A 46,064-nucleotide genomic window follows, 5' to 3' on the forward strand; every position below is an offset into this window, starting at 1 on the left:
GCGGCGAGGGGACCTCCGCGTCGGAGGCCGGCTCCGGGCCACCCAGGTAGATGATCCGGCGTACGCCGGCCGCGCGGGCCGCCTCGGCGAAATTGGTCGCCGCGGTGCGGTCGGCCGCCTCGAAGTCGGGCCGGCCAAGGGAGTGCACCAGGAAGTAGGCGACGTCCACGTCGGCGAACGCGGCGGGCAGTGTCTCGGGTCGGCTGAGGTCGCCCTCGACGATCTCGGCCGCCGAGGCCCAGGGCACGTCGCGCAGGCGTACGGCCTTGCGGGCCAGGCAGCGGACGGTGTGCCCGTCGGCGAGCAGCAGCGGCGTCAGCCGCCCGCCGATGTATCCGGTCGCACCGGTGACGAGGCATCTCACGGCTCCCAGTGTGCGGCCACCTAGACTCGTTCGCTGTGGACACCGACACGAGCACCTTCTGGGGGCCGGATTTCGCCCAGCTCAGGGCCACCGACCCGGAGATCGCCGGGGTGGTCCTCGGCGAGTTGGATCGGCTGCGGGGTGGTCTCCAGCTGATCGCCAGCGAGAATCTGACCTCGCCGGCGGTGCTCGCGGCGCTCGGGTCGACGCTGACCAACAAGTACGCCGAGGGCTATCCGGGCCGGCGCTACTACGGCGGCTGCGCGGAGGTCGACCGGGCCGAGGAGATCGGCATCGCCCGCGCGAAGGAGCTGTTCGGCGCGGAGCACGCCAACCTCCAGCCGCACTCCGGGGCGAACGCCAACCTGGCCGCGTACGCCGCGCTGGTGCAGCCGGGGGACACGGTCCTGGCGATGGACCTGCCGCACGGGGGGCACCTCACCCACGGCAGTCGGGTGAACTTCTCCGGTAAGTGGTTCCGCCCGGTCGGTTACACGGTCCGTCCGGACACCGAGTTGATCGACTACGACGAGGTCCGGGACCTGGCCCGTGCGCACCGCCCCAAGATGATCATTTGTGGCGCCACGGCGTATCCCCGGCTGATCGACTTCGCCCGCTTCCGGGAGATCGCCGACGAGGTCGGCGCGTACCTGATGGTGGACGCGGCGCACTTCATCGGCCTGGTCGCCGGCCGGGCGATCCCGTCCCCGGTGCCGTACGCCGACGTCGTCTGCGCCACCACCCACAAGGTGCTGCGCGGCCCGCGCGGCGGCATGATCCTGTGCCGGGAGTCGCTGGCCCAGCGGATCGACAAGGCGGTCTTCCCGTTCACCCAGGGCGGCCCGTTGATGCACTCGGTCGCGGCGAAGGCGGTCGCGCTGCGCGAGGCCGCCCAGCCGGAGTTCCAGACGTACGCCGGGCAGGTGGTCCGCAACGCGCAGGCGCTCGCCGCCGGCCTGGCCGCCGAGGGGATGCGCCCGGTGTCCGGCGGCACCGACACCCACCTCGCCCTGATCGACCTGCGCGAGCTGGGCGTGACCGGCACCGAGGCGGAGGCCCGCTGCGGCGCCGCGGCGATCACCCTGAACAAGAACGCGATCCCGTACGACCCGCAGCCGCCGATGGTGGCCTCCGGCATCCGGGTGGGCACGCCGAGCGTCACCACCCAGGGCATGCGGGAAGGGGAGCTGCGGCAGGTGGCCACCCTGATCGCCCGTGCGGTACGGGTCGATCCGGGCGCCCCGGGCGGCGCCGACGACCTGGCCCGCATCGGTGCCGAGGTGACCGAGCTGGTCACCGCGTTCCCGGCGTACCCCCGTGGCTGAGCCCGGGGTGGTCGCGGCCGACACGGACCGGCGGTGGCGGTTGCGGCACCTGCCGGTGTTGCTGGTCGCGTCGGTGGCCCTCGCCGCGGTCGCCGCGGTGGTGGGTGGGGCGACCGGCGGCGTGACCGCCGCGTTCGGCGCGGTGGCCGGCGTGGGCGTCACGGTGCTCAGCTACACCCTCACGACCGTGGTGCTGGCCTGGGCCGACCAGATCAACCCGCAGTTGGTGCTGCCGCTCGGTCTGGGCCTGTACGCGCTGAAGTTCACCCTGTTGGGTGTCGTGATGGTGGCGGTGGCGTCGACCGGTTGGCCCGGGTTGGTCCCGCTCTGCCTCGGCATCGTCGCCGGGGTGGCAGTGTGGACAGCGGTGCACATCTGGTGGCTGACCACGGTGCACGCCCGTCGGTCGCGGGGCTGACCTGGCGATCGGCCGGTCGTCCCAGCTTTCGGACGCGCGGCAATGTGTCGGCCTCCGGTCATTCACCGACGGGCGGAAGGGGAGTAGCGTGCCCACAGACGACGGCGCCTCCGAGATGCCCACACAACGACGGTTGTGCGGGGGGTGAGGCACAGCCTCGTCTTCCCGGCTGATATCGTTCGCCCCGTCATGGCTGGTGACCAAACCCCCCGTCCCGCCGGTGAACCGGACGACATTCCGTCCGGTGCCGGTCAGGGTTGGACCGCGCTCAGCTACCTCATCGGAGGGATGCTCGTGTGGGGTTTCATCGGCTGGCTGATTGACCAGTGGCTCCACACCGGCGGCGTCGCCACCGGGATCGGCGTCGTGCTCGGCATGGCTGGGGGCATCATCCTGGTCGTCCGCCGACTCGGCACGCCTACTTAGGAAGGGACGCGGTGTTCGGACAGGCGAACGTTCTGGCAGCGGGCCAGGCGGCATTCCCACCCACGGTGGACGACTTCTACCTGCCCAGCATCCTGCCGTGGAATGACCACGACTCAATCTGGTTCACCAAGATCACGGCGATGGTCTGGATCGCGGTCGGCGTCCTGATCATCTTCTTCCTGGCGACCTACCGGAACCCGCAGTTGGTGCCGACCAAGAAGCAGTGGTTCGCCGAGTCGATCTACGGCTTTGTGCGCAACAACATCGCGGTCGACATGATCGGGCACGCGGGTGTGCGGTTCGCCCCCTACTTCACGACGCTCTTCTGCTTCGTGCTGCTGACGAACGCGTTCGCGATCATCCCGTTCTTCCAGATCTCGCCGAACTCGCACATCGCCTTCCCGGCGATCCTCGCGATCATCAGCTACGTGCTGTTCAACTACATCGGCATCAAGAAGCACGGCTTCGTCAAGTATTTCAAGAACTCGCTGATCCCGCCGGCACCGTGGTACATCCTGCCGCTGCTGATCCCGATCGAGCTGTTCTCGACCTTCATCGTCCGGCCGTTCTCGCTCGCGGTTCGTCTCTTCGCGAACATGTTCGCCGGTCACATGCTCCTGCTGGTCTTCACGCTCGGCGGTTTCGCGATGCTGAGCGCCAACGCCTGGCTGGCCCCGGTCTCGGTGCTCTCCTGGGTGATGACCATCGCGCTCACCTTCCTGGAGTTCCTGGTGATCTGCCTGCAGGCATACGTCTTCACCGTCCTCACCGCCAGCTACGTGCAGGGCGCGCTCGCCGACGAGCACTGATCCACCGCACCAACCGTTGTCGTCCCGCGTGAGAGTCACGCGTGATAACCAGGAGGAACCACACCAATGGACGCTAGCGTTCTCGCCGCCGTAGAGGGCAGCACCGCCGCCATCGGCTACGGCCTCGCGGCCATCGGCCCGGGCATCGGCGTTGGCCTGGTCTTCGCCGCCTACATCCAGTCGACCGCCCGCCAGCCGGAGTCGTCGCGGATGACCCTGCCGTACGTCTGGATCGGCTTCGCCGTCATCGAGGCGCTGGCGCTGCTGGGCATCGCCTTCGGCTTCATCTGGGCCGGCTGATCCCGCCCCTAGACCGGGAGGTAACCATGCTTTTCCTCGCCGCTGAGGGTGGTGAGTCGACCCACAACCCGATCATCCCGCTCTGGCAGGAGATCGTGGTTGGTTCGGTCGCCTTCGCCGTGCTCTGCTTCGTGCTGATGAAGTTCGTCTTCCCGCGCATGGAGCAGACGTTCCAGGCTCGGGTCGACGCGATCGAGGGCGGCATCAAGCGCGCCGAGGCCGCCCAGGCCGAGGCGAACCAGCTGCTCGAGCAGTACCGTGCCCAACTCGCCGAGGCCCGGACCGACGCCGCCAAGATCCGTGACGACGCTCGGGCCGACGCCGAGGGCATCCGGCAGGACATCCTCGCCAAGGCGCGGGAAGAGTCCGACCGGGTCATCCAGGCCGGCAAGGACCAGCTCGCCGCCGAGCGGGCCACCATCGTGCGTGAGCTGCGTGCCGAGGTCGGCACCATCGCGGTGGACCTGGCCAGCAAGATCGTCGGTGAGTCGCTGGCCGACGAGGCGCGGCGCAAGGGCACCGTCGACCGGTTCCTGAGCGGCCTCGAGAGCACGGGGGCCCGCTGATGCAGGCCGCCAGCCGGGAGTCGTACAAGGTCGCGGCCGAGCGCCTCGACGCGTACGTCCGCGGCGCGGAGCCGTCGGCGGTGACCTCCACCGCCGACGCCATCCTCTCCGTGGCGGCCCTGCTGCGGCGCGAGCCGCGGCTGCGGCGGGCGCTGTCCGAGCCGGCCCGCTCCGGCGAGGACCGGGGTGCCCTGCTCGGCGACATGCTGGGCGGTCGGATCGGCGCCGACGCACTTGACCTGCTCGTGGTGCTGGTTTCCGGCCGTTGGTCGGCACCGTCGGAGTTGCTCGACGGCGCCGAGCGCCTCGGCGTGGAGGCACTGCTCGCCAGTGCCGACAAGGCCGGCGAGCTGGGCGAGGTCGAGGACGAGCTGTTCCGCTTCGGCCAGGTCGTGTCGGGTCAGTCGGCGTTGAGCAACACGCTGGCCGACCCGGTCGCCCCGGTCGAGCAGCGGGCCACCCTGGCTCGCGAGCTGCTCGCCGACAAGGCCCGCCCGGTCACCGTCCGCCTCGTCGAGGTGGCGTTGGGCGGGTTCGGGGGACGCTCCTTCACCGGGGCGCTCACCCGGCTGGTGGAGCTCGCCGCCGAGCGGCGCGACCGGCAGGTGGCGTATGTGACCGTCGCGGCCCCGTTGAGTGACGAGGACGAGCGTCGGCTGGGTGCGAGCCTCAGCGCGATATACGGTCGAGAGGTCTCCGTCAAGCAGACGGTCGACCCCCACGTCCTGGGTGGCGTGAGCGTGCGGGTCGGGTCCGACCTGTACGACGGCACCATCCTGCGCCGCCTCAACGAGACCCGCAACGCGCTCGCGAAGCGCTGAACGGCTTCGCCGCCCAGCGGCTGAGCGGCTACGCCGCCCAGCGTTGGGGCGGTTCGGCCGTACAGCGCCCGGAATGACAGACGCCATTCGGACCGGTCGGTACTAGGTATCCCGGGCCCCTGAATTTTAAGGAAGCAGAGGATGGCCGAGCTGACCATCTCGACGGAGGAGATCCGCGGCGCCCTGGAGCGCTACGTCTCTTCCTACTCGTCCGACGTCTCCCGCGAGGAGGTCGGCACCGTCGCCGACACCGGCGACGGCATCGCCCACGTCGAGGGCCTGCCCTCGACCATGACCAACGAGCTCCTGGAGTTCGAGGACGGCACGCTCGGCGTGGCGTTGAACCTCGACGTCCGGGAGATCGGTGTCGTCGTTCTCGGTGACTCCGCCAAGCTGGAGGAGGGGCAGCGCGTCAAGCGCACCGAGCGGGTGCTGTCCGTTCCGGTGGGCGACGCCTTCCTCGGCCGCGTGGTCGACGCCCTCGGCCAGCCGATCGATGGGCTCGGCGACATCGCCAACGAGGGCTTCCGCGAGCTGGAGCTGCAGGCTCCGAACGTGATGTCCCGCCAGTCGGTGTTCGAGCCGCTGCAGACCGGCATCAAGGCGATCGACGCCATGACCCCGATCGGTCGGGGTCAGCGGCAGCTGATCATCGGTGACCGGAAGACCGGCAAGACCACGGTCGCCCTGGACGCCATCCTCAACCAGCGGGACAACTGGCGTACCGGCGACCCGAAGAAGCAGGTCCGCTGCATCTACGTCGCCATCGGCCAGAAGGCCTCCACGATCGCCTCGATCAAGGGGCAGCTGGAGGAGGCGGGCGCGATGGAGTACACCACCATCGTCGCCTCCCCGGCCTCCGACCCGGCCGGCTTCAAGTACCTGGCCCCGTACACCGGCTCGTCCATCGGGCAGCACTGGATGTACGGCGGCAAGCACGTCCTGATCGTCTTCGACGACCTGAGCAAGCAGGCCGAGGCGTACCGGGCCGTGTCGCTGCTGCTGCGTCGCCCGCCGGGCCGTGAGGCGTACCCGGGTGACGTCTTCTACCTGCACTCCCGCCTGCTGGAGCGTTGCGCGAAGCTCTCCGACGAGCTGGGTGGCGGCTCGATGACCGGTCTGCCGATCATCGAGACGAAGGCCAACGACATCTCGGCCTTCATCCCGACCAACGTCATCTCGATCACCGACGGCCAGATCTTCCTGGAGACGGACCTGTTCAACCAGGGCGTCCGTCCGGCCATCAACGTCGGTACCTCGGTCTCCCGGGTCGGTGGCGCCGCGCAGGTGAAGCCGATGCGTAAGGTCGCCGGCTCGCTGCGGCTCAACCTGGCCCAGTACCGCGAGCTGGAGGCCTTCGCCGCCTTCGCCTCCGACCTGGACCGCGCCTCCCGGGCGCAGCTGGACCGTGGTGTCCGCCTCGTCGAGCTGCTCAAGCAGCCGAACTACTCGCCGTTCCCGGTCGAGCAGGAGGTCGTCTCGGTCTGGGCCGGCGTCGAGGGCAAGCTGGACGACATCCCGGTGGGTGAGGTCCGGCGCTTCGAGGCGGAGTTCCTCCAGTACCTGCGGCACAAGCACGAGGGTGTGCTGGCCGGGATCGCCGACAACCAGTGGAACGATGACATCATCGGCTCCCTGGAGGCGGCGATCACCGAGTTCAAGCAGGTCTTCCTCGGCAAGGCCGACGAGCGCAAGGTCAACGACGCGCCGGCCGCGCCGCTCGAGGGCGACGAGAACCGCGAGACGGTGACCCGCTTCCGCGACGGCTCGACCGACCGCCCGGCCGAGAGCTGATCTGATGGCGGCCCAGGTTCGCGTTCTTCGTCAACGGATCCGCTCGGCGAAGTCGATGAAGAAGATCACCAAGGCGATGGAGCTCGTGGCGACGAGCCGGATCGCCAAGGCCCAGGCCCGGGTGCAGGCGTCCCTGCCGTACGCCCAGGCCATCACCGGTGTGCTCACGGCGCTGGCGTCCAACGCGCGGATCGACCACCCGCTGCTCACCCCGCGCGAGCGGGTGCGGCGGGCGGGCGTCCTGTTGGTCACCAGCGACCGTGGCCTGGCCGGTGGTTACAGCTCGAACGCGATCAGGATGGCCGAGTCGCTGATCGCGCGGCTCAAGTCGGACGGCAAGGAGCCGGTGCTCTACGTCATCGGGCGTAAGGGCGTCGGGTATTACCGGTTCCGCGACCGGCCGATCGAGGCGAACTGGACCGGGTTCAGCGAGCAGCCGTCGTTCGAGGACGCCCGTACCGTGGGTGAGACGCTGATCAAGGCGTTCACGGCCGGTGCGGATGACCTCGACGGTGGTGCCGGCGCGGACGGTGTGCTGGGTGTCGACGAGTTGCACATCGTCTACACCGAGTTCCACTCGCTGATGACGCAGACCCCGGTCACCAAGGTCATCGGTCCGATGCAGGTGGAGGACCGGCCGCGCTCCGAGGGGCTGCTGCCGGCGTACGAGTTCGAGCCGGAGGCGGAGGCGCTGCTCGACGCGCTGCTGCCGAGGTACATCAACACGCGGATCTACGCGGCGTTGATCGAGTCGGCGGCGAGTGAGTCGGCGTCGCGTCGGCGGGCGATGAAGAGCGCCACCGACAATGCCGAAGAGATGATCGACAAGTACACGCGTGAGATGAACTCGGCCCGGCAGGCCGGGATCACCCAGGAGATCAGCGAGATCGTCGGCGGCGCCAACGCGCTGGCCGCGTCGGGAAGTGAAGTGTGATGACTGCCCCAGTAGAGACCAAGACGGCCACGGGTCGCGTGGTCCGGGTCATCGGCCCGGTCGTCGACGCCGAGTTCCCGCGCGACGCCATGCCGGCCCTTTTCAACGCTCTGAACGTCAAGGTGAACCTGTCCGGCGGTGAGAAGACGCTGACCCTGGAGGTCGCCCAGCACCTGGGTGACAACCTGGTCCGCGCCATCTCGATGCAGCCGACGGACGGTCTGGTCCGTGGCGCGGAGGTGCAGGACCGCGGCGAGCCGATCACCGTTCCGGTGGGCGACGCGGTCAAGGGCCACGTGTTCAACGCGATCGGCGAGTGCCTCAACCTCACCGAGGGCGAGACGATCCAGGCCGACGACCGGTGGGGCATCCACCGTAAGGCCCCGGCCTTCGCCGACCTGGAGCCGAAGACGGAGATGCTGGAGACCGGCATCAAGGTCATCGACCTGCTCGCCCCGTACGTCAAGGGCGGCAAGATCGGCCTGTTCGGCGGCGCGGGCGTGGGCAAGACGGTGCTCATCCAGGAGATGATCACCCGGGTTGCCCGCAACTTCGGTGGTACCTCGGTGTTCGCCGGCGTGGGTGAGCGCACCCGTGAGGGCAACGACCTCATCGCCGAGATGACCGAGTCCGGCGTCATCGACAAGACCGCGCTGGTCTACGGCCAGATGGACGAGCCGCCGGGCACCCGTCTGCGGGTGGCGCTCTCCGCGCTGACCATGGCGGAGTACTTCCGCGACGTGAAGAAGCAGGAGGTGCTGCTCTTCATCGACAACATCTTCCGCTTCACCCAGGCCGGCTCGGAGGTCTCCACCCTGCTCGGCCGCATGCCGAGCGCGGTGGGTTACCAGCCGACCCTGGCCGACGAGATGGGCGAGCTCCAGGAGCGGATCACGTCCGTCCGGGGCCAGGCCATCACCTCCATGCAGGCGATCTACGTGCCGGCGGACGACTACACCGACCCCGCCCCGGCCACCACGTTCGCCCACCTGGACGCGACCACCAACCTGGAGCGGTCGATCTCCGACAAGGGCATCTACCCGGCCGTGGACCCGCTGGCGTCCTCGTCCCGGATTCTCGCCCCGGAGTTCGTCGGCCAGGAGCACTTCCAGGTCGCCACCGAGGTGAAGCGGATCCTGCAGCGCTACCGCGACCTGCAGGACATCATCGCCATCCTCGGCATCGAGGAGCTCTCCGAGGAAGACAAGATCACCGTGCAGCGCGCACGGCGGATCGAGCGCTTCCTCTCGCAGAACACCTACGCTGCGGAGCAGTTCACCGGCGTGCCGGGTTCGACGGTCCCGATCAAGGAGACCATCGAGGCGTTCCGCAAGATCAGCGAGGGTGAGTACGACCACTTCCCCGAGCAGGCGTTCTTCATGTGCGGCGGTCTCGAGGACCTGGAGCGCAAGGCTGAGGAGCTGATGAAGGGCTGACAAGCCCCCATCGGATTCGTCATCAAAAGACTGCCCCGGCAATGCCGGGGCAGTCTTTTGTTCATCTTCACGCCCTATCGTCGTCGCGGTCCGTTACTCGTGGTCGTCGCTGTCAAGTCCCCCGAGCTACGGTCGATCCGCGCGCTCACGTGAACGCGCGTTCATCTTTGCAACCTTTCGGCGACGTGCGCCCGTCTTCCCCTCGTGGGCGTAACGAACGGAGATGCTCGTGGGTAAGGCCGGCAAGAGTGGCCGCAGGAAGTCCGTGTGGCGGGGCGTGCCACGCTGGGCCAGGATCTGCACGGTGTTCGGCACCGTGCTGACCGTGCTCAGCGGCGCGGCGCTGGTCGGCACCGAGGTGCTGATGGCCCGCTACGAGGGCGCGGTCGGCAAGGCCGACCTCTTCGGCGACCAGGCCGCCGGCGCCAAGGAGAAGAAGAGCGACATCAAGGGTCCGCTCAACATCCTCCTGGTCGGCATCGACCCGCGTACGCCGACGGCGGCGCCACTGGCGGACTCGATCATGGTGCTGCACGTGCCCGCGTCGATGGACCGGGCCTACCTGTTCTCGCTGCCACGTGATCTCTACGTGCAGATTCCGCCGTTCAAGAAGGCCAACTTCTCCGGCGAGAAGACCAAGATCAATGCCGCGATGTCGTTCGGCAGTCAGGTGCCTGGCAAGAACCCCGACGCGGCCCGGGGGTTCGAGCTGCTGGCCACCACGGTGCAGAACGTGACCGGCATCAAGCGGTTCGACGCCGGCGCGATCATCAACTTCACCGGCTTCCAGAAGATCGTCGACGCCATGGGTGGCGTCGACATGTACGTCGAGCGGGACGTGAAATCCGAGCACAAGCAGCCAGACGGCAGTCCGCGGCCCGGTAACCCGCGCGGCGAGGGCTACATCGGCCCGCAGGCGCTCTACAAGAAGGGCAACCACCACCTCAAGGGGTGGCAGGCGCTGGACTACGTCCGGCAGCGGTACCCGAAGAACGGCGTCCCGGATTCCGACTACGGCCGGCAGCGCCACCAGCAGCAGTTCGTCAAGGCGATGGTGGGTCAGGCGTTCAGTGCCGACGTCGTGGCCAACCCGATCAAACTGGACAAGGTCCTCCGGGCCGCCGGCCAGTCGCTGATCTTCAACGGCCGGGGTAACAGCGTGGTCGACTTTGGGCTGGCACTGAAGGACATCCGGCCGAACACCATCCAGATGATCAAACTCCCCGGTGGCGGGGTCTTCGAAGGCAAGGCGTACAAGGGCGAGCAGTTCCAGCCGGGCGTCACGGATTTCTTCACCGCGCTGCACAGCGAGCAGCTCGATCCGTTCCTGCTGGAGCACCCGGACTTTCTGAACAAGACCAAGTAGTCGGCGTCCTGTTCTCCCACCCGCGTTGGGCGCGGCGAGGCGTCAGGCTAGACTTTCGGCAATCCGCCGCCGCAGCAAGGAGACAGCGTGGCACAGCAGCTTCACGTCGAGCTCGTCGCCGTCGAGGAGAAGGTCTGGTCCGGTGACGCCGAGATGGTCGTCGCCCGGACGACCGAGGGTGAGCTCGGTGTCCTGCCTGGGCACGCGCCGCTGCTCGGCCAGCTCGCCGAGCCCGGCCAGGTGCGCATCAAGCTGGCCGGCGGTGAGCAGGTCGCCTACGAGGTGGCCGGCGGCTTCCTCTCGGTGAGCGCCGACGGCGTCACCGTGCTGGCCGAGAGCGCGACCCCGGTTTCCGCACCGAGCCGCTGAGCCATACCGGGGATGGATATCGTCGAAGGGATCGGGATCGGCGTCGCCGTCGTCCTCGCCGCGCTTCTCATCCTCTTCGTCCGACGGGCCGTGGTCACCCGCAGCGGTGGCATCATCCGGCTCAGCGTCCGGGTCACCACAGTGCTCGACGGCCGTGGCTGGTCGCCCGGCTTCGGTCGCTTCGCCGGTGACGAGCTGCGCTGGTACCGGATGTTCAGCTTCGCGCTCCGACCCAAGCGGGTCCTCTCCCGCAAGACCCTGGCGGTCGAGCGCCGGCGGTTGCCCGAAGGGCAGGAACGGCTCTCCATGCCGGCCGACTGGGTGATCCTCCGGTGTACCAGTCACCACGCACCGGTGGAGATCGCCATGGCGCGGTCGACAGTGACCGGCTTCCTCTCCTGGCTCGAGGCCGCCCCTCCGGGGGCGGTCTCGCCGCGTATGGCCTCCCAGGACTGGCCGGCTGCCTGATCCGCCTTTCTGTGCTCGCTGTCGGGGTTTCCGGGGGAGCCCACCCGGCTCCGGGCGGTCAGGCTTGATCCCTGTGCCGGGCGGGCTCCGCTTCTGGATCTACTGCCGTTGCCGGGTAGCGACCAGTTCTGCCTCAAAGCCTTGGCCGTCGGCGAGGTAGGCGGCGTACGTCTCCGGACCGCCGGCGTGTGGGTGGCGGTCCGGGAAGAGCAGCGTCCAGCCGTGCTCCGGCGCGGCCACCACGAGCCGGTCCACGGCGGCCGGTGGGCCGGCGTGGAAGGCCACATGGTTCAGTCCCGGGGCGAGCCGGTCATGGACCGCCCCGGAGAGCGCGGGTGACTGCTCCACCACCAGGTAGGTGCCGCCCAGACGCCAGGAGCGGCCCGCAGGCCAGTCCTGGTAGGGCGTCCAGCCCAACTCGCCGAGGAGCCAGCCCCAACTACGCGTGGCGGCGGCGAGATCGGGAACCCACACCTCGACGTGGTGCAGCCCACCGACGCTCAGCGCTCACCGCCCGGCACCCATAGCACATCTCCCGCCGGATTTGCCGTTCTTGACAGGATAAAGAGCAGATCGGAGAGCCGGTTGAGATACTTTGCCGGGAGCGGGCTGGTCCGGTCCGGATCGTGGCTGACCAGCGCCCACGCCGCTCGTTCCGCACGCCGGGCCGTGGTACGCGCCACGTGCAGCAGTGCCGCACCCGCGGTGCCGCCGGGGAGGATGAAGGAGTCGAGCTTGCTCAGGCGTGCGTTGTACTCGTCGCACCAGCCCTCCAGGCGCTCGACGTACTCCTCGGTCACCCGCAGCGGCGGGTACTTCGGGTCCGGCTCGACCGGGGTGGACAGGTCGGCGCCGACGTCGAACAGGTCGTTCTGCACCGACCCCAGCACGCCCCGCAGTTCCTCGTCGAGTTGGCCCAGGGCCAGCGCGACACCGATCGCCGCGTTGCACTCGTCGACATCGGCGTACGCGGCGATCCGGGGATCGGTCTTCGGCACCTGCTCGTTGTTGCTCAGCCTGGTCATGCCGGCGTCGCCGGCCTTGGTGTAGATGCGCGTGAGGTGGACGGCCATGACGCACAGCCTACGGATACCGGACCTGACGATCCCGGCTCGGCCGGACACCACCGCCTGGCCGGCGGTGGTGGGCCCTGGCGACGCCGGTGATCCGGCGGTCACCGACGTCGACGTCATCCGGATCTGCGGTGGGGCCCGGCTGGCCGGCACCGTGCACGTGGTGGGTGCCAAGAACTCGGCGTTGAAACTGATGGCCGCCGCGCTGCTCGCCCCGGGCCGCAGCGTCATCACCAACGTCCCCAGGATCACCGACATCGCGATCATGGGTGAGGTCCTGCGGCGGTTGGGCTGCGACGTCCGGTTCGACGCGGACGACCCGGTCGACCCGATGGTCGCCCGAGGAGGCGTCGCCCGGTCCCGTTCGGTGACCATCGACGTACCCGAGGAACCCGGCGCGGACGCGGACTATGACCTGGTCCGCCGGCTGCGCGCGTCGATCTGCGTGCTCGGCCCCCTGCTGGCCCGCCGAGGCTACGTGCGGGTCGCCCACCCCGGCGGTGACGCGATCGGCTCCCGGGGGCTGGACATGCACATCTCGGGGCTGACCCGGATGGGCGCGGAGATCTCCGGTGAGCACGGGTTCGTCATCGCCTCCGCCCCGCACGGGTTGCGCGGCGCGGACATCGTGCTGGACTTCCCCAGCGTGGGCGCGACCGAGAACCTGGTGATGGCGGCGGTGCTCGCCCAGGGCACCACGATGATCGACAACGCGGCCCGCGAGCCGGAGATCGTCGACATCTGCACCATGCTCAGCCAGATGGGCGCGCGGATCTCCGGCGCCGGCACGTCCACCCTGCGGATCACCGGGGTGCCCGGGCTGCGCCCGGTGCGCCACGCCACGGTGGGGGACCGGATCGTCGCCGGCACCTGGGCGTTCGGCGCCGCCATGACCCGGGGAGACGTGACCGTGACCGGTCTGGACCCGGCCTTCCTGGAGGTCGCGCTGGACAAGGTCGTCGCGGCCGGCGGCCTGGTGGAGACCCGCGGGGACGGCTTCCGGGTACGGATGGACGAGCGGCCCCGGGCGGTGGACGTGGTGACCCTGCCGTACCCCGGCTTCGCCACCGATCTGCTGCCGATGGCGATCGGGCTGGCCGCGGTCAGCGACGGCGCCTCGCTGATCACCGAGAACATCTTCGACGGCCGGTTCATGTTCGCCAACGAGATGATGCGGCTCGGCGCCGACATCAAGACCGACGGGCACCACGCGGTGGTCCGGGGTCGGGACCGGCTGTCCGGTGCGCCGGTGCGGGCCACCGACATCCGGGCCGGGGCCGGGCTGATCATCGCCGGGCTGTGCGCGGACGGGGCCACCGAGGTCTCCCACGTGCACCACGTCGACCGGGGTTACCCGGACTTCGTGGCCGATCTGCGGGCGCTCGGGGTGGCGGTCGAGCGGGGCACCACCCCGGAGGAGCCGTCGCTGGAGATCTGACGCCGACCGGGCTTAGCCGTCGTTCAGGCTCGCCGACTAGGGTGCAGGGCAGGCACTCAATCGCAGCGAGGGAGAAGTAGATGGCGGGTCGACTCGCGGTCGTCGGGGCCGGGCTGATGGGCTCCGGCATCGCCCAGGTGGCGGCGCAGGCGGGCTGGCAGGTGACGCTGCGCGACCTGGACGACGCGGCCACCACCCGAGGGCTCGGCGGCATCCGGAAGTCGCTGGAGAAGTTCGCCGAGAAGGGCAGGATCGAGGCGTCCGAGGTCGAGGCGACCCTCGCGCGGATCACCCCGACCACCGACCTGGAGGCGGCGGCGGACGCGGACATCGTCGTCGAGGCGGTCTTCGAGCGGTTGGAGATCAAGCACGAGGTGTTCCGCGCCCTCGACAAGATCTGCAAGGCCGACGCGGTGCTCGCCACCAACACGTCGGCCATCCCGGTCACCCAGATCGCCGCGGTCACCGAACGGCCCGAGGCGGTCGTCGGCACCCACTTCTTCTCCCCGGTGCCGATGATGCAGCTCTGCGAGCTGGTCCGTGGCTACAAGACCAGCGACGCCACGCTGGACACCGCGCGGGCCTTCGCCGAGGAGATCGGCAAGACGGTCGTCGTGGTCAACCGGGACATCGCCGGCTTTGTCACGACCCGGCTGATCTCCGCCCTGGTGATGGAGGCCGTCAAGCTGGTCGAGTCGGGCGTGGTGTCCGCCGAGGACCTGGACACCGCCTGCCGGCTGGGCTTCGGGCACGCCATGGGTCCGCTGGCCACCACCGACCTGACCGGGGTGGACGTGCTGCTGCACGCCTCGAAGAACATCTACACCGACACGGCCGACGAGAAGTTCTTCCCGCCGGAGCTGCTCCAGCGCATGGTCACGGCCGGCGACCTGGGCCGCAAGACCGGCAAGGGCTTCTACACGTACTGAGTCACGGCGACCGGGGCGGCCATTCCGCCCCGGTCGGCCGCTCAACCGTCGCGCTTGGTGGTCCAGCGGAACGTCGTCAGGCAGAGCACCAGGCCGATCACGCACCACAGGCCCAGCACCAGCGCGACCCGACCCAGCTCGAACGAGCCGCCCGGCTCCTGGGCGCCGAAGCTCTCCGGCAGGAAGACCGCCCGCAGCCCCTGGCACATCCACTTGAGCGGAAACAACGCGGCGACCTGCTGCATCCAGGTGGGCAGGCTGGTGAACACGAAGAACACCCCGGAGATGAACTGGAGCACCAGGGCGACCGGGGTGACCACAGCCGAGCCGCTGCGGGCGGTGCGGGCCAGCGAGGAGATGGCGATGCCGCACAGGGTGCAGGCGGTCACGCCGAGCACGGCGACCCAGCCGAAGGTGAACCACTTCGCGGCGGTGCCCGGCAGGTCGAGGTCGAACAGCGCCACGGCGACGGCCAGCAGCAGCGCGGTCTCGGCGATACCGATCACCACCACCATGAGCACCTTGCCGGCGAACCACACCCACTTGGGCATCGGCGTGCCCCGGTAGCGCTTCAGCAGGCCCCGGTCGCGCTCGATCGGGATCCAGATCCCGAGGTTCTGGAAGCTCACCGTCATCAGGCCGGTCGCGATCATGCCGGTGATGAAGTACTGGGTGAACTTGACCCCGCCGCCGATCTCACCGCTGAAGATCGACGCGAAGATCAGGATCATGATGATGGGGAAACCCATCGTGAAGACCACGGACTCCCGGCTGCGCAGGAACTGGGTGATCTCCAGTCGGCCCTGGCGCAGGGCGAGCGTGCCGGCGCCCGGCCGGCGGCCTCCGGTGGCGGCGACCGGCGTCGCCGGCTTCGTCGTGGTCGTCATCGCGCGTGTCCGATCATGGTGAGGTAGACGTCCTCCAGGGTCGGCCGGGTCACGGTGAGCCCCGGGACCTCGCCGCCGTAGCGCGCGGCCAGGTCGGCCACCAGGGCCGTCGGCGTCGCGCTCTGCGCACTCTCCACCGTCCCTTCCGGGGTACGCCAGGAGACCGTCGCGAGGGCTTCCTGCCGGTTGCCGAGCCGGTTCGGTGCGGCGACCTCGACCAGCCGGCCGCCGGCGATCACGCCGACCCGGTCCGCGAGGGCCTCCGCCTCGTCCAGGTAGTGGGTGGTGAGCACGATGGTGGTGCCGGCCGCGGCGAGGTCACGGATCAGCTCCCAGAACTCGCGGCGGGCCTCCGGGTCGAAACCGGTGGTCGGCTCGTCGAGGAAGAGCAGCTCGGGGCGGCCGATGATGCCCAGCGCCACGTCGAGGCGGCGCTTCTGCCCGCCGGAGAGCGTGTGCGTGCGGGCCTTCGCCTTGCCGGCCAGCCCGACCCGTTCGATCACCTTGACCGGGTCGTCGGCGTCCGGGTAGAAGCCGGAGAAGTGCCGGATCACCTCGGCCACGGTCAGCTCGTCGAACTCGCCGGTGCCCTGGAGGACGATGCCGACCCGGGAGCGCCAGCCCGCGTCCGGCTGGGCCGGGTCCGCGCCGAGGACGGTGACCTCACCGGCGTCCCGGCGACGGTAGCCCTCCAGGATCTCCACCGTGGTGGTCTTGCCGGCGCCGTTCGGGCCGAGCAACGCGAACACCTCACCGCGGCGGACGTCGAGATCCACGCCCGCCACGGCCACGTTCTCGCCGTACGCCTTGCGCAGCCCTCGGACGGAGATGGCCAGCTCGTCATCCATGACGTCCAGTGTGCGTCCTGGCTGGCAAGCCTGTTGCCCCGGGGTGTGGCGGTCCGCGCCACTGCGCGTGCTTCGCACCCGGACGTCCGCGACATGGACCTGTGTGGTTTTCCACAACCCGTTTTACTGAACGGTAACTTAGACTCCGGCCATGGATGAGACGGCATCCGGGCGGCTGCCCGAGCGGGACCGCCCGTGGGTGATGCGCACCTACGCCGGCCACTCGTCGGCCACCGCCACCAACGCCCTCTTCCGGCGCAACCTGGCGAAGGGGCAGACCGGTCTCTCGGTCGCCTTCGACCTACCCACCCAGACCGGGTACGACCCGGACCACGAGCTGGCCACCGGCGAGGTCGGCCGGGTCGGGGTGCCGGTGGCCCACCTCGGCGACATGCGGGCGCTGTTCGACGGCATACCGCTCGCCGAGATGAACACCTCGATGACCATCAACGCTCCGGCCATGTGGCTGCTGGCCCTCTACGGCACCGTCGGGCTGGAGCAGAACGCGGAGCTGGCCCGCTGCGCCGGCACCACCCAGAACGACATCATCAAGGAGTACCTGTCCCGGGGGACGTACATCTTCCCGCCGGCGGCATCCCTGCGGCTCACCGCCGACGTGGTCGCGTACACGCTGCGGGAGATGCCCCGGTGGAACCCGGTCAACATCTGCTCGTACCACCTCCAGGAGGCCGGTGCCACGCCCGTGCAGGAGGTCGGATTCGCGCTGGCCACCGCCGTCGCCGTCCTCGACGCGGTCCGCGACTCCGGTCAGGTCCCCGCCGAGCGGATGGGCGACGTGGTGCAGCGGATCTCCTTCTTTGTCAACGCCGGCGTGCGCTTCGTCGAGGAGATCGCCAAGTTGCGCGCGTTCGGCGCGCTCTGGGACGAGATCACCCGGGACCGCTACGGGGTCACCGACGCCCGGCAGCGCCGGTTCCGCTACGGCGTGCAGGTCAACTCGCTCGGCCTGACCGAGGCGCAGCCGGAGAACAACATCCAGCGCATCGTGCTGGAGATGCTCGGCGTGACGCTGTCCCGCGACGCCCGGGCCCGCGCCGTGCAACTGCCCGCCTGGAACGAGGCGCTCGGTCTGCCCCGCCCCTGGGACCAGCAGTGGTCGCTGCGGATGCAGCAGGTCCTGGCGTACGAGTCGGACCTGCTCGAGTACCCCGACCTCTTCGCCGGCTCGCACGTGATGACCGCGCTGGTCGACGAGATCGTCACCGGGGCGCGGGTCGAGCTGGACAAGGTGCTGGAGCTGGGCGGTGTGGTGGCCGCCGTGGAGACCGGCTACCTCAAGAGCGCGCTGGTCGCCTCGCTGGCCGAACGTCGTCGTCGGATCGAGTCCGGCGCCGACGTGGTGGTCGGGGTCAACCGCTTCGCCGAGACCGAGGTGTCCCCGCTGACCGCCGCCGGGGCGGAGGCGGTCGAGCAGGTCGACCCCGCGGTCGAGGCCGCCGCCGCGGACGCCGTACACCGGTGGCGGGCCGATCGGAACGCGGCGGCCGTCGACGCGGCCCTGGCCCGGCTCCGCGCGGACGCCGCGACCACCACGAACCTGATGCCGGCCACCCTGGAGTGCGTGCGGGCCGGGGTGACCACCGGCGAGTGGGCCGGCGCGCTGCGCCAGGTCTTCGGCGAGTACCGGGCACCGACCGGTCTCGCCGGCGCCACCGGGACCGGCGGAGATCCGTGGCTCGCCGTGGTCCGTGAGCGGGTCACCGCCACCGCCCGCGAGTTGGGCAGCGGGCGGCTGCGGCTGCTGGTCGGCAAGCCCGGCCTCGACGGGCACTCCAACGGCGCCGAGCAGATCGCGGTACGCGCCCGCGACGCCGGCTTCGAGGTCGTCTACCAGGGCATCCGGCTGACCGCCGGGCAGATCGTCGCCGCCGCCGTCGAGGAGGACGTCGACCTGGTCGGGCTCTCCGTGCTGTCCGGCTCGCATCTGGCCGCCGTGCCGGCGGTGCTCGACGGGCTCCGCGCCGCCGGCCGGGGCGACCTGCCGGTGGTGGTGGGCGGCATCATCCCGGCCGGCGACGCCGACACGCTGCGGGCGGCCGGAGTGGCGCGGATCTTCACCCCGAAGGACTTCGCCCTCACCGGCATCATCGACGACCTGGTGACGGTCATCCGGCAGGCCAACGACCTGCCCTGATCCCGCCGGTCAGCCTCGCCGGCCCGCGTACGTCATGCAGTCGGCCATGTCGTTGTCCGGCCCGACCCGGATCGACGACGCGTGGCACTCCAGCTGCTCGTTGTGCTGACAGTCGGAACGCTGGCAGGCACCCACCTGGGCGGTGAGGCCGTCCACGCCACCTCGGACGGGCGACTCGACGAAGGTGTGGCAGTGCGCGTGATCCATGCTGCCGATCGTGATCGCGAAGGCGTGGCAGTCACCCGACTGGTTGTACGCGCACGCCGCGACCACACACTCCTGGACCCGGGGCATCTCCATCGCTGCGGTCATGCCGACCTCCTCTGGTCTCTTGCCCGATCCTAGGCTTTTGCCGGTATCCCAATCCCGGATATCACCGCCCGCCGATCACCCGCGACGACCCGAATCCGGCGCCGCGCTCACGCCGCGCCCGCGCCGTGCCGATCCGTCACTTCACGTCCCGTATCGGGTCGCCGCGCGCATCTGTGCGCGCTGGGCTGTCTGCCGTCGGGGTGGGTGGTTTGTCCGGTGGTGCGGGTTTGTGGGCTGTGACCGGCCGCACCCGGGCGGCGGAATGGTGGCCGGCCGGGGGTCGTTACACACCCTGACGATCGCAGGACCACGGCCGCCGGCTCGACCGGGCGGCCCCGGGGAATGACCCCCGGCAGCCGGTCGTTACATCCGGTCCCGGCGCCCCGAGCCCCCCGGCTTGGTAGGCCGCCGACACCGGCGCCGCGAGCCCCCGGGCTCGCAGGCCCCCAAACTTTCCCCCTTGTTTGTGCAGCGCCGGACGAGGTGCTCACACCCGCGCCGTTCCCCCTTGGCACGGGTGTTCCTACCCCCGAAGGAGCTACCCCCATGACCACGATCTTCCGTAAGAGTGTGCTGTCCGTTGCGGGTCTCGCGTTCGCCGGTGGCGTGTTCGCCGGTCCGATCGCCGCCCACGCCGCTACCCCGGCCGTGGACGTCAAGCCCGTCGCGGTGGCGGTGCAGACGGGTGCGCCGAAGCCGCAGGGCGAGCAGTCGCACATCACCCTCAACGGTGAGCAGACCGCGAACGTGAAGGCGATCATCGCCGCGACGAAGAAGGCCCGCCTGCCCGAACGCGCCGCGGTGATCTCGATCGCGACGAGTTTGCAGGAGTCGAAGCTGGAGAACCTGGGTCACCTGGGTGACGCCAACGACCACGACTCGTTGGGCCTGTTCCAGCAGCGCCCGAGCTCCGGTTGGGGCACGCCGGAGCAGATCACCGACCCGGCCTACTCCACGACGGCGTTCCTCAAGGGCCTCACGCAGGTCGACGGTTGGCAGGACATGGCGCTGACCGACGCCGCGCAGACCGTGCAGGTGTCGGCCTACCCGGACGCCTACGCCCAGTGGGAACAGCAGGCCACCGACCTGGTCAACCAGCACTGGAACAGCTGACCCGCAGAACAACACCGAAGGCCGGCACCCGCACAGGGTGCCGGCCTTCGGCATGTTCGGTGTCAGACGCGGAAGCCGGCGGCGCGGGCCGCCTCTCGTTCGCGGCGTCGTTCGGAGCGGCGGCGGACGAACCAGAAGACGAAGAACACCAGGGCGAGCAGGAAGACCAGGACCAGTACCGGCAGGATGACCGCCACGAGTGAGACGATCACGCTGGTGGCGTCCTCGGCGGTGCTGGCCACCGGGGCGCCGAACCCGGCGGTGGTCGCGTTGACGACCGGGCGTGCGGCGGACTTGAGCAGGTGAACGCCGAACGCGAGCACTACGCCGGTGGCCACCGGCACCCACTGGTGGGTGGAGAAGAAGCTTCCCGGGTCACTGACGGTGACCGTCTCCGACGATGATCCGGCACCGAAGGCGAGGCCACCTGCGGTGGGTCGGACCACGGTCTGCACGACGTCGTTGATGTGGTCGACCACCGGCACCTTGTCGGCCACCATCTCCACGGCGAGCAGTACGGCCAGGATGACGATGACCCAGCCGTTGCCGAGCCACGTCCAGCCGCTGGGCAGGTCGATCAGGTCGGTGTAGCGGGCGAGCAGGCCGAGGGTGAGCAGGGGTATGTAGGCGTTCAACCCTGCCGAGGCGGCGAGGCCGGTACCGGTGAGGACTTCGAGCACAGTCTCAGCATCGCACCGACGCGCCAGTGCCGCTCGGTGGCGACCGGGGGGTGCTCGGCTACCCTCGTCGGGTGCGGTTGGTCATTGCGAAGTGCTCGGTGGACTACGTCGGACGGCTGTCGGCTCACCTGCCGCTGGCCACCCGGTTGTTGATGGTGAAGGCGGACGGGTCGGTGTCGATCCATGCCGACGACCGGGCGTACAAGCCGTTGAACTGGATGAGCCCACCGTGTCGGCTGGAGGAGGCCCCCGGCGTGTGGCGGGTGGTCAACAAGGCTGGCGAGGAGCTGCGGATCACCCTGAACGAGATCTTCCAGGACACCTCGTACGAGCTCGGAGTGGATCCGGGTCTGCGTAAGGACGGGGTGGAGGCGCATCTCCAGGAGCTGCTGGCCGCCAACCCGGGCGCGTTGGGTGAGGGGTACACGCTGGTCCGCCGCGAGTACATGACGGCGATCGGCCCGGTCGACCTGCTCTGTCGGGACGCGAACTCCGGCGCGGTGGCCGTCGAGGTCAAGCGGCGCGGTGAGATCGACGGTGTGGAGCAGCTGACCCGCTACCTGGAACTCATGAACCGTGATCCGCTGCTCAGCCCGGTCACCGGGGTGTTCGCCGCGCAGGAGATCAAGCCGCAGGCGCGGGTGCTCGCCACCGACCGGGGTATCCGGTGCGTGGTGGTGGACTACGACAAGCTGCGCGGCATCGAGAAGGACGAGCTGACCCTCTTCTGACCGCTCACGCGCCGGGTTCCGACACTCACCTGCCGTACATCGTCTTGATGACCTTGATGAGTCGTGCCACGTCGGTCGGGGTGCGCTCGAAGGTCATCGACGGCAGCAGTGACCGGGCACGCCGCTTGGTGATGGCCTTGGCGCGACCGAACTCGCGCAGCCCGTCCTCCCCGTGGGTGCGTCCGAAGCCGGAGTCACCGACTCCGCCGAACGGCAGCGTCGACATTCCGGCGAAGGTCAGGCTGGAGTTGACCGAGGCCATGCCGGAGCGCAGCCGCCGGGCGATGGCCACCGCGCGTCGCCGGCCGAAGACCGAACCCCCCAGGCCGTACGGCAGGGCGTTGGCCCGGTCGACGGCCTCGTCGGCGTCGCGGACCCGGCTGATGGTCAGCGTGGGCCCGAAGGTCTCCTCGCGGACGGCGGCCGAGTCCTCCGGGACGTCCACGAGGACGGTCGGGTGGACGTATGGCGGCCGCACCGCGTTCGGGCCGCCCAGCACGGCGCGTCCGCCGGAGGCGATGGCGGCGTCGATGTGGCGGCGGATGACGTCGAGCTGGCCGGGCATCGTGATCGGGCCGATGTCGGTGCCCTCCGGCCCGACGGTCAACCGGCCGGCGCGGGTCACCACCTTGTCGACGAAGGCGTCGAAGACCGGGTCGACGGCGTACACCCGCTCGATGCCGATGCAGGTCTGACCGGCGTTGGTCATGCCGCCCCAGACGCACGCCTCGGCGGCGGCGTCCAGGTCGGCGTCGCTGTCGACGATCATGGCGTCCTTGCCGCCGCCCTCGATCAGCACCGGGGTCAGTGTCTCGGCGCAGGCGGCCATCACCTTCCGGGCCGTCGCGGTGGAGCCGGTGAAGGCCAACTTGCCGACCCCGGAACGGCAGAGCGCCGCGCCCACGTCGCCCAGCCCGTGCACCGCCGTGAACACCGGCTGCTCGGGCACCACCTCGGCGAAGCTGTCCACCAGCCACTGGCCGGCGGCGGGCGTGTACTCGCTCGGCTTGAGCACCACGGCGTTGCCGGCGGCGAGGGCGTACGCGGCGGAGCCGATCGGGGTGAACACCGGATAGTTCCACGGCCCGATGACGCCGACCACGCCGTACGGCTGGTATTCGAGGTGCCCGGAGAACTCGGCGAGGATGAGGCGGGACCGCACCCGGCGCGGGCCGAGCACCCGACCGGCGTTGCGGGCGGCCCAGTCGATGTGTTCGATCGCGGTGACGATCTCGACGATCGCGTCGGCGACCGGTTTGCCGCCCTCGACGTGCACCAGCTCGGCGAGCTGTTCGATCCGCTTGGCGAGCAGGGCGCGCCAGCGCAGCAGCCGCGCGCGACGGCCGCTGAAGCCCAGCCCGACCCACCACTCACCGGCGGCGCGGGCGCGGTCGACGGCCTGCCGCACGTCGGCCTCGGTGGCGAGCGGGAGGCGGCCGGCCTCGGCGCCGGTGGCCGGACTGGTGGAAACCAGGTGGCCGGCATCGATGAGAGGCGTGCCAGGGACATGGACAGCCGTCATGGCGGCAGTCTAGACCCGAAGATTACTCATCGGTAGGCCGCGATTCCGACCCGGCCGGGCGGGAGTCGCATCGATCCGCCCACTCGTTGATCAGGGCAGGTCAGCCCCTGGGTGGAGACTCTTCGTCGCCCGAATTGTCGAACACAAGGTGACCGGGAGGTGACGAGGAGCTGACCGGCTGGTCGGTATTGACGATTACCGTCTGATGGCAAGCTGACGCGCGGAGTGACGGTGTGGGGTGGAGGGCTGACTGTCCATGGAGGAACATCCAGAATTGCTGCCGTTGTTGACGGTTGCCGGTGGGCCGATGCGCGGGGCGAGTTTTCGGCTGCGGGCCGAGCCACAGGTGATCGGTCGAGCGCCGACCGGTCACGTGGTCATCAACGATCCCCACTTGAGCCGCCGGCACGCGGAGGTGTGGCTGGCCCCGGAGGGCGCGTCGCTGCGGGACCTGGGCTCGACGAACGGCACCTGGCTCAACGACCGCAGGATCACCGGGACCGAGTTGCTCTCCGACGGCGACGTGATCCGGATCGGCCGTACCGAGCTGCGCCTGTTCGACCCGGGGGTCGCGCACACCGATCCGGTCGGGCTCAGGTTCGGCCCGTCCCGGCGTGACGTTCGGCCGACGTTGCCGTTGCCGCTGGCGGCGCCGCCCACCGCGCGGCGCTAGGCGTCGGGGGTCTGGACCGGCGCGGAGCGCCGTGGCAGCATGCCGCGGATGGAGACCGAGCAACGGACCGTCACGGCCAACGGCATCACCCAGGCGGTACGGGTGGCCGGCCCGCCGGACGGCACGCCGCTGCTGCTGATCCACGGCAACTGCTCGTCGTCCCTGTTCTGGGAGCCACTGATCCGGCGGCTGCCGCCGACGCTGCGGGTGGTCGCACCGGACCTGCGTGGCTACGGCGACTCCGAGACCGCGCCGGTGGAGGCCACCCGCGGCCTGCGGGACTTCGCCGACGATGTGGCCGCACTGCTGGACGACCCGACGCTCTTCGGCGGCAGCGACGCGACCCCCGTGGTGGTCGGGCACTCCCTCGGCGGCGGGGTGGCGATGCGGCTGCTCGTCGACCACCCGGAGCGGGTCCGCGCGCTGCTGCTCGCCGCGCCGGTCTCCCCGTACGGCTTCGGCGGCACCCGGGACGTGGCGGGCACACCGACCACCCCCGACTTCGCCGGTACCGGTGGCGGCACGGCGAACCGGGACTTCACCGCCCGGCTCGCCGCCGGTGACCGCGGCGCCGAGGCGCAGGCCAGCCCACGCGCCGTGCTGCGGGCCACCTACGTGGCCGACCCGGCCTCGCTGGACACGGACGAGGAGCTGCTGCTGGACAGCCTGCTGTCGACGGCGACCGGCGACGACAACTATCCGGGCACGGCGGTGCCGTCGGAGAACTGGCCGGGCATGGCGCCGGGGGAGCGGGGAGTGCTCAACGCGCTCGCGCCGACCTGGTTCCGGCTCGCCGACGAACTGGTCGCCGTGGCCGACAAGCCGCCGGTCACCTGGGTACGCGGGGACGCCGACGTGATCGTGTCGGACACCTCGCTGTTCGACCTGGCGTACCTGGGCTCGCTGGGCGTGCTGCCCGGCTGGCCCGGGGAGGAGGTCTGCCCGCCGCAGCCGATGGTCGGCCAGACCCGGGCGGTGCTGGAGCGGTACGCGGCGGCCGGCGGCGCGTACCACGAGGTGGTGTTGCCCGGTTGCGGGCACAGCCCGCACCTGGAACGCCCGGCGGAGTTCGTCGCGGAGCTGCTGGCCCTGACCGACGTGCCGGCCGTCTAGGGGCACTGGGGCGCCGTGGGTGAAATATGCCACGGCGTCTCGACAACCAAGCGTCACGTGGCAGACTCGCGCGCATAACCTTAGCGGCCGTTCAGTGGCCGTGCGGAGTGTCTGGGGAGGCCGGTCGTGGCGCGCGAGTTCAGCACCGTGGGTGTGGTGGGGCTGGGCACCATGGGTGCCGGCATCGTCGAGGTCTTCGCCCGCAACGGCATCAACGTGGTCGCGGTCGAGATCTCCGAGCCGGCGCTGGAACGCGGCCGGGCCACCCTCACCGGCTCCACCGACCGGGCCGTCGCCAAGGGCAAGCTCGCGGCAGCGGACCGGGACGCCCTGCACGAGCGGGTCCACTTCGCGGTGGGCCTGGACGCGCTGCACTCCGTGGACCTGGTCATCGAGGCGGTGCCCGAGCACCTCAACCTCAAGCAGCGGATCTTCGCGGAACTGGACCGGGTCTGCCGGCCGGAGACCATCCTGGCCACCAACACCTCGTCGCTGAGCGTCACCGAGATTTCGGTCGCCACCACCCGGCCCAACCAGGTGATCGGCATCCACTTCTTCAACCCGGCCCCGGTGATGAAGCTGGTCGAGGTGGTCCGCACGGTCGTCACCTCGCCCGAGGTGGTCGCCGACGTCGAGGCGCTCTGCGGCCGGCTCGGCAAGGTCGACGTCACCATCAACGACCGGGCCGGCTTCATCGCCAACGCGCTGCTCTTCGGCTACCTCAACCACGCCGTCGGCATGTTCGAGTCGCACTACGCGACCCGGGAGGACATCGACGCCGCGATGAAGCTCGGCTGCGGCCTGCCGATGGGCCCGCTCGCGCTGATGGACCTGATCGGCCTGGACACCGCGTACGAGATCCTGGACACCATGTACCGGCGCGGCGGGCGGGACCGCCGGCACGCCCCGGTGCCGCTGCTCAAGCAGATGGTGACGGCGGGACTGCTCGGCCGGAAGTCCGGCCGGGGCTTCTACACCTACGAGCGGCCCGGCTCCCCGGTGGTCGTACCGGATGAGGCGACGCCGCCGGCCACGGAGGCCGCGCTCGCCGACGGCGCGCGAGCCATCGCCAAGGTCGGCGTCGTGGGCTCCGGGACGATGGCCACCGGGATCATCGAGGTGTTCGCGAAGGCCGGCTACGAGGTCGTCTCGGTGACCCGCGGCGCGGAGAAGTCCGCGACGGTCTGCGAGGCGGTGAAGACCTCGCTGAACAAGGGCGTGGTGCGCGGCAAGCTGGCCGAGGCCGACCGGGACGCCGCGCTCGGCCGGATCAGCTGGTCGGCCACCCTCGACCACCTCGCCGACGTCGACCTGGTGGTCGAGGCGGTGGTCGAGGAGCTGAGCGTCAAGAAGGCGCTCTTCGCCAGCCTCGACGAGATCTGCAAGCCGGGCGTGGTGCTGGCCACCACGACCTCCTCCCTGCCGGTGATCGACGTGGCGATGGCCACCCAGCGGCCGGCCGACGTGGTGGGGCTGCACTTCTTCAACCCGGCGCCGGTCATGCCGCTGGTCGAGGTCGTCCGCACCATCCGCACCTCGCCGGAGGCCACCGCCACCGCCCGCGCGGTCTGCGCCGCGCTCGGCAAGACCGGCGTGGTCTGCGGCGACCGGTCCGGGTTCATCGTCAACGCGCTGCTCTTCCCGTACCTGAACGACGCGGTGAAGATGCTGGAGGCCAGCTACTCCACCGCCGACGACATCGACCACGCGATGAAGCTGGGCTGCGGTTACCCGATGGGCCCGTTCGAGCTGCTCGACGTGGTCGGCCTGGACGTCTCGCTGGCCATCCAGCGGGAGCTGTACCTGGAGCTGCGCGAGCCGGGCTTCGCGCCCGCGCCACTGCTGGAGCACCTGGTCACCGCCGGCTACCTGGGCCGCAAGACCCGCCGGGGATTTCGCGACCACTCGCACCGCTGACCGGGTCAACGCCGGAACGTCCCGGCCGCGTCTGCATGGTGTGACCTTCGAGGAGTACGTCGCCAGCCGCGGCCCCGCCCTGGTCCGGCTGGCGCGGCTGCTGACCGGCGACGAGCACCGGGCCGAGGACCTCACCCAGGACGTGCTGTCCCGGGCGTACGTGCACTGGCGCAGGATCTCCCGGGCCGACCGTCCCGACGTGTACGTGCGTCGGATGCTCGTCAACGCCAACAACTCCTGGTGGCGCCGCCGGTCCAGCCGCGAGCTGGCCGTCGACACCGTCGCCGACCGCCCGCAGCGCGGCGACCTCGGCGGCGAGGTGGCCGACCGGGACGAGATGTGGCGGCTGATCCTCGGCCTGCCCGACCGCCAGCGGGCGGTGCTGGTGCTGCGCTACTACGAGGACCTCGACGACGCGACGATCGCCCAGATCCTGGACTGCTCGCCGGTCACCGTCCGCACCCATGCGATGCGGGCCTTCGCGAACCTCCGGGAGCGCTGCGGTGCCCCGGCCAAGAACGGGAGCCGGCCGTGATCGACCTCGACGAACAGATCGCCCAGATCCTGCGAGAGCGTGCCGAGGGCGACGTCGACACCAACCGGCTGCTGCGGGCGTCCCGCGCGCGCGGCCGCCGTCGCCAACTGCACCGCCGGGTCGCCGCAGGGACCGCGTTGTCCCTGGTCGGGGCGCTCGGCGTGGTGGGGGTGACCGGGACGGGCCCCGACGGGCTGACCGGCCGACTGCCCTGGACCGCCGCCAAGCCCGCCGCCACGCCCGCCGGCGCCACACCGGTGCCGCCCCGGGTCGACGGGGTGCCCGGGGCCGCCGCCGACCCGGCGCTGGTCGGCAGCGATCCGACGGTGCTGCACTTCGGCCTCGACCCGACCCGGGTGCGCTACCTGGGCTGGTCGGTCGTCCGGGGCCACACCGAGTCGGTACGGCTCAGCGTGCGGGACGACCAACCGGTGCATGTCCAGGTGAGCCGTACGCCGGAATCGTTGTCCAGCAGCGTCTCGTTCGGCAACGTCGAGGTCGACGTGGCCAGGCTGGGGATCCAGTCCTTCGACGGCACGATCCACCCGACGAGTGGCGGCGCGAGTGGGCTGGTCACGTCCTGGAATCCCGCACCGGGTCTGTACGCCCGTGCCGTCATCCTGCAGGGGGACCGCGCCGGGCTGGAGCGGGCGGTCGGGGCACTGCGCTGGAACGAGGCCCGCTCGTGCGCCGTGCCGCTGCGGCTCGACGCCCTGCCCGACGGCGCGCCGATCAACACCTGCTCGGTCGACGTCAGCGCGTACCCGAAGCTGGTCACCTCGGACTTCACCCTCGGGCGGGCGGCGAACCAGATCATGTTCGTGACCTACCGTTACGCGAGCGGGGCCGGCACCCGTACCGAGGGGAACCGGACCATCGCTGGCCGCCCCGCGAACCTCTCCGCGGACGGGTCGACCCTGGATCTGCTCGGCATCCCCCGGACGACGGTGAGCGTCAACTTCAACTGGCAGTGGGAGGGGCGGCGGCCGGCCGACGCCGAGCCGGGCGCGACGAGCGGCTTCACCGAGGCGGACGCGACGACCGTGCTGGCGGGGGCGCGGGTCGTCGACGACCCGACGCGGCCGCAGAGCTGGAAGTGAGCGCAGCCGTCGGACGGACCGCCCCCGGGCTGGTCCGTCCGGCGGAACGTACGCTTGGTGACTGTGAGCCCCCGTCGCAATCGCCCTCGCCGGGACGAGAACGCCAACCTGGATGCCGACCGGGTCCGGCAGGGTGTCGCCTCGGTGCAGCAGTGGACCGACGGTGCCTGGCAGGTGCGCGGGATCGGCGCGGGCGCGTCGGTCAAGACGTACCGCTGCCCCGGTTGTGACCAGGAGATCCGACCCGGGGTGGCGCACCTGGTGGCCTGGCCGGCGGACGGCCTGGGTGACCTGACCGACCGGCGGCACTGGCACAGCGGCTGCTGGCGTGCCCGGGAGCGGCGCGGCCCGGCGGTGCAGCGCGGCCGGGGCACCCCGCGCTACTGAGCGAGCGACCTGGATCACCCTCTTCCCGCCTGGGCGGGCGGCGGCGGCGACTTCGCGACAGACTTGGGCGGTGAGCACACCGATCCGCGCGTCGTCGATCCTGCCCGGTCGTCGGGAGGACATCGAGCTGCACACCGCCGACGGTCTGCGGCTGGTCGGCGAGTTGGCCCTGCCGGCGCAGCGACCGCCGGTCGCCACCCTGGTCTGCCTGCACCCGCTGCCCACCCACGGCGGAATGATGGACAGCCACGTGTTCCGCAAGGCGGCCTGGCGGCTGCCCGCGCTGGCCGACGTGGCCGTGCTGCGGTTCAACACCCGCGGCACCAGCAGTGTGCGCGGCACCAGCGAGGGGGCCTTCGACGGTGCGGTGGGCGAACGTTTCGACGTGGCCGCCGCCATCGAGTACGCGGAGTTCGCCGAACTGCCCAACATCTGGCTGGTCGGCTGGTCGTTCGGCACCGACCTGGCCCTCAAGTACGGGTGTGACCCGGCCATCGCCGGCGCGATCCTGCTCTCCCCGCCGCTGCGCTTCTCGACACCGGACGATCTGACCACCTGGGCCGGCTCCGGTCGGCCGCTGGTGGCGCTGGTGCCGGAGTTCGACGACTACCTGCGCCCGGCGGAGGCGCGGGAGCGGTTCGCGGCCGTGCCGCAGGCCGAGGTCGTCGGGGTGCCGGGCGCCAAGCACCTCTGGGTCGGCGACGCGGAGACCGTGCTCGACGAGATCGTCCGCCGGGTCAACCCCGCGGTCGAGGTGCCCCTGCCGACCACCTGGGACGGCCCGATGGAGGCCGGCGACGTCAGCGCGTACGCCGACCGGACGGTGGCGGCCTTCGCGGACACCCCCGTGCCCCGGCCGGGCGACTGACGGGTCAGCGCCGCTCCTGCCGGGGCAGCACCACCTCACGCAGGATCAGTTGCAGCGCGGCCACCGTCGGGATGGCGATCAGCGCACCCACCACGCCCAGCAGGGCCACCCCGAGCAGCGCGGCCAGCAGGGCGGCCACCTCGTTGACCTCCACCGAGCGCCGCATCACCTTCGGGTAGATCAGGTAGTTCTCCACCTGCTGATAGATCAGGAAGAACACCGCGCAGGCGATGCCGGTGGGCAGGTCGGCGGCGAAGCCGACCAGGCTCACGATCACCGCACCGAGGGTGGCGCCGATCTGTGGGATCAGGTCGGTCACCGCGACGACCACGGCCAACGCGAACGGGTACGGCAGCCCGACGATCAACGCGAACACGAAGGTGGTCGCGCCGGCCAGCACCGCGATGCTCAGGGCCCCGACCATGTACGCGCCGACCTTGGTCAGGATCTCGTCGCCGATCAGCTGCACCCGCTCCCGCCGCGAGCGGGGCACCAACGCGTAGCCCAGGGAACGCAGCCGGTTGAAGTACGCCAGGAAGTAGATGGTCAGCACCAGCACGGTCAGTGTCCGGAACACCGTGCCGAAGATCAGTTGGGCCCCGCCGAGCACCCCGCCCAGTGCCCGGCCGATGGTGTCCGCGTTCGCCGCGCCCTGCACCCGCTCCACCACGTCGTACCGCTCCACCAGGTCGTTGACCGTCGGGTTGCGGCGCAACTCCTCAAGCAGGCTGGGGATCTGATCGATGAACTGCCCGGACTGCGTCACGATCGGCGGGACCAACGCCACCACGCCGCCGCAGATCAGCAACACCACGGTCAACGCGACCACCGCGACCGCCAGGCCGTGCGGCACGCGCCACCGGCGCAGCCGCACCACCGCCGGGTTGAGGCCGACCGCGAGGAAGAGCGCGATCACCACCAGCACCAGGATGCCGCCGGCGTTGCGAATCCCCAGATAGAGGGTGTACGCCAGCAGCACGCCCAACGCGCCGGTGAAGCCGATCAGGAAACTGCTGCGCCGCAGCGGACGCCCCGGAGTGCCGAACTTCCCGGACGGGACCGCCGGCGGCTCGTCGGGGTCGATTCCCGGGGCGGGGACCGGCACCGGCGCGGGTGCCTGGGCCGAGGAGGACTCGGGGGTCACGTCCGGGTCGTCGCCGGACGGGTCATGCTGCGGCACCAGGGACCTCCCGGCTCAGGCGGTGGGACGACGGGTGGCGGCCACGAACGCCCGCCACGCGGCCGGCGCGAAGACCAGCACCGTGCCGGACGGGTCCTTGCTGTCCCGCACCCCCACCACCCCGGGCAGGTTGTCCGCCACCTCGACACACTCACCGTTACCGCTACGGCTGGACGTGCGCCAGAGCGCGCCGGTCAGGTCCATGAGGTCACAACTTCCTTCATCAGTTCGATCGACTGGCGGCGGGACAACGCACTGCTTCTGATCATCTCCCAGCGCGCCAGCAGCGTAGCCACCTCATGGTCGCCATCCACGACGAGACCGTCAATCTGGTGCTCCATGTGCCCAACCCAACCACCGTCGGCACCACGGGCCAGGTTGAACGGCCCGGAGAGGCCGACGTGCAGCCCGACGTCGGCCGGAATGACGTGCAGGCTGACGTGTGGTCGCTCCATGCTCGCGACGAGGTGGGTGAGCTGCTCGACCATCAAGCCGCGGACCTCCTCGCCGGACCGCCGCAGCACCAACTCGTCCACCACCGCCACGAACTGCGGCGGATCCGGCTGCATCAGCAGCGACTGGCGGTCCAGGCGGGCGTGGACCCGGCGTTCCACCTCGTCGTCGCTGAGCAGGTCGTCGCAACGGATAACGGCGCGGGCGTAGTTCTCGGTCTGTAGCAGCCCCGGGATCAGCGTGGGTTGGAAACACCGCAGTTGGCGGGCGCTGCGCTCGGCGTCCAGCCACGGACGGAACCAGCTCGGCTGACCGTCCCGCTCCGCGAGCTTGAGCAGGTGGACGAGGAGGCCGTCGGTGGTCAGCACCTCGTCGGCGCGGGCCAGGAACAGCCGGTCCAGGGGTCGTTGGCCCAGCTCCAGTGCCGACACCATCGAGCCGGAATAGTGGACCAGACGGCCGAAATCCTCCTGGCTCATCCCGGCGGCGCAACCGTTTCCAGTCGAGGAGGTACCCATGCCCAGTTCTCGCCGTGCCGGTCGCGCGCTGCCCGTCACCGCGGCGCCCCGGTCGAGATGCACGCCGTCGGGCTCTGGATCGGGTGGCCGGGGCCGTACGCCGGCATCGGGGCTGCCCCAGCCGCGACTTGGGCCGTACCCCGCGTTCCCCCGACCCTGCGGTGCGCGGACGCCGCACACTCCGCTGCGACCCATGTGGCGCTGCCGGGCCGACGGCCGACCCTGGCCCTGTGCGGACGCCCGGCTGCTACTCAAGGCGGAGTTCGACGAAGATCCTGCCGCGCTGACCATCTACCTGGCCGGGCTCTACCACGAGGCAGCACACGACCTGTACCAGCTCAATCCCTACGACGGGCCGACGCCCAGGGAGTTGTTCGAACGTTTCGTGGCGTGGGGGCCGTTCCGCCGCCCGATCATCGATCCACCCCCGCACGTCAGCTAGACCCTGCTGGCTCCGTGCAGATCTTGGACAGTTCCCGTCACGTCCTAACGGAAACTGTCCAAGATCTCGACGCTCGGTGTGGGCGTCCGTCAGTCCTTCTCGATCGTGACCTTGCTGGGCTTGGCACTGCGCTCGTCGGTGGTCGGCTTGCTGGGGCGCTTGCCGTTCTCGCCGGTGCTGGTGATCTTGGTCGGCTTGGCGTCCCGGCCACCCTCGCCCGGAACGGCCGCCACCGTCGGCTCGCCGTCGACCCCGGCGCTGGCCGTGCCACCGTCGACAGTGGTCACCGGCTCGGCCACCGGTCGCGTGGTCGACTGCCCGGAATCGTCGGCGCTGGCGTTCACCGGCTGCGCAACGCCGTCGGGCGCGACCTTGCGACCACCGGCCGCACCGTCGCCGCCGGCCGGGCCGTTCCCGCCGCCGGCCGCAACGGTCGCGGTCTTGGTCGGTCCGTCGGTACCGGCGTCGTCGGCCGGGCCGTTCCCGCCGCTGGTCGCCACGGTCGCGGGTACGGCGGAAGCCTCGCCGGTCGCCGGCGCGTCGTCGGGGCGATCGCCCGCCGCCGGCGCGGTCGGGCCGTCGGTCGGGCCGGTGGTGCTGTGCAGCCGCACTTCGGCCATCCGCCGCTCGATCTCGTCCGACTCCTGCCGGGCCCTCCACGTCTCCTGCCGCAGGTCAGCGAGTTGCTGCTGGGCCTGCGCGATCTCCAACATCACCTGGGCGAGCTGCTGCCGGCCGGCCGCCGACTCCTGCTGGGTGGCCGCCAGGTGCTGCTGCGTGGTGGCGAGGTGCTGCTGGGTGGTGGCCGCGTACTCCTCGAACTGGCGACGCGACGCCGCGACGTGCTCGTCGGCCTTGCGGCGCTTGTCGCCCGCCTCGGCCTCGGCCCGGCTCAGCAGCTCGGCGGCCTCCGACTCGGCGCGCTCGCGCAGGGCCGACGCGTCCCGCTCGGCCGCCAGGCGGATCGCCTCGGCACCCTGCTCGATCTCGTTCTTGCGGCCGGTGTACTCGGTCTCCAGCGTCTCCTTGCGGGTCGAGTACTCGGTCTCCAGCTCGTCGCGGCGGGCGGTGAAGCTCGACTCCAACTCCTGCTGGCGGCCGGTGAAGGTGCTCTCCAGCTCCTGCTGACGGCTGGTGAACCCGGCCTCCAGCTCCTGCTGACGGGAGGCGTGCTGCTTGTCCAGCTCGTCGCGGCGCTTCGCGTACTCCTGCTCGGCCGTGGACCGCCGCTGGGCCAGCTCCCGGTCGGCCGCCTCCCGCCGGGAGTTGACCTCCTGCTCCACCCCGGCGCGCCAGGCGCCCAGCTCCTGCTGGGTCTGCGCGCGGGCGTGCTTGACGTACGCCTCGGTCTCGGTGCGCATCCGCTGGACGTACGCCTCGGTCTCGGCCCGGTTGCGTTTGGCCGACTCGGTGGCCTGCGTGGTCAGCCGCTCCGCCTCCTGCTGCGCCTTGGCCCGGGTGGCCCGGCCGGCCATCGACGCGTCGTCGATGATCTGCTTGGCCTCCTGCTGCGCCTTGGCGTGGGTGGCCCGGCCCGCCTCGGTCGCGGTGTCGGTGAGCCGCTTTGCCTCCTGCTGCGCCTTGGCGTGCACCTCCTTGGCGGCCTCGCGTAGCTCGCTGGCCTCCTGCCGGGCGGTGGTCAGCGCCTCGCGGGCCGCCTCGCGCAGCTTGGTGGACTCCTGCTGAGCCCGAGTGTGGATCTCCTTGGCGGTGTCCCGCAGTTGGGTGGCCTCCTGCTGGGCCTTCGCCAACGCGTCCTGTGCCGCCTTGCGCAGCTTCGCCGACTCATCCTTCGCCGCCTGAAGCGTCGCCTCCGCCTCGGCACGCCGGGAGGCGCTGTGCCGCTCCTCCTCCGCGCGCCGCGCGGCGAGGGCGATCTCGAAGTCCTTCAGTGCCCGCCCGGCCTGCTCCCGGGCCTCCTCGATGATGTGCTCGGCAGCGGCACGACGGGCCTCGATCTCCTCGTTGGCCGCCGACAGGATCTGCTCGGCCTGCTCCTCGGCGAGGGTGAGGATCGACTCGACCCGGGGGCCCAGGTGTCGGAACGACGCCCGGTCCACCACATTCATCTGCTTGCGTACCTGGGTGAGGTCGCGCTGCAGCACCTCGACCTGGCCGGCGAGTTTGTGGATCTGTGTGTAGGCCTGTTCCCGTTCGGCGGCGAGGGTCGCGATCTCGTGCTCGGCACGCGCGACGTACCGGTCGACCTGTTTCTTTTCGTACCCCCGCAGAGCGGACTCGAAGCTGGGCTCCGTCGTCACGTCCCCGCCGAGCGCGAACAGTTCCTCGCCGTGCGACATGCCCCCATCCTCACACGCATCGGCTCCGGCTGGGGCGATACGGACGCCCCTTGTGGGACCTACTTCACTCCATTCGCGGCACTGCGTGCCACGGGCTGGGAAACGCATACGGCGCGAGGTCACACCGGTTACCCGGTGTCACCTCGCGCCGTCGATGCCCCGACCTGACGCCTGGCGTCAGCCGGCGGTCTCCGCGGTCACCCGCTCCTGACCACCGTCGGTCTTCTTGGCCTCCGGCTTGGCCGCCGGAGCTGCCGACGCCGGCACCCCGGGGACGATCCCGGCGAGCCCGGAGAGCATCTGGCCGAGCTGCGAGGTGACCGCGTCCTTCTGCCGGGTGAGGTCCTCGACCTCGCGGCGGGCGGCCTGCGTGGTCAGCTCCGCCTCGGTGCGGGCCTCGGTGAGCAGGCGCTGCGACTCGGCCTTGGCCTCGTTGAGCGTCTTCTCGGACAGGGCCTTGGCCTTGTCCACCGTCTCGGCGGCGTTGCGCTCCGACTCGACCCGGCGGGCCTCGGCGCGCTGCTCGATCTCCTTGGCCCGCTCCTGCGCAGCCCGCGCCCGCTGCTCAGCCTCGCTGACCAGCTTCTGGGTCTGCGCGACCTGGGCGGCGTGCCGCTCGGACTCCTCGCGCTCCGCCTTCTCCCGCCGCTCGGCCAACTGGAGCTCCAGAGCCTGCAGATCCTTGTCGCGCTTGTCCCGCGCGTCGGTGAGCAGCTTGGTCGCCTCGGCGCGCTTCTCCTCGGCCTCGCGGGCCGCCTTGGCCCGCTGCTGGGTGATCTCCCGCTCGGCGGTGGCGCGCAGGGTGGCCACCTCCCGCTCCACGGTCGACTTCAGCTCGGCCACCTCGTGCGCGGTGACCGTGCGCAGTTGCTTGGTCTCGCGGTCGGCGTCCGCGCGCAGCGTGTCGGCCTCGCGGCGGGCCTGCACCCGGACCTCGGCGGCCTCGCGCTCGGCGGCGGTACGCAGGTTGCCGGCCTCGCGCTCGGCGCTCGCCTTCATCGCGGCGGCCTCGGCGCGGGCCTTGTCGGTGATCTCACGGGCCTCGAGGCGGGCGGCGGAGAGGATGCCCTCCGACTCGCGCTTGGCCTCGTTGCGGTGGTCGTTGGCCTGCTCCTCGGCGAGCCGGAGGATCTGCTCGACGCGGGTGCCGAGCCCGGAAAGGGTGGGCCGGCTGTTCTCTTCGAGCTGCTTGTTGGTGTCGGCGAGCTTCTGCTCCAGCGCACTCATGCGCTGCTCGGCCTGGCGGAGCCGACGCTGGGCGTCGTTCATCCGCTGCTCGGCCTCGGCACGGGCCTGCTCGGACTGGGTCAGCGCGGCGGTCATCCGGCCGAGGAAGTCATCGACCTGGTGAGTGTTGTATCCGCGCAGGCCAACGGTGAAATCTGGCTGCGAGTTCGCGTTATCGAAGAACGCGAGAGGGGAGGACTGCTGCTGGGGCATTGGGACATACTGGCAGACGCCCCAGGGTGCTTCGCAAGAGCGGTGCGCAGCTTTCGTGTCCTCTTTACATGGTCAACTCCCGCGCTCGGCGATGCCGGACCAATCGCCGATCTTGGCAGGTCCCGGGCGGGTCGGACGCCACGCAGCGTGACATGGAAAAGGGCCACGGGGATGTCCCGTGGCCCTTTGTTCGATCCCGAGCGGCGTTGCGCAAATGAGGGTGGAAGAACAATGGCCGATCACCGCATTGGCCATCCGGTGCTCATCCGTCCGGCCGGTGGCCCGGTCAGTGCCCCCGGAACCGGTTGATCGCGTCCTCGTGTCGGGCCCGCAGCTCCCCGTCGCGAACGCCCAGCCCGTCGGTGGGGGCGAGGCAACGCACCCCGACCTTGCCCTGGTGGGCGTTGCGGTGCACCTCGTACGCCGCCTGGCCGGTCTGCTCCAACGGGTACGTGCGCGACACCGTCGGGTGCACCTTGCCGAGCGCGACCAGCCGGTTGGCCTGCCACGCCTCGTGGTAGTTGGCGAAGTGGCTGCCGACGATCCGCTTGAGGTGCATCCACAGGTAGCGGTTGTCGTACTGGTGCTGGAAGCCGCTGGTGGACGCGCAGGTGACGATGGTGCCGCCGCGCCGGGCGACGTAGACGCTCGCGCCGAACGTCTCCCGGCCCGGGTGCTCGAAGACGATGTCCGGGTCTTCGCCGCCGGTCAGCTCGCGGATCCGTTCGCCGAGGCGCCGCCACTCGTCCGGGTCCTGGGTCTCCTCGTCCTTCCAGAACCGAAAACCTTCCGCGGCCCGGTCGATGACCAGCTCCGCGCCCATCCGGCGGCACAGCTCGGCCTTCTCCGGCGAGGAGACGACGCAGACCGGGATCGCGCCGCCGTTGAGTGCCATCTGGGTGGCGTACCCGCCGAGGCCGCCGGACGCGCCCCAGATCAGCACCACGTCGCCCTGCTTCATGTTGGCGCCGTGGTGCGAGACGAGCTGGCGGTACGCGGTCGAGTTGACCAACCCCGGGCTCGCCGCCTCCTCCCAGCTCAGGTGGCGCGGCTTGGGCATCAGCTGGTTGGCCTTGACCACGGCCAGCTCGGCCAGGCCGCCGAAGTTGGTCTCGAAGCCCCAGATCCGCTGCTGCGGGTCGAGCATGGTGTCGTCGTGCCCGGCCGCGTCCTCCAACTCGACGGAGAGACAGTGCGCGACGACCTCGTCGCCGGCCGCCCACCGGGTGACCCCGGGGCCGGTGCGCAGCACCACGCCGGCGGCGTCCGAGCCGACCACGTGGTACGGCAGGTCGTGCCGGCGGGTCAGCTCGGAGATCCGCCCGTAGCGCCGGAGGAACGTGAAGGTGGACACCGGCTCGAAGATGCTGGTCCACACCGTGTTGTAGTTGATCGCGCTCGCCATCACGGCGATCAGCGCCTCGCCCGGCCCGAGTTCCGGGGTCGGCACCTCCTGCACGTGCAACGCCTTGCGGGGGTCCTTGTCCCGGGTGGCCATGCCGTCGAACATCCGCGACTCCTCGGCGCGGACGACCACACCCCGGTAGCTCTCCGGTACCGGCAGCCCGGCGACGCCGGCCAGCTCGCGGTCCGGATCGTTCGATTCCTCCGCCGCCATGATCGCTTCGAGGATGTCCTGCACGGTGACCTCCGGTTCGTCCGCACCCGTACGGGCCCGGGTGCTGCCATCGTCGGCGCCGGTGGGCACGACCGCCATGTCGGCATTCGACACTTCCGGCACCGGTCGCGCTCCTGTGGGCCGGGACGTTACTGAACGGTAGCTAAAGCCGGAAGTCCTCTGTGAAAAACTGCATCCGCCGATGCGTGAAGGTGTCCAGGCACCCCGCCAACCGCGCACTGACGTGCGCCGGACGCCGCCGGGTGGCCGCAACGTCAGGGATGTAGTGGCCTCACGGCGGGCGGAGACCACCACATCCCGGATGTTGTGCGGATCTTGGACGGCAGGGCGGTGGGGTGGCGGGGTGGCAGGGCGTCGCCCGGCAAGGCGGCGGCCGGGGCGGGGGGTGGGTCAGTGGTCGGCGGCGGGCTCGACCAGCTCGATCAGCACGCCGCCGGCGTCCTTCGGGTGCACAAAGTTGATCCGGCTGTCGGCGGTGCCGCGTCGCGGCTCGTCGTAGAGCAGTCGTACCCCGCGCTCGCGCAGTGCCGCGCAGGCCGCGTCGATGTCCGCCACGGTGTACGCGACCTGCTGCACGCCCGGCCCGTTGCGGTCGAGGAACTTCGCGATCGTCGACTCGGGGGTGAGCGGGGCGAGCAACTGCACGCAGCCACCCTCGGTGGTCGGCCCGACGGCCAGCATCGCTTCCCGGACGCCCTGCTCGGCGTTGGTCTCGACGTGTACGCAACGCATCCCGAACGTCCGCTGGTAGAAGTCGATCGCGGCGTCCAGGTCGGCCACGGCGATCCCGACGTGGTCAATCTTGCGAAGCCCGATGTCTGTGACGTAGTCCGCACCGGGCTCGGCGGGGGAGTTCTCAGCCATGGCGCTAGTCTGACCGAACAATCGTTCGGCTGACTCACCCGTCCGGGCCACGTCCCCGACGCGCACCGAACCCTCCCGGCCGAAGAGCCGACCCAGCCGCAACAGCATCCGCCCGGTATCCCCCGTGCCGCCGACCAGGCGCCGGCCCTCGCCGATCCACCGGCCCGCCGGCCGATAGCCGCACCCCGCCGCACCGGCACACCATCGACACCCTGTCGTCGTCCGGGGGGACCACCACATGATCATGATCACAGCCGCTCGCGCGCCGCACTCGCACGAGATGCTTGACGCGTTCGTCCGGCATCTGCGCGATCTCAGCCGCGCGACCACCACGATCGAGACGTACAGCGACCTGCTCTGCCGGCTGGACCGCACCCTGCCCGAGGGCCTGGCCTACGCGTGCACCGACGAGCTGCGCGAGCAGATCTACGCCGGCGACCGAAAGCCGGCCACCACGGCGCTCTACCGGGCCGCCGCTGTCGCCTTTTACAGCTGGGCGACCCGGGACTCCGATCCGTGGCTGGACTACAACCCGGCCCAGCACCTGCCCGCCGCCAACGTTCGGGCCCGCGCACCCCGGCCCGTCACTCACCAGCAGCTCGGCGACATCCTCCTCCGGGCGCGAGAGCCGTACCGCACGTGGTACCTGATGGCCTCGGGCCAAGGCATGCGGTGCATCGAGATCTCGCGCGTGGACCGCGAGGACATCACCGAGACGGACACCTGGATCTACGGCAAGGGCGGCCGGGAGCGGATCGTGCCCACCCACCCCGCGGTGTGGGCCTCCGTCGTCGACCTACCTCGAGGACCGATCGCCCGGACTCCAGACGGGTCAGCCCGGGCGGATCGCCGGCAGGTCCGAGAGCGGGCGAACTTCTACCTGCAGTCCCGACTGCGCCACCGTGGTGTCACCATGCACCGGTTGCGCCACTGGTACGGCACGTACGTCCACCAGGCGGCCGGTGGCGACATCCGGGTGGTGCAGGAGCTGCTCGGCCACGCCAGCCCGACGACGACGCAGGTCTACGTGGCGGTCGCCGGCGGGGCCAAGCGGGCCGCGGTGACCGCGCTCCCGCTGCCGATCTGAGCGGATAACGCCGGCGCCCGGGTTCATCCTCCCCTGCATGGATGATCCCGGGCGCTGCTGTGTCGGGCTAGCGGATCCGGCGCGGCCGGCGCAGCTGCTGGCGCATCACCTCCGGCGGCACCACGTGGCGACTCGCCGACTCGGCGGCCCGCACCGGGTCAGTCGCCGCCTCCACGCGCGGACGCCGGTCATGAGGCAACAGCGCGCGACTGGCGACCACCACAACATCAGCCCGGCCGGAGCGCATCATCCGCAGCGCATCGTCCCACGTACGGACAACGCCGCCGAAGACGTACCCGCAGGCCTCCACACGCTCGATGCAGGGCGTGGCGGCAGCGGAGAAAGCCTCTGGGGTGGCGAGGGATGCGGGCACGAACACAACAGCATGGTCGGGCATACGGGGCTCCCTTGGTGATGGTGATCATCGGGGGAGGACCATCAGACAACGTCCCGTGGACGAGACGGGAGGGCCGACCGGTGGAGTCTCGACGGCCCAACCGGCCCAGGGCCAATCGGTCAGCGGAGATGTGGATCATCGTTGTGATATGAGCGACCGACCGTGACGGGGCCGACGTATCACCGAATTAATTCCGATTACCGTGCGTAATCGTGAGATTGATGCCTGTAGTCACGCGCGCGGGCGGGCCGCTGCCCGATATCACTGGACGCGCCACGAGTCGCGATCCTCCACAAACACCCCCGCACCCGGCACTCCGTACGTCAGGCGGCGCTGACGTAGCACGATGTGCGCCTTCTGGATCGTGGGGACGGACACCGAGTAGAGCAGGGCCAGCTCGCGCATGCTCGGCAGTGAGGTGTGTGGCGGGTACTCACCGGCGGCGATGCGAGCTGCGAGGTCGTCAGCAATCTGCTCGTACGTCAGCCGGCGGGCGGGCATCGGATCGTGATCTCCGTGGGTTGGGCCCAGGGATCACACCATGTGCGAATCGCCGCATCAACGGCCTGCTTGCCCTAGATATCTAGCCTTTCTAGGGTGCAGAGAGTTGCTGACTGATGATCGAGAGTGCGGGGGAGTCGAGTGCGGGGTTCCGCCAGATCGTCGCCGTGCAGCTCGCGCTGGCGACCATCCTGGCCGGACTGCTCCTCATGGCGATCGGCGCCGCAGCGCCGCAGCTGCAGCCGCCGCCGACGTCGCCGGCACGGACGTGGCGGCCGGCCACCGAGTTGGAGCGGCGTGAGTACGAGCGGCAGCGGCTCCTCGAGGAGATGGACCGGCTGTATGGGAGCCCGCCCCCGACGCACTGACCCTGGCGCCTCAGCCGAGCGGCATCCGGTCGTAGACGCGAGCGACCCGGCGTGCGTCGGCAACGGACCGCAGGAGCTCCACTGGACGGCCGGCGCGATCCCGGGTTGTCCGCCAGGTCTCCAGCACCATGCCCGCGTCCGGCAGATCCAGCTGCTCCTGCTCGTCCGTGGTCGGGCCACGACCGGCGACCTCTTCCGTCGCAGTGGCCAGCTCTATGCCCGCGGCGGTCAGCGCGGCGTAGAGACCGCCTACGACCTTGGCGCTGTGCTCCAGCGCGGTGCCGGCGGCGACGTCCACCGGGATCCAGGAATCCTGCAACTGCGCCAGGTCGTCACCGGCGTGCATCAGCCGCCGGCGGTGCACCACCTCGGCGTCGGGCGGCAGCTCCAGGCGCCGCGCCACGTCCGCCGGCGCCGGCTCCCGGCCGACACCCGTCACTTCCACCCGCGACGGCACGCCCTGCTCCGCGCAGGCGGTTTCCCACGGGCCCAGCTCCCGGCCCGGGCGGCTCGGGTCGACCGCGCCGGCGTAGTGAGTGAGGGTCACCCGCACCGGCGGCCGCGCGACGATCGTGCCCTGGCTGGTCGCCGTGGTTACGAGGCCGGCGGTCTTGAGCGCGGCGAGCGCCCGGCGCACCGTCTCGCGGGACACGTCGTACTCCGCGGCGAGAGCCTGCTCCGTCGGCAGCCGGTCGCCTGGCTGGTGGGTGCCGGCCTCGATCGCGCTGCGCAGCGCGGCGGCGATCTCGCGGTAGCCCATGGGCATCAGGTCTGCCTCCCGTCCCGAGCGGTCGATCAGTCACCAGTATGCGTACGCAGAAGCTTGACGGACACCCCGGATCGTGCGCACACTCAGGGTAGAGGTTTGCGTACGCAAACCACCGTTGAGGGGACGTCGATGTGGCGCAACCTGATCAACCGATTCACCCGCCGGTGGCCCCGCTGCGAGCCCTCCGCCGGCCGGACCTGGGAAGCCGCCGACCGGCAGGCCGCGCAGCAGCGGCTACGCGACCTGGCGGCGCGGCGGCGGGCCGCGCATCTCTACGACGGGCCGTCGGCATGATGGCCGAAACGCCGTCCAGCGTCCGCGCCGCCTCCGAGGCCCGCTACCAGCAGGCCATCCGCGAGCTGGACGCGCTGGAGGCCCGCCTGGCCGACGAGCACGTGCCCCGCCGGCCGGAGTGGGAGTGCCAGACCTGCGACGAGCCCGGCACGCCCTGGCCGTGCGCGCCGGCTCAGGTGCGTCTCTTGGAGGCGTACCGCCGTGACCGGATCGGACTGTCGATGCACGTCGGCGCCCTGTACCACATCGCCGCGGCGGAGCGGCCCGGCGACGACCTGGACGAGCTGTACGACCGGATCGTCGGCTGGATCCGATAATCCCCACACCCGGCACCGTGGTCCATGTCGGCGAAGCGTGCAGCGTGCAGTTCGCCGACAGTCGCGCACTGCGGGTCCGGGTGATCAGCGTCGACGACCGGCCCACCTACCCGGGCTGGATCTGGCTCACCGGGTACGTCCTCGGACCCACCGGCGATGCCCTGGAGAAACGCGAGCTGTACGTCCAGCACGCCGGGCTCCGTGAGGTCGCCGCGCCCCGCGCCACTGTCACGGCGCCGGCGCGGCGGGCCCGGCCGCGTACGCGCACCTGATCCGCCCCAGATTGGACGGCCCCGGGAACGGCGACGCAACCGCCGCCCCAGGGCCTTGATCAGACACGGGAGGTCTGACCCATGCACCATCCTCACCGAACACGCCGCACCGTCAAGGCCCTGGCGTTCGTCCTCGCGATCGCCGCGGCGCTCGCCTGCGAGGGCGAAGGCGGCGTGAAGAGCGATCGGCCTGCCGGCGACCGCGCCGTCGACCCGAAAGCTCAGCGCACCGTTACCATCCGCATCACCGAGGCCACCGGCCCCTACGACGTGTACGTACGGGCTGCGAAGGCCGGCGAGGCGCGAGGCGACCACACCCGCGACAAGATCGCGGGCGGTGAGTACAAGCAGACACTGGACTACACGTCGGGGCTGAAGATCGAGATCACCATTACCGCGACCGGCCACCGCACCGACATGTTCCGCTGCGAGATCGCCGACGGCGAGAAACGCGCCCGGGAGCGCGGCGCAGGTCAGGTGCAGTGCAAACTCACGACCTCGCGGTGACCCGGCGCGTCAACCACGCCCAGGCTCGGCGGACCCGCTGACGCCAACCGAGCGCCAGAACGTGCTCCGGGGGATTCAGTCGCCAGCCACCAGCAGTCATACAGGCAGTATGGCATCCAACACGCACCGCGAAAACGCCCCCGCTCACCGAAGTGAGCGGGGGCGCTGCCGTTCCTAGCCGACACGCGAGTCCGGTCGCGTACCTGACAGCCCGAGTTGACTCCACTGCGTACGGTGCGGCGATGACCCGAACTCCCATCATGATCGGTGCCGCCGTGGTCGTCCTCGGTGCTGGGATCGCCGGCACCGTCCTCTACCTCGACCAGACCGGACCGGCGGACCAGCCCGTCACCACCTCGACGGCCGCCGCCGACCCATACGATGCCTATCTGAAGATCGCCCCCGCCGGGGCACCCAAGCTCAGCCGGGAAGATGCACAAGCCCGAGCGGTCCTGGGATGCGGGCAGGCATGGGCGCCGGGCACCGTGGACGCCGCGCTCGCCGAGGCGTACGCGGCTCTGTGCCAGCGGAGCCGATGAGCGGCACCCACAAGGCAGAGGCCAACGACAGCGCCCCGACCCCGCCTCTGAGGCGGTCGGGGCGCTGTCGTTCGTACCAGGCGGATCCGATGCTACTGCTCGCCTCCGACGAGGCTCGGCGAGTCGGGCTCGCCCGCGCCGGCCGACACGATCGACGTGAGCACCGACAGCAGCGCGGCGCCGGCCGCGACGCCGCCGGCGAGCGGGAAGTCAGCGTGCAACACGTTGAACCCGTCGAGGGCCCACAGGCCCAGCAGGGCCTGCGCGGCGGACTTACCGGCGCGCTCGACGGTGGCCTTCCAGAACGTGCGGGTGAACATTGAGCCTCCTCATGGGCAGCCGAAGTCGGCCCGCAGGCGGGCGATGTCTTCGGCGATCTTCCGGCCCGCCGGCGTCTGCGGCGGGGTCACCTCGTACGCGTCGTCCAAGGTCGTGACGACGCCGCACCACTTGCGTTCCGACTCGCGCGCGGACGCGTTCGTGTACGCGATCGACGCGAGCCCGGCGCCGAGCGCGGCGACCAGGGCGACGATCAGGGTCTGCCAGCCGCGGAACGTCATGGTTCAGCCGCCCCGGACGGCGTTGGCGATGGAGATGATGACGGTGGCGGCGGCGAGTCCGGCGCCGGAGACGGCGATGGACCGGACGCTGTCGTAGTACCGCCACTGCTGCGCAGCGACAACAGGCCCACCCCGGCCGGGATCCCGAGCACCGACACGAACGTGACCAGCAGCGCCTCGGACGCCTGCCCCGGCGGCACGAGCACGGTCTGATGGACGATCCCCCCGAGTCCCACCAGGATGCACCCGAGATCCAGTGCGATCCTGATGACGCGTTCGATCTTCACGCACGGTCACGACGCCGGATCGTCGCCGGCGACCAGGCGCGCGGCCAGCTCGTCGACGACCTGTTCGGCGGTCAGCTCGCCCGTGCCAGCGCGGCGGACCAGCTCGACCAGGGCGGCGTCACGCTCCGACTCGACGGCGGCCACCTGGTCGATGCGGTCGAGAATCGCCTTGGTGTCGAGGCCCTTCGCCGCGGCGAGCACAGCGGCGAGGGTGGCGTCGGTGCGCTTCTGCCACGCCTCGTCGCGGATGCGCCACTTCACCGGCTCCACGGACGGGTCGCCGACACCCCACGCCTCAATGATGCTGCTGGCCTTCGCAGTCATGTCGTCCTCCGTGCTGCTGGTTGAAGATGTCCTTGCGGCCACGGCGGGCCACGGGCCGGCGTTCTCATCGTCGGCCGCCCACCCCGAGGCGTGGACGTGGCCGGTGTGCTGGTCGGCACCGGTGTACTTCGTCTTGCGCCACCCGTTGGACCGAGACCAGATGTAGCCGTTCCAGATGACGTAGTAGAGCCGGGCTCGGGCCTTCGGGTCGGCGACCAGCCGGGCCACCAGGGCGTCGGCGTCGGCCTTGGTGAACTTCGGGCCGAGCATGATGTCGATGGCGCGGTGCTCCGGCCGGTTGTCGGCGTCCTCCAGCTCGGGCCGGCTGCCGGGGGTGTCGTCCTCGTTGTGCCCGGACGCGCTGGCCTTGTGTGCCGCGTCGCCGATGCCGTACACGACGACGCCGGGCCACTGGCGTTTGACGTCGTCGGTCAGCGCCTGCATGTTCGCTGCACGGGTCACGATGCCTCCCTCAGGACTCGATCAGCCAGGCTGCGAGGCGGCAGTTGGCGAGCAGGTTGAAGGTGCTGCCGCTGGTTTGGTGTGCGAATAGTTGGAGGGTGTCGCCGGCGGCGGCGACGTGCGTGTCGGTGAGGGTGACGTGTGTGTTGTCGCCGGACACCGCTGGCCGGGAGTCGATGTACGGGTAGGTGGAGGTGGCGTTGACGTCGATGAGTAGCCGCCGTAGGCCGGTGGCGTTGGAGGTGAACGCGCCGAACGCCGCGAAGGCCCACAGGCCGGCGACGGGCAGGGTGATCACGGTCGACGAGGGTGCGAACATGGCCGCGTTGTCCCAGTCCTCGGTGTCGAAGGTGACGCCCGTGATGGTGCCGGACGTCAACGACAGGGTGGTCGAGCGGCGGGCTCGCACGCTGCGGGTGTTCAGCCGGGCGGGGGTCAGATAGTCGCCGGTATGGACAGACATCGGGGGTCCTCTCCTACAGCGCCGCTACTGCGGGTTGCCACACGTTCACTTCAGTGCCGGCGGGCCATGCTCGCTGTGCCCCGTTGACACCGCGGGCGGAGATGGCGGCGGTCTGCGGGCTGGTCGTGCCGGAGATCCCGGACAGCGTGAGGCGTTCCCCGCCCACCCGGACGTCGAGCGGGAAGCTCGACGGGTCGGTCGTCCATACGCCGTTGGCGGCGGTCGAGGTCAGCAGGAAGCTCATGCCCGACGAGGACAGGCCACCGGTGCCGAGCGTCGACCCGTCGGCCGGGGCGCGTTGCTCGCCGTCGGCCTCGGCGACGTCCCACGGCTGCGCTGGCGCACCCGTGAAGGTCATCTGCCACAGCCACTCGTCGACCGTCTCGGTGTATCCGGTCACGAGC

56 protein-coding genes and 1 pseudogene (1 of these 57 only partly in view) are annotated in these 46,064 nt (G+C 70.7%); 33 read left to right on the forward strand and 24 right to left on the reverse strand.

The window, feature by feature from the left end; translation table 11 throughout:
- On the reverse strand, positions 1 to 364 hold the 5' portion of the coding sequence (locus tag O7620_RS31070) for an SDR family oxidoreductase (protein ID WP_278126719.1). It extends 1,100 nt beyond the left edge of the window; 364 of the gene's 1,464 nt are visible here — the first part of the coding sequence; it begins with the start codon at positions 362 to 364; the stop codon falls past the left edge of the window.
- A 35-nt stretch (positions 365 to 399) separates the two neighbouring features.
- On the opposite strand from O7620_RS31070, the gene glyA reads away from it, so the two are divergent.
- The 13 genes from glyA to O7620_RS31135 all read left to right on the forward strand — a co-directional run bounded on the left by glyA (position 400) and on the right by O7620_RS31135 (position 11,396).
- The gene (glyA, locus tag O7620_RS31075; RefSeq protein ID WP_192580373.1) at positions 400 to 1,689 is read left to right on the forward strand and encodes a serine hydroxymethyltransferase; all 1,290 of its coding nucleotides are present in this window, start codon (positions 400 to 402) and stop codon (positions 1,687 to 1,689) included.
- On the forward strand, positions 1,682 to 2,107 hold the full coding sequence (locus O7620_RS31080; RefSeq protein ID WP_278126721.1) for a hypothetical protein: 426 nt from the start codon (positions 1,682 to 1,684) through the stop codon (positions 2,105 to 2,107). Before glyA ends, O7620_RS31080 begins: the two co-directional genes overlap by 8 nt.
- Before the next feature lie 189 nt (positions 2,108 to 2,296).
- The gene (locus O7620_RS31085; RefSeq protein WP_278126723.1) at positions 2,297 to 2,533 is read left to right on the forward strand and encodes an AtpZ/AtpI family protein; all 237 of its coding nucleotides are present in this window, start codon (positions 2,297 to 2,299) and stop codon (positions 2,531 to 2,533) included.
- Positions 2,534 to 2,544: 11 nt separating this feature from the next.
- Positions 2,545 to 3,342 (forward strand): F0F1 ATP synthase subunit A, encoded by a 798-nt coding sequence (atpB, locus tag O7620_RS31090; protein ID WP_151491383.1) that lies wholly within the window; start codon positions 2,545 to 2,547, stop codon positions 3,340 to 3,342.
- 66 nt (positions 3,343 to 3,408) lie between these two features.
- Complete coding sequence (locus tag O7620_RS31095) at positions 3,409 to 3,642, forward strand: ATP synthase F0 subunit C (RefSeq protein ID WP_030488047.1); 234 nt, start codon at positions 3,409 to 3,411, stop codon at positions 3,640 to 3,642.
- 26 nt (positions 3,643 to 3,668) lie between these two features.
- Positions 3,669 to 4,208 carry a F0F1 ATP synthase subunit B gene (locus O7620_RS31100; RefSeq protein WP_151491384.1) on the forward strand — a complete coding sequence of 180 codons (540 nt, stop codon included), beginning with the start codon at positions 3,669 to 3,671 and terminating at the stop codon, positions 4,206 to 4,208.
- The gene (locus O7620_RS31105; RefSeq protein ID WP_151491385.1) at positions 4,208 to 5,029 is read left to right on the forward strand and encodes a F0F1 ATP synthase subunit delta; all 822 of its coding nucleotides are present in this window, start codon (positions 4,208 to 4,210) and stop codon (positions 5,027 to 5,029) included. The genes O7620_RS31100 and O7620_RS31105 overlap by 1 nt, the downstream gene beginning before the upstream one ends.
- Positions 5,030 to 5,170: 141 nt before the next feature.
- On the forward strand, positions 5,171 to 6,823 hold the full coding sequence (gene atpA, locus O7620_RS31110; RefSeq protein ID WP_151491386.1) for a F0F1 ATP synthase subunit alpha: 1,653 nt from the start codon (positions 5,171 to 5,173) through the stop codon (positions 6,821 to 6,823).
- 4 nt (positions 6,824 to 6,827) lie between these two features.
- Entirely contained in the window at positions 6,828 to 7,757 is a 930-nt protein-coding gene (locus tag O7620_RS31115; RefSeq protein WP_151491387.1) for a F0F1 ATP synthase subunit gamma, read from the forward strand.
- Positions 7,757 to 9,193, forward strand: coding sequence for a F0F1 ATP synthase subunit beta (gene atpD, locus O7620_RS31120; RefSeq protein WP_139582683.1), 1,437 nt, complete (start codon positions 7,757 to 7,759; stop codon positions 9,191 to 9,193). The genes O7620_RS31115 and atpD overlap by 1 nt, the downstream gene beginning before the upstream one ends.
- A gap of 223 nt (positions 9,194 to 9,416) precedes the next feature.
- Positions 9,417 to 10,559 carry an LCP family protein gene (locus tag O7620_RS31125; protein ID WP_278126728.1) on the forward strand — a complete coding sequence of 381 codons (1,143 nt, stop codon included), beginning with the start codon at positions 9,417 to 9,419 and terminating at the stop codon, positions 10,557 to 10,559.
- Between the two features lie 87 nt (positions 10,560 to 10,646).
- The gene (locus O7620_RS31130; RefSeq protein ID WP_151491389.1) at positions 10,647 to 10,928 is read left to right on the forward strand and encodes a F0F1 ATP synthase subunit epsilon; all 282 of its coding nucleotides are present in this window, start codon (positions 10,647 to 10,649) and stop codon (positions 10,926 to 10,928) included.
- A gap of 12 nt (positions 10,929 to 10,940) precedes the next feature.
- Entirely contained in the window at positions 10,941 to 11,396 is a 456-nt protein-coding gene (locus O7620_RS31135) for a DUF2550 domain-containing protein (RefSeq protein ID WP_151491390.1), read from the forward strand.
- A 99-nt stretch (positions 11,397 to 11,495) separates the two neighbouring features.
- Here the strand turns inward: O7620_RS31135 and O7620_RS31140 are convergent, their stop codons facing one another.
- Entirely contained in the window at positions 11,496 to 11,900 is a 405-nt protein-coding gene (locus tag O7620_RS31140) for a VOC family protein (protein WP_278127229.1), read from the reverse strand.
- Positions 11,897 to 12,469: a cob(I)yrinic acid a,c-diamide adenosyltransferase gene (locus O7620_RS31145; RefSeq protein ID WP_151491391.1), complete on the reverse strand. Its 573-nt coding sequence runs from the start codon at positions 12,467 to 12,469 to the stop codon at positions 11,897 to 11,899. Before O7620_RS31145 ends, O7620_RS31140 begins: the two co-directional genes overlap by 4 nt.
- Between O7620_RS31145 and murA the strand changes: the two genes are divergently transcribed.
- Together murA and O7620_RS31155 are read left to right on the forward strand one after the other, a co-directional pair.
- Entirely contained in the window at positions 12,468 to 13,907 is a 1,440-nt protein-coding gene (gene murA, locus O7620_RS31150) for a UDP-N-acetylglucosamine 1-carboxyvinyltransferase (protein ID WP_151491392.1), read from the forward strand. The two genes, O7620_RS31145 and murA, sit on opposite strands and share 2 nt — an antisense overlap.
- A gap of 80 nt (positions 13,908 to 13,987) precedes the next feature.
- Entirely contained in the window at positions 13,988 to 14,836 is an 849-nt protein-coding gene (locus tag O7620_RS31155) for a 3-hydroxyacyl-CoA dehydrogenase family protein (protein WP_278126733.1), read from the forward strand.
- A 41-nt stretch (positions 14,837 to 14,877) separates the two neighbouring features.
- Here O7620_RS31155 and O7620_RS31160 read toward each other — a convergent pair whose 3' ends face one another.
- Both O7620_RS31160 and O7620_RS31165 read right to left on the reverse strand, forming a co-directional pair.
- Complete coding sequence (locus tag O7620_RS31160) at positions 14,878 to 15,723, reverse strand: ABC transporter permease (RefSeq protein WP_278126734.1); 846 nt, start codon at positions 15,721 to 15,723, stop codon at positions 14,878 to 14,880.
- Positions 15,720 to 16,571, reverse strand: a complete 852-nt coding sequence (locus O7620_RS31165; protein ID WP_278126736.1) for an ABC transporter ATP-binding protein — start codon at positions 16,569 to 16,571, stop codon at positions 15,720 to 15,722. Before O7620_RS31165 ends, O7620_RS31160 begins: the two co-directional genes overlap by 4 nt.
- 151 nt (positions 16,572 to 16,722) lie before the next feature.
- Between O7620_RS31165 and O7620_RS31170 the strand changes: the two genes are divergently transcribed.
- Positions 16,723 to 18,726: a protein meaA gene (locus O7620_RS31170; protein WP_278126738.1), complete on the forward strand. Its 2,004-nt coding sequence runs from the start codon at positions 16,723 to 16,725 to the stop codon at positions 18,724 to 18,726.
- 9 nt (positions 18,727 to 18,735) lie between these two features.
- Here O7620_RS31170 and O7620_RS31175 read toward each other — a convergent pair whose 3' ends face one another.
- Entirely contained in the window at positions 18,736 to 19,038 is a 303-nt protein-coding gene (locus O7620_RS31175; protein ID WP_151491397.1) for a DUF1540 domain-containing protein, read from the reverse strand.
- A gap of 546 nt (positions 19,039 to 19,584) precedes the next feature.
- Here O7620_RS31175 and O7620_RS31180 point away from each other — a divergent pair.
- Positions 19,585 to 20,151: a hypothetical protein gene (locus O7620_RS31180; RefSeq protein ID WP_278126740.1), complete on the forward strand. Its 567-nt coding sequence runs from the start codon at positions 19,585 to 19,587 to the stop codon at positions 20,149 to 20,151.
- A gap of 62 nt (positions 20,152 to 20,213) precedes the next feature.
- Here the strand turns inward: O7620_RS31180 and O7620_RS31185 are convergent, their stop codons facing one another.
- A complete protein-coding gene (locus tag O7620_RS31185; RefSeq protein ID WP_151490943.1) occupies positions 20,214 to 20,831 on the reverse strand; it encodes a DUF4126 domain-containing protein in 618 nt (205 codons plus the stop codon).
- A gap of 71 nt (positions 20,832 to 20,902) precedes the next feature.
- On the opposite strand from O7620_RS31185, the gene nucS reads away from it, so the two are divergent.
- Positions 20,903 to 21,562: an endonuclease NucS gene (nucS, locus tag O7620_RS31190; RefSeq protein ID WP_278126742.1), complete on the forward strand. Its 660-nt coding sequence runs from the start codon at positions 20,903 to 20,905 to the stop codon at positions 21,560 to 21,562.
- Between the two features lie 25 nt (positions 21,563 to 21,587).
- On the opposite strand, the gene O7620_RS31195 is transcribed toward nucS, so the two are convergent.
- On the reverse strand, positions 21,588 to 23,084 hold the full coding sequence (locus O7620_RS31195) for an aldehyde dehydrogenase family protein (RefSeq protein ID WP_278126744.1): 1,497 nt from the start codon (positions 23,082 to 23,084) through the stop codon (positions 21,588 to 21,590).
- Between the two features lie 307 nt (positions 23,085 to 23,391).
- Between O7620_RS31195 and O7620_RS31200 the strand changes: the two genes are divergently transcribed.
- From O7620_RS31200 to O7620_RS31230, 7 genes are all read left to right on the forward strand, one after another.
- Positions 23,392 to 23,757 (forward strand): FHA domain-containing protein, encoded by a 366-nt coding sequence (locus tag O7620_RS31200; RefSeq protein WP_278127231.1) that lies wholly within the window; start codon positions 23,392 to 23,394, stop codon positions 23,755 to 23,757.
- 48 nt (positions 23,758 to 23,805) lie between these two features.
- Positions 23,806 to 24,870, forward strand: a complete 1,065-nt coding sequence (locus tag O7620_RS31205; protein ID WP_278126746.1) for an alpha/beta hydrolase — start codon at positions 23,806 to 23,808, stop codon at positions 24,868 to 24,870.
- 126 nt (positions 24,871 to 24,996) lie between these two features.
- A complete protein-coding gene (locus tag O7620_RS31210; protein ID WP_278126747.1) occupies positions 24,997 to 26,787 on the forward strand; it encodes a 3-hydroxybutyryl-CoA dehydrogenase in 1,791 nt (596 codons plus the stop codon).
- A 40-nt stretch (positions 26,788 to 26,827) separates the two neighbouring features.
- Complete coding sequence (locus O7620_RS31215; RefSeq protein WP_151490937.1) at positions 26,828 to 27,322, forward strand: SigE family RNA polymerase sigma factor; 495 nt, start codon at positions 26,828 to 26,830, stop codon at positions 27,320 to 27,322.
- A complete protein-coding gene (locus tag O7620_RS31220; RefSeq protein ID WP_278126748.1) occupies positions 27,319 to 28,422 on the forward strand; it encodes a hypothetical protein in 1,104 nt (367 codons plus the stop codon). Before O7620_RS31215 ends, O7620_RS31220 begins: the two co-directional genes overlap by 4 nt.
- Before the next feature lie 63 nt (positions 28,423 to 28,485).
- Positions 28,486 to 28,809, forward strand: coding sequence for a hypothetical protein (locus O7620_RS31225; RefSeq protein WP_231640156.1), 324 nt, complete (start codon positions 28,486 to 28,488; stop codon positions 28,807 to 28,809).
- Between the two features lie 70 nt (positions 28,810 to 28,879).
- Positions 28,880 to 29,677, forward strand: a complete 798-nt coding sequence (locus O7620_RS31230) for an alpha/beta hydrolase (RefSeq protein ID WP_278126749.1) — start codon at positions 28,880 to 28,882, stop codon at positions 29,675 to 29,677.
- Positions 29,678 to 29,681: 4 nt separating this feature from the next.
- Here the strand turns inward: O7620_RS31230 and O7620_RS31235 are convergent, their stop codons facing one another.
- The 3 genes from O7620_RS31235 to O7620_RS31245 all read right to left on the reverse strand — a co-directional run bounded on the left by O7620_RS31235 (position 29,682) and on the right by O7620_RS31245 (position 31,828).
- Positions 29,682 to 30,782, reverse strand: a complete 1,101-nt coding sequence (locus tag O7620_RS31235; RefSeq protein WP_278127232.1) for an AI-2E family transporter — start codon at positions 30,780 to 30,782, stop codon at positions 29,682 to 29,684.
- A gap of 90 nt (positions 30,783 to 30,872) precedes the next feature.
- Positions 30,873 to 31,061: a DUF397 domain-containing protein gene (locus O7620_RS31240; protein WP_151490934.1), complete on the reverse strand. Its 189-nt coding sequence runs from the start codon at positions 31,059 to 31,061 to the stop codon at positions 30,873 to 30,875.
- Positions 31,052 to 31,828 (reverse strand): helix-turn-helix transcriptional regulator, encoded by a 777-nt coding sequence (locus tag O7620_RS31245; RefSeq protein WP_278126750.1) that lies wholly within the window; start codon positions 31,826 to 31,828, stop codon positions 31,052 to 31,054. Before O7620_RS31245 ends, O7620_RS31240 begins: the two co-directional genes overlap by 10 nt.
- A gap of 112 nt (positions 31,829 to 31,940) precedes the next feature.
- Between O7620_RS31245 and O7620_RS31250 the strand changes: the two genes are divergently transcribed.
- The gene (locus tag O7620_RS31250; protein ID WP_151490945.1) at positions 31,941 to 32,270 is read left to right on the forward strand and encodes a hypothetical protein; all 330 of its coding nucleotides are present in this window, start codon (positions 31,941 to 31,943) and stop codon (positions 32,268 to 32,270) included.
- A gap of 89 nt (positions 32,271 to 32,359) precedes the next feature.
- On the opposite strand, the gene O7620_RS31255 is transcribed toward O7620_RS31250, so the two are convergent.
- The 4 genes from O7620_RS31255 to mce all read right to left on the reverse strand — a co-directional run bounded on the left by O7620_RS31255 (position 32,360) and on the right by mce (position 38,513).
- Positions 32,360 to 34,570: a hypothetical protein gene (locus O7620_RS31255; protein ID WP_278126751.1), complete on the reverse strand. Its 2,211-nt coding sequence runs from the start codon at positions 34,568 to 34,570 to the stop codon at positions 32,360 to 32,362.
- Between the two features lie 177 nt (positions 34,571 to 34,747).
- The gene (locus O7620_RS31260; RefSeq protein WP_151490932.1) at positions 34,748 to 36,010 is read right to left on the reverse strand and encodes a DivIVA domain-containing protein; all 1,263 of its coding nucleotides are present in this window, start codon (positions 36,008 to 36,010) and stop codon (positions 34,748 to 34,750) included.
- A gap of 286 nt (positions 36,011 to 36,296) precedes the next feature.
- Positions 36,297 to 37,652 carry a crotonyl-CoA carboxylase/reductase gene (ccrA, locus tag O7620_RS31265; protein WP_151490944.1) on the reverse strand — a complete coding sequence of 452 codons (1,356 nt, stop codon included), beginning with the start codon at positions 37,650 to 37,652 and terminating at the stop codon, positions 36,297 to 36,299.
- A 387-nt stretch (positions 37,653 to 38,039) separates the two neighbouring features.
- Positions 38,040 to 38,513, reverse strand: a complete 474-nt coding sequence (gene mce, locus O7620_RS31270; protein WP_278126752.1) for a methylmalonyl-CoA epimerase — start codon at positions 38,511 to 38,513, stop codon at positions 38,040 to 38,042.
- A gap of 238 nt (positions 38,514 to 38,751) precedes the next feature.
- On the opposite strand from mce, the gene O7620_RS31275 reads away from it, so the two are divergent.
- Positions 38,752 to 39,600: a tyrosine-type recombinase/integrase gene (locus O7620_RS31275; protein WP_278126753.1), complete on the forward strand. Its 849-nt coding sequence runs from the start codon at positions 38,752 to 38,754 to the stop codon at positions 39,598 to 39,600.
- Positions 39,601 to 39,667: 67 nt separating this feature from the next.
- Here O7620_RS31275 and O7620_RS31280 read toward each other — a convergent pair whose 3' ends face one another.
- Positions 39,668 to 39,997 (reverse strand): hypothetical protein, encoded by a 330-nt coding sequence (locus O7620_RS31280; protein WP_278126754.1) that lies wholly within the window; start codon positions 39,995 to 39,997, stop codon positions 39,668 to 39,670.
- 261 nt (positions 39,998 to 40,258) lie between these two features.
- The gene (locus O7620_RS31285) at positions 40,259 to 40,498 is read right to left on the reverse strand and encodes a winged helix-turn-helix domain-containing protein (RefSeq protein WP_278126755.1); all 240 of its coding nucleotides are present in this window, start codon (positions 40,496 to 40,498) and stop codon (positions 40,259 to 40,261) included.
- A 116-nt stretch (positions 40,499 to 40,614) separates the two neighbouring features.
- Here O7620_RS31285 and O7620_RS31290 point away from each other — a divergent pair, with 116 nt between their 5' ends.
- On the forward strand, positions 40,615 to 40,866 hold the full coding sequence (locus tag O7620_RS31290; protein WP_278126756.1) for a hypothetical protein: 252 nt from the start codon (positions 40,615 to 40,617) through the stop codon (positions 40,864 to 40,866).
- A gap of 10 nt (positions 40,867 to 40,876) precedes the next feature.
- On the opposite strand, the gene O7620_RS31295 is transcribed toward O7620_RS31290, so the two are convergent.
- The gene (locus tag O7620_RS31295) at positions 40,877 to 41,632 is read right to left on the reverse strand and encodes a GntR family transcriptional regulator (protein WP_278126758.1); all 756 of its coding nucleotides are present in this window, start codon (positions 41,630 to 41,632) and stop codon (positions 40,877 to 40,879) included.
- Positions 41,633 to 41,764: 132 nt separating this feature from the next.
- Between O7620_RS31295 and O7620_RS31300 the strand changes: the two genes are divergently transcribed.
- The 5 genes from O7620_RS31300 to O7620_RS31320 all read left to right on the forward strand — a co-directional run bounded on the left by O7620_RS31300 (position 41,765) and on the right by O7620_RS31320 (position 43,564).
- On the forward strand, positions 41,765 to 41,929 hold the full coding sequence (locus O7620_RS31300; RefSeq protein WP_278126759.1) for a hypothetical protein: 165 nt from the start codon (positions 41,765 to 41,767) through the stop codon (positions 41,927 to 41,929).
- Positions 41,926 to 42,246, forward strand: a complete 321-nt coding sequence (locus O7620_RS31305) for a hypothetical protein (protein ID WP_278126761.1) — start codon at positions 41,926 to 41,928, stop codon at positions 42,244 to 42,246. The genes O7620_RS31300 and O7620_RS31305 overlap by 4 nt, the downstream gene beginning before the upstream one ends.
- 17 nt (positions 42,247 to 42,263) lie before the next feature.
- Complete coding sequence (locus O7620_RS31310; protein WP_278126763.1) at positions 42,264 to 42,518, forward strand: hypothetical protein; 255 nt, start codon at positions 42,264 to 42,266, stop codon at positions 42,516 to 42,518.
- Positions 42,519 to 42,599: 81 nt separating this feature from the next.
- Entirely contained in the window at positions 42,600 to 43,025 is a 426-nt protein-coding gene (locus tag O7620_RS31315; RefSeq protein ID WP_278126764.1) for a hypothetical protein, read from the forward strand.
- Between the two features lie 242 nt (positions 43,026 to 43,267).
- Entirely contained in the window at positions 43,268 to 43,564 is a 297-nt protein-coding gene (locus O7620_RS31320) for a hypothetical protein (RefSeq protein WP_278126766.1), read from the forward strand.
- A 92-nt stretch (positions 43,565 to 43,656) separates the two neighbouring features.
- On the opposite strand, the gene O7620_RS31325 is transcribed toward O7620_RS31320, so the two are convergent.
- From O7620_RS31325 to O7620_RS31350, 6 genes and pseudogenes are all read right to left on the reverse strand, one after another.
- Entirely contained in the window at positions 43,657 to 43,884 is a 228-nt protein-coding gene (locus O7620_RS31325) for a holin (RefSeq protein ID WP_278126768.1), read from the reverse strand.
- A 9-nt stretch (positions 43,885 to 43,893) separates the two neighbouring features.
- A complete protein-coding gene (locus O7620_RS31330; RefSeq protein ID WP_278126769.1) occupies positions 43,894 to 44,124 on the reverse strand; it encodes a hypothetical protein in 231 nt (76 codons plus the stop codon).
- Positions 44,121 to 44,411 (reverse strand): hypothetical protein, encoded by a 291-nt coding sequence (locus tag O7620_RS31335; protein WP_278126770.1) that lies wholly within the window; start codon positions 44,409 to 44,411, stop codon positions 44,121 to 44,123. Before O7620_RS31335 ends, O7620_RS31330 begins: the two co-directional genes overlap by 4 nt.
- 6 nt (positions 44,412 to 44,417) lie before the next feature.
- Complete coding sequence (locus O7620_RS31340; RefSeq protein ID WP_278126771.1) at positions 44,418 to 45,197, reverse strand: hypothetical protein; 780 nt, start codon at positions 45,195 to 45,197, stop codon at positions 44,418 to 44,420.
- A gap of 10 nt (positions 45,198 to 45,207) precedes the next feature.
- Entirely contained in the window at positions 45,208 to 45,660 is a 453-nt protein-coding gene (locus O7620_RS31345; RefSeq protein WP_278126773.1) for a hypothetical protein, read from the reverse strand.
- Positions 45,661 to 45,673: 13 nt separating this feature from the next.
- Positions 45,674 to 46,064 (reverse strand): annotated as a pseudogene (locus O7620_RS31350) (hypothetical protein); the annotation flags it as partial.

The organism is Micromonospora sp. WMMD710 (assembly GCF_029626045.1).
In the GTDB taxonomy this organism is placed as follows: Bacteria; Actinomycetota; Actinomycetes; order Mycobacteriales; family Micromonosporaceae; genus Micromonospora.

Bases quoted from the DNA above. Each gene is read 5' to 3' on its own strand.
- O7620_RS31315 (WP_278126764.1), top strand. From the start codon at position 42,600: ATGCACCATCCTCACCGAACACGCCGCACCGTCAAGGCCCTGGCGTTC.
- O7620_RS31200 (WP_278127231.1), top strand. From the start codon at position 23,392: ATGCGCGGGGCGAGTTTTCGGCTGCGGGCCGAGCCACAGGTGATCGGT.
- O7620_RS31085 (WP_278126723.1), top strand. From the start codon at position 2,297: ATGGCTGGTGACCAAACCCCCCGTCCCGCCGGTGAACCGGACGACATT.
- O7620_RS31245 (WP_278126750.1), bottom strand. From the start codon at position 31,828: ATGGGTACCTCCTCGACTGGAAACGGTTGCGCCGCCGGGATGAGCCAG.
- O7620_RS31105 (WP_151491385.1), top strand. From the start codon at position 4,208: ATGCAGGCCGCCAGCCGGGAGTCGTACAAGGTCGCGGCCGAGCGCCTC.
- mce (WP_278126752.1), bottom strand. From the start codon at position 38,513: ATGGCTGAGAACTCCCCCGCCGAGCCCGGTGCGGACTACGTCACAGAC.
- O7620_RS31300 (WP_278126759.1), top strand. From the start codon at position 41,765: ATGTGGCGCAACCTGATCAACCGATTCACCCGCCGGTGGCCCCGCTGC.
- O7620_RS31305 (WP_278126761.1), top strand. From the start codon at position 41,926: ATGATGGCCGAAACGCCGTCCAGCGTCCGCGCCGCCTCCGAGGCCCGC.
- O7620_RS31325 (WP_278126768.1), bottom strand. From the start codon at position 43,884: ATGTTCACCCGCACGTTCTGGAAGGCCACCGTCGAGCGCGCCGGTAAG.
- atpD (WP_139582683.1), top strand. From the start codon at position 7,757: ATGACTGCCCCAGTAGAGACCAAGACGGCCACGGGTCGCGTGGTCCGG.
- O7620_RS31285 (WP_278126755.1), bottom strand. From the start codon at position 40,498: ATGCCCGCCCGCCGGCTGACGTACGAGCAGATTGCTGACGACCTCGCA.
- O7620_RS31205 (WP_278126746.1), top strand. From the start codon at position 23,806: ATGGAGACCGAGCAACGGACCGTCACGGCCAACGGCATCACCCAGGCG.
- O7620_RS31135 (WP_151491390.1), top strand. From the start codon at position 10,941: ATGGATATCGTCGAAGGGATCGGGATCGGCGTCGCCGTCGTCCTCGCC.
- O7620_RS31290 (WP_278126756.1), top strand. From the start codon at position 40,615: ATGATCGAGAGTGCGGGGGAGTCGAGTGCGGGGTTCCGCCAGATCGTC.
- O7620_RS31295 (WP_278126758.1), bottom strand. From the start codon at position 41,632: ATGCCCATGGGCTACCGCGAGATCGCCGCCGCGCTGCGCAGCGCGATC.
- O7620_RS31275 (WP_278126753.1), top strand. From the start codon at position 38,752: ATGATCATGATCACAGCCGCTCGCGCGCCGCACTCGCACGAGATGCTT.
- O7620_RS31320 (WP_278126766.1), top strand. From the start codon at position 43,268: ATGACCCGAACTCCCATCATGATCGGTGCCGCCGTGGTCGTCCTCGGT.
- O7620_RS31195 (WP_278126744.1), bottom strand. From the start codon at position 23,084: ATGACGGCTGTCCATGTCCCTGGCACGCCTCTCATCGATGCCGGCCAC.
- O7620_RS31260 (WP_151490932.1), bottom strand. From the start codon at position 36,010: ATGCCCCAGCAGCAGTCCTCCCCTCTCGCGTTCTTCGATAACGCGAAC.
- O7620_RS31100 (WP_151491384.1), top strand. From the start codon at position 3,669: ATGCTTTTCCTCGCCGCTGAGGGTGGTGAGTCGACCCACAACCCGATC.
- O7620_RS31345 (WP_278126773.1), bottom strand. From the start codon at position 45,660: ATGTCTGTCCATACCGGCGACTATCTGACCCCCGCCCGGCTGAACACC.
- O7620_RS31280 (WP_278126754.1), bottom strand. From the start codon at position 39,997: ATGCCCGACCATGCTGTTGTGTTCGTGCCCGCATCCCTCGCCACCCCA.
- O7620_RS31175 (WP_151491397.1), bottom strand. From the start codon at position 19,038: ATGACCGCAGCGATGGAGATGCCCCGGGTCCAGGAGTGTGTGGTCGCG.
- O7620_RS31095 (WP_030488047.1), top strand. From the start codon at position 3,409: ATGGACGCTAGCGTTCTCGCCGCCGTAGAGGGCAGCACCGCCGCCATC.
- O7620_RS31125 (WP_278126728.1), top strand. From the start codon at position 9,417: ATGCTCGTGGGTAAGGCCGGCAAGAGTGGCCGCAGGAAGTCCGTGTGG.
- O7620_RS31160 (WP_278126734.1), bottom strand. From the start codon at position 15,723: ATGACGACCACGACGAAGCCGGCGACGCCGGTCGCCGCCACCGGAGGC.
- O7620_RS31240 (WP_151490934.1), bottom strand. From the start codon at position 31,061: ATGGACCTGACCGGCGCGCTCTGGCGCACGTCCAGCCGTAGCGGTAAC.
- O7620_RS31180 (WP_278126740.1), top strand. From the start codon at position 19,585: ATGACCACGATCTTCCGTAAGAGTGTGCTGTCCGTTGCGGGTCTCGCG.
- O7620_RS31330 (WP_278126769.1), bottom strand. From the start codon at position 44,124: ATGACGTTCCGCGGCTGGCAGACCCTGATCGTCGCCCTGGTCGCCGCG.
- O7620_RS31155 (WP_278126733.1), top strand. From the start codon at position 13,988: ATGGCGGGTCGACTCGCGGTCGTCGGGGCCGGGCTGATGGGCTCCGGC.
- O7620_RS31255 (WP_278126751.1), bottom strand. From the start codon at position 34,570: ATGTCGCACGGCGAGGAACTGTTCGCGCTCGGCGGGGACGTGACGACG.
- atpA (WP_151491386.1), top strand. From the start codon at position 5,171: ATGGCCGAGCTGACCATCTCGACGGAGGAGATCCGCGGCGCCCTGGAG.
- murA (WP_151491392.1), top strand. From the start codon at position 12,468: ATGACGCACAGCCTACGGATACCGGACCTGACGATCCCGGCTCGGCCG.
- O7620_RS31170 (WP_278126738.1), top strand. From the start codon at position 16,723: ATGGATGAGACGGCATCCGGGCGGCTGCCCGAGCGGGACCGCCCGTGG.
- O7620_RS31115 (WP_151491387.1), top strand. From the start codon at position 6,828: ATGGCGGCCCAGGTTCGCGTTCTTCGTCAACGGATCCGCTCGGCGAAG.
- O7620_RS31165 (WP_278126736.1), bottom strand. From the start codon at position 16,571: ATGGATGACGAGCTGGCCATCTCCGTCCGAGGGCTGCGCAAGGCGTAC.
- O7620_RS31145 (WP_151491391.1), bottom strand. From the start codon at position 12,469: ATGGCCGTCCACCTCACGCGCATCTACACCAAGGCCGGCGACGCCGGC.